The organism is Ruminococcus sp. (assembly GCF_017650195.1).
Taxonomy (GTDB): domain Bacteria; phylum Bacillota; class Clostridia; order Oscillospirales; family Ruminococcaceae; genus Ruminococcus.
This window is the reverse complement of sequence record NZ_JAGCFH010000154.1, coordinates 1-57,671: the sequence shown is the minus strand read 5'-3', so window position 1 is coordinate 57,671 and position 57,671 is coordinate 1. Positions and strand designations below refer to the sequence as shown.

Sequence of the window (57,671 nt, the reverse complement as noted above, 5' to 3'; positions counted from 1 at the left end):
ATTTTTTCAGACAGATAGTATTTTTGACCACCTGATGAAATTTCATATATTTCACCATTCCAATAATTATTATCCATCTTTGCTTTATCCTCTATAACTGTTGTAAAAAAAGTGAAAGATACTTTGATTCTCCGTTTTCAGTTTTAAGCGTTCTTTCCGAGCTCAAAAGCCTTTTTATTAAGTTCGAGGAATTTAGCCGGCACGCACTGCTCCAGTGCCTTCTGCCAAAGCTCGTCGGGATAGTCCATACGTGAAGCAAGAACACCCATGAGAACTACGTTTGAAGCCTTTGCCGTACCTGCCTGCTCAGCCAGTGAAAGAGCGTCCACAGCAACTATCTCGGCTCCTGCCGCCCTGAGCTTGTCCACGAGATTCTCGGGGTACTTTGCAGCACCTGTGATGACTGGCATTGGGTCTATCTGCTGCGTAGAAGTTATTAGCTTTCCGCCTTTCTTAAGGTAAGGGAGACACCTTGCTGCTTCGAGGAGCTCGAAGGATATAACAGCGTCCGCCTCACCCTTTTCGATAACGGGAGAGTATACCTTCTCGCCGTACTTTACATAAGTGACAACGGAGCCGCCTCTCTGAGACATTCCGTGGACCTCACTGACCTTTACGTCATAGCCCTGTGCAAGCAGCACATTTCCCAGAAGCCTCGAAGCGAGCAGCGAACCCTGTCCGCCGACTCCGACTATCATTATAGATTTAGTTTCCATTTTATATTACTCCTTAAAGTTGAAATTTACTTTCGTGCCCTGCCGCACTGCTCACGAGACCAGTTCGAGGTCGCCGTCAACAAAGCCGATAGCAGCGCCCTCTGCTCCCTTGATAATGTCACTGTATTTCCCGTTTTTCAGGTACTCCTCAGTCATTTCCTTTATGAGAGCCTGTGCGTGTCCGCGTCCTGTATCATCCTCGTCGGAAGTATCAACAGTGAAGATATTCTCCTCGCAGCTCCATACCTCCTCGCAGGCCCATTCGCCCTCCTTGTCATCAGGGTCGAACTCGCAGGTCGCTACAAGCTGTACTGCGTATATATGCTCCTCCTTAGACTCCTCATAGAGATTAAAGCAGAACGCCTTTGTTTCCTCGGGCATATCGTTGTTTTCGAGAAGATCGTCCAGCCAGTGAGCGAATTCCTCATATATATTCATCTGTAGCATATTTTTTTCCCTTTATAAAATTGATAAAAGAAATCAGTTCCTTAATGGTCAGTGCATAGTGCTTAGATATAATTTCTACTTTCTGCTCACTGATTATTCAATAGCTCCGACCTTGCACTGCTCCTGGCAAATTCCGCAGCCTACGCAGAGTGTATGGTCAACTACTGCCTTGCCGTCACGCATTGAGATAGCGGGACATCCAAGCTTCATGCACATCTTGCAGCCTACACACTTGTCTGTATTCACCTTTACGGGAGGATTGTGCTTTACGTACTTAAGAAGAGCACAGGGACGGCGTGAGATGATAACAGAAGCCTCATCCGCTGCAAGCTCCTCCTTTATAGCAGCCTCTGTCTCGGCAAGCTTGTAAGGATCGGTAACTCTTACACGCTTTATTCCGATAGCCTTGCAGAGCTCTTCAAGGTTTACTGCCGCAGCAGGGTCGCCCTTGAGGTTCTTGCCTGTGGTGGGGTTCTGCTGATGACCTGTCATACCTGTGATAGAGTTATCAAGTATGATAACTGTTGAATTTGAATTATTGTAAGCGATATTCACAAGACCTGTCATGCCGCTGTGCATAAAGGTGGAATCGCCGATAACTGCTACGCTCTTGTGCTCAGACTCTGCTCCTCTTGCCTTGTTGAAACCGTGAAGTCCTGATATGGAAGCACCCATACAAATTGTTGTATCTATAGCGTTAAGAGGTGCGGCTGCTCCGAGAGTGTAGCAACCAATATCTCCGGATACCGTAACACCAAGCTTTTTCAGGCAGTAGAACAGTCCTCTGTGTGGACATCCTGCACACATAACGGGAGGACGTACAGGGATCTCATCTTCAAGCGCCGTGAACTCCTTCTTCACACCGAGAAGTTTCTCAGCAATGACAGACTGTGGAAGTTCTCCGATATAACCGAATATTTCCTTACCCTTTACGTTGTTCACGCCTATATTGCGGCAGTGGGTCTCGATGATGCCGTCAAGTTCCTCGATAACGTATACCTGCTCATACTTCTTTGCGAAGTCCTGTATCAGTTTTACAGGGAGAGGATTTACCATACCCAGCTTAAGTACGGAAGCCTTGTCGCCTAGAGCTTCCTTTACGTACTGGTAAGCGGCTCCGTTGGTGATAACGCCGAACTCAGCCTTGTCGGATATCTCAACACGGTTTAGAGGAGTTGTCTCTGCATACTCTGTGAGCTTCTTTGTGCGTTCCTCAACAAATACATGTCTGCCCTTTGCATAAGCAGGCATCATAACGAACTTGCTGGGGGTCTTTTCGTAGTCCTTAAGCGGAAGCTCCTGCCTGTCCTCCATTTCGACTATGCTCTGCGAGTGAGCAACTCTTGTGGACATTCTTACTATGAACGGTGCGTCGTACTTCTCCGAAAGCTCGAAGGCAAGCTTGACGAACTCCTTACATTCTGTGGAATCAGAGGGCTCCAGCATGGGCACCTTTGAAGCTATAGCATGGTGACGGCTGTCCTGCTCGTTCTGGGAGGAATGCATACCCTGATCATCGGCAACTGCGATGACCATACCTGCGTTTACTCCTGTATATCCTGCTGTATACAGCGGGTCTGCGGCTACGTTGAGACCAACGTGCTTCATTCCGCAGAAGCTCCTTGCACCTGCGATGGAAGCTCCGAGAGCTGTCTCCATAGCGACCTTCTCATTGGGAGCCCACTCTGCATACACCTCGTCGTACTTTGCGACCTCCTCGGTTATCTCTGTGGACGGTGTACCGGGGTAGCTCGATACTACGCGGCAGCCCGCTTCATATAAGCCTCTTGCAAAGGCTTCGTTTCCCAGCATTAATTTCTTCATCTTATGTATTTTCCTTTCATGTTAAAGATTATCATATCTATGTCAGTTGAGAGCGGAGAGTTGACGTAATTGTGTTAGCTGCGCTCATATTATTTAAAAATCCGCCGCAGGTGACACCACAACCTTAAACTCTCAATTCTCAACTTTTATTTCATCAAGCAGCCACCTTGCAACTCCGTCATCGGAGTTAGTGCCGATTACATAGTCTGCAGCAGCCTTTACCTCGTCCCTTGCATTGCCCACTGCTATTTTTATATCCGCTTCCGCAAACAGAGGGAGGTCGTTTAGATTGTCGCCGAATGCTGCTACCTCATCAAAGCCGTACTTCTCACGAAGAAAGCGCAGTCCGTTGGACTTTGAGGCTTTATGTGAAAATAATTCCAGATACCACGAATCGTCATATACATCAAGGTAGAAAGCATGGTCTATGCCTGCTATCTTCTCGGCTTCCAGCTTTACGGGCAGAAGCTCCTCATAGCGTCCTCTTGTGGTAAAGTACACTGTATACCCGTCGGCATAGTCCTCTAGGCGGCACTGAACAAAGGGCTTTTTGTACTCATGCTTTCTGACCTCAGCAAAACTCCTCATCACTCTGCTGGTGAGCTCGGAGTAGTAGCATATCAGGGCACCCTCTTCTATGCGATACATGAAACATTCCACGCCGTGGCGCTTATATATGCGGAGCAGCTCCGCAGAGACCTCCGGATCTATAAATTCGCTCTTTATGTAGCTATTGTTTTTTATGTCGTAAATACTCACGCCGTTCATAAGTATGCACGGAACATTTATATCCAGCGCCGATGTTATCGGCAGTGCCGAATATATTGACCTTGCAGTAGCAAATGTAAAGTACATTCCCCTTGCCGTCAGAGCGTTGATGACCTCAGCTGTACGGGCTGTTATTTCGGGCTTAGGGTCTAGCAGAGTCCCGTCAAGATCGCTGATATAGAGCCTTTTCAATTTTTTACGGTCACCTCCGTGATCTTCGCGTGGATATTCATAATAATATTATATCATATTCAGTCAAAAAAGTGAAGAATTAATTTTTAGCAGAAAAGCGATTTGTACATTCCGACGGATTTTCACGTTGCATAATGTTAATCATGCATAAAGCGGCGAACCGCCGCTCTCTTGCCACGCACAGCGTTTAGTGAGTATAGCTTAACACCAATTACTAAGCACTTATAACATAAAAGAACCACGAAGAGATAATGCCTCTTCGTGGCTCAATATAGGGTATATTATATTTTATGGCAGGCAAGCCATTATTTTATCTCAAGGCGCTTGGCAACAGGCGCTTCCGAAGCCTTCTTTGGCAGCTCAATGGTGAGAATACCGTTCTTGTACTCCGCACTGATAGCGTCGGTATTGATATCGCCGATGTCGAAGCTTCGCTTATACGAACCGAATGTCCTCTCTCGACGAATATAATTGCCCTTGTCGTCCTTTTCGTCATTGTTAGTGCTGTGCTCAGCCGCAATGGTCAGCTGTGAGCCGTTGATGTCGAGCTTGATATCCTCCTTCTCGAAGCCTGGAAGCTCAGACTCCATAACGTACTTGTCTCCGTCATCGCGGATATCAGTACGGCAGTTGTTCAGCGGCATCTTACCGCCAAAAAAGTTTTTGTCAAAGTCATTGAATGCGTTCCACAGATCAAAGCCTGTGCCGCCGAAAGGTGTAAGTCCATACATAATTCATACCTCCAATATATCTTTCATATTTATCCTATGCAGTTTTCCTCATAATATGCACTTTCCATCGGTATCGCTCCCTTTCCTTTCATTGTCTATATATTACAGCCCTTTTTTGAAAGGAATATCAAGGTTCTGTGACAGTATAATGAAAATTAGCACTCTCGATGTGAGAGTGCTAATTGATAAAAATATCTTGTAGAAAAAAGGCTTACTGTTCGGCCTGTGTAAGTATTATATCCTCGAATTTTCCGCGTATCGCTTTTACAAGAGTCTGAGGCGAGAGGTGTATCTGCACGCCTATGCGTCCGCCGCTTATATAGAACTGCGGCATGATCTCGGCACTGTTATGTACCACTGTCATAAACTGCTTCTTCATACCTATAGGCGTACAACCGCCGCGTACATAGCCTGTTATCGCTGTTATGTCCTTTACATGAAGAAGCTCCACGGACTTCTCATTAACGCTCCTTGCAGCTTTTTTTAGATCCAGCTCCATAGCCACTGGAAGCAGGAAGCAGTAATAGTTGCCGCTCTTTCCCTTTGCCACGAGGGTCTTGAAGGTCTCTTCAAGAGGCTGCCCCAGCTTTTCAGCTGTGTGGATACCGTCGATGAACTCCTCACATTCGTATGTCTGTACGGTGTACTCTATCTTGCTTTTATCAAGAAAACGCATTGCGTTAGTCTTTAGTTCTTTTCCCATTTTATCACCTTATTTATTAAGTCTTCAGCTCAATTCCGAACGCCCCAGTTTACATTTCGTTACCCAGCACACAAACAAAGAATATATTATAAGCCATGAAATGATAAAGCTTATCCTAAAGCCTTTCAGAGTATGAACTTCATTATTTTTCTCCGCTTTTCTGACATGTGATTTAGCACAAAGAAAATATACACCTTATATGAGAGGATAATATCTCCACCCTCCTACAGGGCAGAACGCTTTTTTATAACAAAACCGTTCTGTATATAGAGCTTCACTGCCCGCTGATTACATTCAGCCACACGTAGTGTTATCGGTCCAACGGTATATTCCCTGATGTGTTCTATCGCCCACAGCAGCAGTTGCTTTCCGAAACCTCTGCCCTGATACTTCTTATCAACTATCAGGTCATCTATTTCTGTACCGAAGCATCCCACACTGCCTATGATAGTTTCACCGTACATGAGCAGGAAGATGTTTTTCTTTTTATACTTTATCTGCTGAATATTAGTAAGAAAGCTATATGGTTCAATATCCAGTGCCTTGCGCATATCAAAGAAGCACTCATTGTATATACGCTCATACTGACTGTAATACCTGTCATGAAAAGGTATCATTTCAATTCCGGACATTTCATGCAATGCGTCTGTGTATTCCATTTCGTATACGAAAAAGCTTTTCAATGTAATGGCAGCTCCTTGCCCGTGGCAGTATCTATGAACACTTTATTGTCAGCGTCGAATTCCAGATCTGTTCCCACAGGCATTGAAAAAACGCTCAATACCGCCGGTTCTATTTCAACTAATCGGTCAAAGTCAACAACTATACTGTTATTCGAATCATCAATATATTCCTGAGTATCCTTATCTCCGAAAGCTCTCCAGCCATTATCCGCCGGGGTGCAGCTTTCCTCCCTGAACAGCCACCTGAGCTTTGACGATCCACTAAGAACTGATCTTGTAACGATACAGCCACCGAGATGATGCGTTTTTAGTGTATTTTTGTCTTTCCTTTTCATTCCATCAAACAGTCCCATAATGACCTCTTCATTGTAAATCTGTATTAAGATAATGTGAATCGACTAAATGCTAACGGCTAGCAGCTTTTTTGCTATAGACGCAGCCGCAGTAGTTCTGCCTGTACAGGTTATACTGCCTGGACAGCTCTATTGAATGCTTATAGCCGTCGTGCTTCTTGAAATCAGAGAAAAGATAAGGCACTCCGCATTCCTCCTGCACCTGTCCTCCGCACTCATTAATAAAAGTGCAGTCCTTATGAGGACTAATAGTCAGGGTAGTCGTAAAATAATCACAGCCCAGCTCTTTTGCCTTTTCTCCTGCTTTCCTCAGACGGTATGCTATGCATTTCCTGCAGCGCTCTCCCCGCTCGGGAAGGTCTTCCAGTCCCTTTGCCAGTTCATAGAATGGCTCCGGGTAGTACTCCTCCTCGATAATTGATATATCAAGTCCCATTTCCTTAACGAGTCTTTTCAGCTCTGCAAGGCGGAAGTCGTACTCCTCCTCGGGAGCTATGTTTGGATTGCAGAAATATAGCATTATATGGAAGTACTTATCAAGTACCGTAAGGGTATGGCTACTGCACGGAGCGCAACATGCATGAAGCAAAAGCGACGGTCTTTTGCCGCTCAGCTCCAGCTCTTTCAGCCTGCTGTCCAGCATAAGACCGTAATTTACCTTTGTCTTGTTTTCCATTACTCATCCTCAAGGCTTTTCAGCGCCTTAAGTTCCTCGCGGTTGACCTTTATCTCTGCGTCCTTGAGGAGCTTTACCTCACTCCTGTCAAGAGTTACGGGCACTTCGGATTTATCGGTCTTTACACGGAGCTTTCCGGTAATGAGATTAACGTCCTCGACCTTGCCCCTGTCTCCGTCGGGGGTGACAACTATAGCGCCTATCTTCGGAGTTATCTTAAGCAGAGCCTCATAGGCGTTCTGCTCGTTCTTAAGGCAGCACATAAGTCTGCCGCATGTGCCTGATATCTTAGTGGGATTCAGGGAAAGGCCCTGCTCCTTTGCCATTTTTATGGACACGGGCTGAAAGTCACCCATATACCCCTTGCAGCAGAATTCCCTGCCGCATATACCAAGTCCGCCAAGTATCTTGGCTTCGTCGCGGACTCCTATCTGACGAAGCTCAATCCTTGTTCTGAACACAGCTGCAAGATCCTTTACCAGCTCGCGGAAGTCAACGCGGTTCTCGGCTGTAAAATAGAAAAGCAGCTTGTTGTTGTCAAAGGTACACTCAACGTCAACCAGCTTCATGCTGAGCTTGCGGAATGCTATCTTCTCCTCGCATATTCTGAATGCGTCTTTCTCACGCTGCTTGTTCTTCTCGACAGTTTTCATATCGTTCTCGTCGGCAAGCCTGATTATAGGCTTAAGGGGGGCGGTTATCTGATCGTCCTCTATCTGGCGGTTGGCGATGACAACCTCACCGCACTCCACGCCACGCACCGTCTCCACAATAGCGCGGTCGCCCACCTCTGCCCTGATAGTTCCAGGCGAGAAGTAATATATTTTTCCTACGCTCTTGAAGCGTACTCCGACTATTTCTTTCATAGAAGCTCCTATCTGAAAGTCTATCCGACTATCTCCATTATCTCAGCGCCAAGCGCCGTAAGCGCCAGCGGTATGCTCACATTGCTCTCCACTGCTCTCCAAGCCTTTTCTATACAAGAATGGAGACGTGTGGACTGGTATGCGGTCACAGACTTTGCAAGCGCAGCAGCTCCCTCACGGAAGCAGCCTATCGTCTGTCCGCCCGGGTCTTTTGCAAGGACTGCGGCGTCCCGCACAAGCTTATCAAGCATTGAAAGCTGCTCCCTTACGTCCTCCCGCTCGCGCCCGAGCGAGAAAAGTCCCACGCAGAGAGCATACTCATCTTTTCTTATTATACTATCGGCGAGCGATTTTGTCAAATCCACGCTCTTCCGTATTCCCTCGTCGCTGATATATCTCTCGCACATACCGATATTGCCATGAAAGCAACTCACGGCGGTGCGTATCTCCTCTTGACCGAAGCCGTTCTCCGCAAGAGACTCCGCGGCTTCCTCTTCAGTACAGGGGGAGGTGCTGAAACAAACACAGCGCGATACGATAGTTGACAGGAACTCAGCCTTTGAATCGCAGGTGAATATGAAATACGCATACTCCGGCGGTTCCTCGATAAGCTTCAGAAGAGTGTTCTGGGTTCTCGGGTCAACGTGACGGCAGTCGGCGAATATATACACTTTGCAGCCACTGCTGTTGTTCGGTCTGACATAAGCGTCGGCTATGACTTCACGAGCTGTGCTTACGCTGTAATTGCCGAGCTTTCCAGTCTTTTCCGGATATATCACATCTGGGTGAATATCCTTTTCCACATTGCAGCAGGCATTGCATACTCCGCAAGGCTTTCCCTCGGAAGGAGATTCGCACATAAGCGCCTGTGTGTAGTACTTAGCGGCAAGCTTTCTACCGCTGCCTTTTTCGCCGCTTATTATTACTGAATGGGCAGCCTTTCCGCGTGCAGCCATACCTGACAGTACATCAAGGAGCTGCTTGTTTCCGTATATCTTCTTCATTTTCGGTTCATTTCAAGTGGGAGCCTTTCCTTTCCGCTGACTATAAAGCGAACTGCCTTTTTGTGGCAGCACAAATGGTTCACCTTTTCCATTCCGCCATACTCTCCGTCCTTCGTCCATGTGAAGGGCTCATCGGATAGGCAGGTTATGGTGACAGCATCAGTACGGAAGAAAACTATGTTTTTATCTGTCATGTCGTTTTTGGCGAGAGCAAGAAGAGTCATGCCAATCTCGGCAGGATTCCTCGGCTTTCTGATGAGAGTTACCTCAAATACTCCATCGTCAAGGAGAAAGTTATTCATACTTATCATGCCTGCCACAGAAGCAGTATTCGTTATCATGCCGTATACGAATTCACCCTCAATAACTATGTCCTCATATTCTATGCGCAGGGGCTTAGCCTTTATTATACTTGTGAGCTGTGTAGCACCGTCGGCAATGTACGCTGCGTGTCCGAACATATTCTTTATTCTCTGAGGAGTCTCGTAGGGGATATTAGTAAAGGCTCCGAAGGCTGAAACATACGAAAAATATGTGTCGTTGAAGCCTCCAACGTCGCAGAGCGCGGTCTCGCCCTTGGAGATAATTGCAGCAGCCCTCAGCTGGTCTGAAGGTATGCCGATACCCTTTGCGAAGTCGTTGGTAGTGCCTGCTGGTATATAGCCTATAGTTATCCTGTTCTCACATCCCATAACTCCGTGAAGGCAATGACTGAGAGTGCCGTCGCCTCCTGCCGCAACAAGTACATCGTAGCCGTTTTCACAGGCATAAGCTGCCTGCTCCGAAGCGTCATCGCCGTTCTGGGTTGTGTGTACAGTTACCTTAAATCCGTCCTTTACGAAGCTGTCTATTATATTTCCGAGCTTTTTATTCATGACGGCTTTTCCTGAAAGAAGATTCACCACGAAATACATATTTTTCATTGTCCGTTCTCCTTATATGAAGCAGCGGACAGTGGTCTCCTGTCCGCTGAACATTTTATAATGTCGTTATCATAATGTCTTGATGAACTCCTCTATAGACTTGGTCTCGCCTGAATTTGAGGAGAGATATGCATAGTATGCAAGTATCTTTGAAGCGTCAACTGCATCTACGATACCGTTCACATCAACGTCTGCAAGCTTTGCCTGCTCATCTGTAAAATTGCCATTATCACTTGTGGCACGCTTTGTATATTCTGCAAGCACGCTTGAAGCGTCAACTGCGTCAACGAAGCCATCGGAGTTTATGTCGCCAAGCTTTGCGGATTGTTCTGCGGATTGCTTTGCGTCTCCTGCTACCTTCTTGTAGGTTGCAAGAGCAATCTCTGGATAGCTGTCCTTGTCGCTGAAGCTCTCGAAGATGCTGCTGAGAAGTCCTGTGTCGTCGTGGAGATCTCCTATCTTTTCAAGGATAGCAGCTGCAATTGCAACGTTTCCCTTCTGATTCGGGTGAATGTCAATATCCGAAAGCTGATCCGCCTTTATATCTACAAAATAGCTTGCATGACCGGGATTGGATGCGCTGAGGGTATCCTCAGTCGAGGTGAACTGTTCCCATACATCTACCACGTCGATATCACTTACGTTTGAAAGCTGGTCGGAGTAGGACTTCATGATATTCTCCAGTTCCATTCTAACAACGTTGAGCATAAGCGAATAATTCGAGCCCTTTCCGTACTTGGCGTTTATATATTCAGGCTCGATCTGCACTGGCTGGAATATGGTCTGAACATATACCTTTGCGTTGGGGTTCGACTCCTTTATGGTATCTGCTGCATTCTGTATATTGTCGATAACGTGAGTGCCGATGTATCCACCGCTGTACGTCTTTGTTTTCTTGTCATATTTTCCGCATATATCCTCTGACAGTGTGCTCAGCTTGTCACCAAAGGTGATAGCAGCCGAATAAGAACCCTGAAGCTCTGACTTGAGCTTGTCGACATCTAACATTGTCGTAAGGTCTGTTATCTTGGGAGATGCCGGAACGTCTTTGGCGGAATAACCATCCTTGAAGTAGTTGTTCTGCTCTGCGTAGTTAAGCATATACTTTGCAATATAACCAAGTATATCGTTGCCACCTACGGAGATAACAACATATTCCGCGTCGGCAAGATTTTTGCTCTGTTCCGCGGTGAAGCTTCCGAGCTTGCTGAGCAGATCGTCGGTGGTGTCACCGGGCTTTGCGTAATTGTATACGTTGCATCCAAGATAGTCGCCGCATATTTCACCGTAGTTATGCTCTATGTAGCCCTTTCTTGTGTATCCTGCTGCAATGCTGTCGCCGAGCAGTACCATACCGCTGCCGCTTTCCTCCGCTGCTGCTGCAAACGGTACAAGAGCGGTGGCCCCGATAGCTGCTGAAATGAGTGCTGAGATCAATTTTTTCATGTTTTTTTACCTCCTTGGATAAATTCTTATACGCTGATTATATAATATTTTTTCTCCGATGTCAAGCGGAAAGATTTGTTTTCAGCCGGATGCATCTGTTTACCGAACAAAAATGCGGAGCTTTGCTCCGCATTTAAAGACCTGTTATTTTGTGCCTTCCATTATGGCGCTGAGGACATTGCCCTCCCATGTAAGGGCTCCTCTGTTGAATATTCCGAAGCTCGATTCACCGCTCATCTTGCCATTATCCCATACAAAGCACTTTATGCCCTTGGACTTGGCTGCGCTTATGTAGTATGTATAATAGCTGCTCCTTATTGCGGCGTCGGCAGCGTTTACGCAGCCAAACTCGTCTATTATGACCGGTATACCCTTGTCAATGAACTTCTGCTTAAGCTCCGAGAACTTGGCATCCAGCTCGCCCTTGCCGCTCTCAGTAAATACAGTCTCATTTCCCTCGGCAAAGTTCCACGGTGCGTAATAATGAACACTGAACACTATGTTCTTTCCGCTTGGCACAGACATATCATTGAGTGCCACGCTGTCAGCAGAGGCTGCATAGGATGTCACTATAAGGGTCCTGTCAGCGTTCTTTCCGCCGCTTGCACGAACTGTTTTCACGAAGTCCCTTGCGTATTTATTGACGGTCTTGCGCTCTTCCTTGGTACCGCCCATCCATTCCATAGAAGAGCCCACCGTTCTCGGCTCGTTCATTCCTTCAAAAATGAGGCGGTCGTCATAGTCACCAAAGCGCTCAGATATCTGCTCCCATATACTCCTGAGGCGGGCGCTGTCCTCCTCGTATGAGGAAGCCTGCGGATCGAACCATATATAGTCGTCGTGATGCATATTCAGTATCACGAACATATTCTCATTATAGGCGTAATCCACTACTTCCTGTACGCGGTCGAGCCATTCTTTCTGTATCCTGTCGCCGTCTGTATGCTCAGCCCAGGTCACAGGCACTCTTACTGCGTTGAAGCCAGCCTTCTTTACAGACTGTATCATCTCACTGGTGGTCTTCATATTTCCCCAGCCAGTCTCGGTCTTAAGCCCGCTCTTGCCAGTATTGTAGCTGTCAAGGGTATTTCCAAGGTTCCAGCCCACCTTTATAGCCGATACTATCTCAGCTGCACTGCGGAATCCGTTCACGCTCGGCAAAAATGTCTCCGTAGCCACTTCCAGCCCGATATTGTTTTCAGGAGCAGGATAATCTCCGGTATTTACGCTGTACTTTACGTTTACACTCTTTAAAGTAACAGACGGCTGCTCGCTCCACCAGTAATTGAACAGCAGCTCGTTGTTTTCCGCTATACAGCCCTTTGCCTTGTCGGGAACGAACCATACCAGTTCAAGTGAGGAATCGTTGGTAAACACAGCGGTATCGCCTGAGACATACTCGCCTGCCGACGAGCTTATCCCATAGGCTCCCGTGAATTTTCCGAGTCTTCCCTCAGCTTCAATACTGAACGTCACCACCTCTGGCACCATGTCCTGCGGCATGATATCAAGAGGTACGCGTACCGTTCTGTCGCCTTCAGAATGAGCAACGCTCACCCCAGATCCGAAAACGCCTGTGCCGTCTACCGGCACCTCTCTTGTCCTTTCAAGGGTACATATCACATTTTCTATGCGGAGGCTTTCACAGTTTCCCCACCAATAGCCAAACATCACTTCTCCGCTCTCGTGAATGTAATCCTTCAGCTCATCGGGCACGTTCCATGTTATCTCTCCGTAAGAGCCCTGTGTAGGGGCTGTGAACTCCTCTGACTGATACCAGCACTTATGAGTAGCCGCTGCGCAGCCCTCATCAACCGATATGCCGCAGCCTCCCTTGAATTCGCCTATGCTGCTTGCTCCGTCCCCTGCATATACTACAAACGTAAAGGATATTATCCTGTCGCCTTCGTCTATCAGGTCTGCAAGTGGGAATTTCGCCGTATTGCTTCCCTGTGCTCTTCCGATGACCCTCCCGTCAGTCACCTGAGAACCGATAATCGCCGAAACGGTCTCAACTGGGCTTATATGCTCGGTCGCCATCTCAATAGTTTCCTCCTCGGTAATGGCAGTCGTTACCTCCTGCTTGACTGTCTCTTTTTCTTTTTCCGACAGAGCAGGCGATCCGCCTTTCTTAGCGCATGACACGCCGGGCAGCAGCATTGCTGCGGCTGTGAAGAGCGCCATTGCCTTTTTTCCCATTGTCATATGTCCTTTCCAAAATGCCCCCGACATCTCAACAGGAGCATACTAAAAACACCAATTATAATTATATCACGCTCCGGCGTTCTTTGCAATACAGCATTTCGACTAATATACGTGCAAAACCTTCAATTTTATATAATAATGTGCCAATAACCCAACTTTTAAGTAAATATAAATAAAAATGACAAAACGGTGAAACAAAAGTGGTGAAACTGTGTCTCTTTGTCAAATAATTGATTACAATTCCGCCTTCGTCTTGACAAACAATCGCAGCGTGTGTATAATTATTATAAGATGAGCGGTGCGCACAGTACCGCCTTATACAAACGAATCCCCTTAATGAAAGGATAGAAAACTATGTTTGATTCAAGAAAAAAAGTCATCGCACTGGCAGCTGTTGTCTGCGTTGCTCTTACTTCGTTTACATCATGTCTCTCCTCAAAGGAGCAGAGCTCTAACGGCGGCAGCTCCGACAATTCCAATACCACTGCTGCTGATTCAGCGCAGCAGACCACAACTCCCGACGTTGAGATTGACCAGATTAAGAACGAGGACGGAAACGTTGTTGTCACACCTTTCCAATCTGGTTCTCTCGAAGAATTCGCTGCAACTGGAATGCCCGCAGGCAACGACGACCTCTCCGCTGAAGACCCTACCTCTGCACAGCCTGCTACTGAAGTAGTTGAGGTAACAGAGGCAAACGGCGAGAAGGTCACGGATGCTCAGGGGCAGGCTGTTACAGAGATCGTTACCAAGCCCACTGACGCTTCATCAGAATATGTCAGCAAAATGGAAAAGAGATATTGCCTCTGGGTAGATATTTCTCCGGATCCTGACACGACTACTGAAAAGAACGGCGTTCAGATTACTCAGGACGGCTACGCATTCAACGGTCAGATCATAAAGGTTACATTCAAGCTCAAGGACAATATTCCCGAAAAGGATTACGCAGTAAGATTCACTCCTGACTTCTCTACCCTCAGAGCACAGTCAATTAAACCTCAGGTTATACAGGGTAATATCAGAGTAGGAGGAGACATCGCTCCTCAGGACGTTTCGAACGAAACAAATTGCGTTGCATACGGTGACAATGTTTCCGCAAAGGCAGGAGACACAGTTGATTACTACATCAACCTCAAGAACAATACAGGTCTTGCAGCTATGCTCGTTTGGGTATACTACGATTCAAACGCTATGGACGTTGTTAGCATATCAGCTGCTGGCGATTACGCTAAGATCGCTAAGGGCACACAGACCGGCACAAACTGATAAACAATCTGAATGATACAAGTCCGGAAGCGGTCCCACAAAGATCGCTCCCGGATTTTTTTGTTGTATGTGTTTTTTTAAAAAAAGGGTTGACAAATGTAAATTTAGTTGTTATAATATAATCATACCAAACATATAGGTGATATAAATATTGCTTGGAGGTATTTTATGCATACCAGTTATATAAAGCGATGTTGTCGCTTTTAAGCGCATCTCAGACATGACAAAACAATAAATACCTATAAAGGAGATATTATTATGAAAGTTTATAAGAAGATCACAGACCTCATCGGCGGTACTCCCCTTCTCGAACTCACAAATACTGAAAAGGCACATGAGTTAAACGCTACGATCCTTGCCAAGCTTGAATACTTCAACCCGGCAGGAAGCGTTAAGGACAGAGTTGCAAAGGCTATGATAGATGACGCGGAGGCTAAGGGTATACTCAAAGAGGGCAGCGTTATCATCGAGCCCACCAGCGGAAATACCGGTATAGGTCTTGCTTCTGTTGCAGCTTCAAGAGGCTACCGTCTTATCATCACAATGCCTGAGACCATGAGCATTGAGCGTCGCAACCTCATGAAGGCATACGGTGCGGAACTTGTCCTCACAGACGGCACAAAGGGCATGAAGGGCGCTATAGCCAAGGCTGAGGAGCTGGCTCAGGAGATCAAGGGCAGCTTTATACCTTCACAATACACAAACCCTGCACACCCTGCTATACACGAAAAGACAACAGGCGTTGAGATATGGGAGGATACCGACGGAAAGGTTGATATCTTCGTTTCGGGCGTAGGTACCGGCGGTACCGTCAGTGGCACAGGCGCTTACCTTAAATCCAAGAATCCTGATGTTAAGATAGTTGCAGTTGAGCCCAAAAGCTCGCCTGTACTCTCCGAGGGCAAAGCAGGCCCACATAAGATACAGGGTATCGGCGCAGGCTTTGTTCCGGAGACGCTCAATACCAAGATATATGACGAGATCATAACTGTATCAAACGAGGATGCTTTTGAAGCAGGAAAGAACATCGTCAGAAACGAGGGCGTACTCGTTGGAATCTCATCCGGTGCAGCTATATGGGCTGCTATACAGCTTGCAAAACGTCCGGAAAACAAGGGCAAAACCATCGTTGCTCTGCTTCCTGATACTGGCGAGCGTTACCTCTCCACACCAATGTTTGAATGATTCTTTTTTCACATACACTTTCACAGCTGGCAACAGCAAAAAGCCATAGGGAAAGCGTCAAATTTTTTGACTTGAACTGCCTTCTCTATGGCTTTTTATTTACTTAGATTGAACAGTTATGATGTCTCACGAATTGAGCTCAAAAGACATAACCTTTTTTATCATCGACATCAAGTATCTCAGATAGCTTCTCTCTCCTCATGGCTCATTGTGAACGAAAATAAACGCCCAAAATTGGCATATCTCAAGCTCAGCAGAACATTCCTTCAAGTCTTTAAGCATAATAACAAGCTTTGAAACCGAATAATCAATACTCTGCAAAAACAGTTCATAGTCATGCAAGTGAGAAGCTGCTGCCATACTCTCGGTTATTTGTTTGCCATTTCGTTATATACAGTAATCTCCGGTCAACCCCTGTCCGTGCTCGATAATATCCCGGAGAGTTACACTGTCAAGATAGTCGTTCACTGCCTTGTACAGCCCCTCCCATATGTATAGTGTCGAGCATTCTCCGACCCTCGGACACTCATTGGGTTCAAATTCAAGACAGGCGACGGGAGCAAGACTTCCCTCTGTAGCTCTTAGGACATCACCTACAGTTACCTCTTCAGCTTTTCCGGAAAGCATATATCCGCCTTTGTTTCCGCGGTTTGTCCTGAGAAGTCCCGTCTTGTTCAGCAAGGGTACTATCTGTTCTAGATACTTCTTGGATATACCCTGCCTGTCGGCTATATCTTTTAGGGACACATATCCCTCTTCACTATGCAGAGCAAGGTCATAGAGCATTCGCAGTGCGTATCTTCCTTTGGTAGAGATCTTCATAAAGTGCTGCACTTCCTTTCGGTCCGTTATGCACTCTATTATACCATAGGTTTACTATGTTTTCAAGTGGGCTTGTGAATTTTTTTCGTTTTTCCGCAATAAACGACCATCACTTGACATTTAATGCACAGTTGTGATATACTATATGTGCTTTAAATAACATAATACCGCATAGCGGTCCATGATACAACGGAGGATAAAACAATGAAAATAAAAAAAGCTGCTGCACTAGTTCTTGCAGCTTGTATAACAGCTGCAGTTTCCGCAGGCTGTATGGATAAAGGCAAAAGCAATAACAACGATATCCCGATAGAGGATATAATCCCCACAAAGAATACGACTCCCGTGAATCCTATCGGCTCACACGAGATAAAGGGAGTTATCGGAAGCGAGATAACCGAGAACGATACCTCTTTCACACTAAAGTCTATAATAGTCCCCGAAACCAGCGATAACGAGCAGTTCATATACTTCGATATCGACCTCAAGAACAACACGGATACAGCCTATACCCTCAGCACTCTGAACAACTTCTATATACAGCTTGCTGACGGTACGGATATATACTCCGACGTGCGCAGTCAGCTCTATGCAGAAAGCCTCTTCAAAAGCGACAAATACTTCCTTGATCCCTTTGATATCCCGTCAAACGGACAGTTCAGCGGCATCGTGGGAGGCTTCATACTCAAAAAGGACATGAAGGATTTCACTGTATGCTTCTTCCCAACCGGAAGTAACCCCAACGACAAAGGCACAGTAATAAAGTTTGCCGTGACTGCTGACGATATCAGTTCTCCCGATCCATCGGTTCTTAAAAAATAAGGATATAAGAAAGCCCGCAGTCAGCGGGCTTTCTTTTCTATCTGTCTATGGCTTGCCGTAGGAACATTTGAGTTTCTAAAAAGACTTCAAATTCGTCTGTTCCGCCAGACGATACATAAGCATAGTACGCAAGCACTATAGATGCGTCTACAGCATCCATCATGCCGTCGTCGTTAACGTCGCACGTCATGATATCCTCTATATCAGGCTCATATACGCCTGTGGAAATCTTAGCATAATTAGCCATCATATACGAAGCGTCTACCGCATCAATTATACCGTCACCGTTAGGGTCGCCCTTCTTCACCTTTATGACAGGCTCAGGAACAGTTGTCGGCTCTTCCTCGGTTATTTTTATATAGCCCTGCTCAATACCATGTGTGAATACCCATGCATCCATAAGTCTGCCTTCCTTATCCTGTAAAAGGTCGGTGAACAGATCGCCCGAACTTTTTCCCTTCTGATAGTATATCTCTATTGGATATACGTCGCCTACCTGTATGTCATCCGGAAGCCTTAGCAGGAATGTCCACATAACGCCATCCCTGCCCTTGTTGGAAGAAGCACCTGTCATTACGAACACACCATGTGGTACGTTGTTCTCATCCAGCCAGTCGGGTGAAGAATCTATCATTCCTATCCTCTTAAGAGCCGGACCACTTGTGGCATAATCGCCATCGTCTTTCAGTATCTCAAGCCTGTCGTCGAACTTCACGTGTAGTCCTGTGGAAGCATACTTACCCTCTGCTCCAGTAACTGTCAGTTCTATACTCTGTTCGGGTTCTTCCTTCGCCTTATTCAGCGGAAGCTCAATCTGACTTAACGACAGTATTGGCTTGATTTTTGAATTTTCCGGATCCAGCCCGCTTTCCAGCTTGTACGGGTCTCCTGCTGCACGTCCTGCATATACTCTTGTTATAGAGGGTGCAAGTATCATTAATAATGCCGCCCCAGCTGATATAAATCTGATTATTGTTCCTTTCATTTTAATACCTCCCCTGTCCCCGAACAGGTTCTTCCCTTGTTATCATTATAGCATATTTCACACATTTTTGCAACGCGGTTCACTACTTTTCAGAGATAACAACAATGAGAATCAGCTTTTTTGACTGTTTTCAACAGAAATAATCTCTCTATGTGGCTACGTCAACAAAATTCCACTAATCGCCGCAGGAGCAACTTTTCAGACTTGCTGAAAGGAACCTCAGAAACAGCAAATATACCGTGCCCCCGACTGCCGCAGAGCCACATATAATTGCAAATAATGGCAATTCAAAGCGTTCAGCTGCACAGGCTGTAAGGTAAGCCGAACCACCGCACATTGCCCCTGCGTACAGCACCTTTCCGAAATGGGAAAAGCCAAGCCTGACTCCCGAGGCTCTGATGTATATCCACAGAGCTTTCGTAAGGATAAAAACATAGCTCACAGAGGTGGAGAGCGCTGCTCCGTCAACCCCCATGAATGGTATCAAAAGGAGATTGAAGATAAGCTTCACTGCCGTCCCGACAAGCATTATTTTCAGCGGCGCAGCAGGCTTTCCCACCGCCTGAAGCATACTGAAAAGTGGATAGGACACACAGAGACAGACCATGCCAGCCATGAGATACCTGAGCGGCGCCACACACAGAGCTGCTTCATCAGGCTGCCGAGGATAGAGAAAACCCAGTATCTGCGGAGAGAGTACAAATATCCCGGCTGCCGAGGGTACAGCTATGACTGTCGATGTCAGGAGAGCCTGCACGGTGCCGCGTTCGAGGGCTTTCCTGTCACCGCTCTCACGGGCTGAAGCTATGCAGGTAAGGGCTCCCTTGCCAAGCATATTCGTAACCGACGGCACAAGACTAAAAACCGTAAGGGCTATGCCTGCAAAGGATCCGTATATGAAATGGGGCAACTGGCTTGCGGATATGCCTGTAGGAGCTTCAATTCTGCTTCCGAAGCGTGATATGCACCATATCACTGTCCACATATCCACAATAGCCGTGAGATTAGTCACAAGAGCGCTCACCCCCATCGGGAGGGCTGTGAAAAAAAGCTCCCCCGCAATGGCTCTACTGCTCATGGTATGATGCTCTCCTCCGTTAGGAACACGGAAAAATAACCTTATTATTCCAAAGAAAAGCACTGCTCCGGCTGTTGATAGTGTAACGCCAAGTATACCTGCCGCAGCAGCTGCTCCGCGTATATCCGTAACGCCAGAAAATAGCCTCAAGACTGTGCGCGGATGAGCTGTGACAAAACTACACAGCAGGAGTCCTGCTACTGTCCTTATTATCCCCTCTGCCACCTGTGAAACGGCTGTGGGATACATATTGCTCATGCCCTCGTAATAGCCGCGCTCCACTGCCGTTATGCACCCGAACAATACCGACGGGGCTATGAGCGTCACCGCCGCCGCAGCCTCCGTACCGCCTGTAAAATAAAGGCTAAATGGCTTGGCAAGAAACAGTATCAGCATACTTCCCGCAAGTCCCACTGCTGTAAATAGTATAAGAGCTTCACGGCGCAGCTTCGCGACATTGGAATACATACCGAGTGCAACGCTTTGTGCGGTCAAACGCGCCACTGCGGAACTTATACCTGTTACGGTAAGAGCGTATATCGGCATGAAGAGGCTGTATGCACAGCTGAAATAGCCCATGCCTATGCCGCCAAGCATATTCGTCAGCGGTATCCTGAACACAACTCCCAGCAGCTTTGCCGCTGTTGCCGATATCATCAGTATAATTGAACCCTTGATGAAATTCTGACTTTTCAGTCCGAAACACCTCCTTTTTGACCTTTTGGTATCAAAAATTCCTTTTTACAAAAATATATGTTGCAGTCGCCTTAATTATGAAGTACAGCTCTGAAGTTAGCGCTACAAATAAAATAGCAGGATTTTTTTCTCCGCGATTGTTGCTATTTTTAGAATAATGTGTTATAATGTTATGAAAGACTGTGCAAAAGGAACGTAACGTGATGCATTTATGTCCGAAAAGGACGGAGCATAGCTCAACTAATACAATACCAAACAGACGAAAGGCTGGTTTTTATCATGGAATATAAATTCTCAGATAAGGTAAGCAAGCTTCAGGCATCAGCTATCAGAGAAATACTTAAATTCACGGCAGATCCGGAGGTAATATCCTTCGCGGCAGGAAACCCTGCTCCCGAGGCTTTCCCCAAGGAAAGAATAGCAGAGATCTCCGCTGAGCTTCTCAGGGACGATCCCATACTTGCTTTGCAGTACAGCGTGACCGAGGGCTATACTCCCCTCCGTGATCTCCTAAAGGGCTGGATGACAGAAAAGGGCTGCTTTCATAAGGAATTTGACGATCTCATCATAACATCGGGCGGTCAGCAGGCTAACGAGCTCGCCTGCAAGGTGCTCCTTAACGAGGGAGATACTTTGCTAGTTGAGTCTCCGAGCTTCATAGGCTCCCTCAACGCTTTCCGCTCATATAACGTTCACCTCAAAGGTATAGAAATGGAAAACGACGGCATCGACCTGGAAAAGCTGGAAAGCGCTCTCAAAACAGAGAAGAACGTCAAGCTTCTCTACGTTATACCCAACTTTCAGAATCCCACAGGCAAAACTATGTCACTTGCAAAGAGAAAGGCTGTATATGACCTTGCATGCAAGTATGACTTCATAATACTTGAAGACGACCCCTACGGCGAGCTCCGCTTCGCAGGTGAGAATGTTCCCTGCATAAAGAGCTTCGACACCGAGGGCAGAGTAATATACTCCAGCACCTTCTCAAAAATAATATCCTCCGGCTTCAGAACAGGCTACTGCTCTGCTCCCTCGCCGGTAATACAGAAAATGGTGGTCTGCAAGCAAGTCGCTGACGTTCACTCAAATATGTGGGCTCAGGTAGTATCCTACAGGTTCATGTCCACCGTTGACAGAGAAGCACATTTTAAGAAGCTCCGCGCTATATACAAGGAAAAGTGCGACCTTATGTGCGGATATATAGACAATGAGTTCTCAAAGAAAATAAAATACATCAAGCCTCAGGGTGGCCTTTTCGTATGGTGTGACCTCCCCGAGAACTGCAACATGAACGATTTTTGCAAGAAGGCTGTTCAGGAATACAAGATAGCAGTCGTTCCAGGAAATTCGTTCAGCATAGAGCAGGACGAGGTTAGCCACTCGTTTAGACTCAATTATTCTACGCCTACAAACGAGCAGATAAAGAAGGGCATGGACATCCTTGCCCGTATGACAAAGGAAATGCTCGATTGATAATAAAAAAGAAATTACACTGAAAGGATAAACCACTATGCCAAACAGAATGACAGACAGATATAATGTCACACAGAAATATCTCATGACAAGAGGACAGGCTATTAACTTTCCCGCCGAGTACTTCAACAGTATCGTCAAGCTAAAAAAAGACGACGTTTTCGGAGTAGTTATTGATATCCCCATGTCCGCTGATGTGCTCACAACTATGGTATGCTTCATCAACGGAGCTGCAAATATCTACTTCAACAATGGCGGTGAGTACACAGGCGCTTCACAGAGGTACAGAAACCTCGTTCAGGCTGCTCACGCTCTTGTTGCAAATGCAGGTCAGCTAATGCCCAAGGCTGAAAAGACAAAGGCTTATGACCTCCCCAAGGGCAAGACAAACAATATCTTCCTTCTCACAAAGGGCGGAGTATACAAAACTCAGATCGCCGAAGGACTTATCCCAGAGGAGGAGAAAGAGCTCCGTACATTCTACGTTCTCTATCAGCGCGTCCTAAACGAGATCAGAAACTGTCAGCTCAAAGACGACGCTATCAGAAGAAAAGAAGCAAATCAGTAAGGAGAACCTCTAATGGACGATAAAAAGCTGATATTCAGCGGTATCCAGCCCACAGGCACCTTCACACTCGGTAACTATATCGGAGCTGTAAGGAACTGGGGCACTTTGCAGGAGCAGTACAACTGCATATACTGCGTTGTTGATATGCACGCTATAACAGTAAGACAGGAACCTGCAAAGCTCCGTCAGAATACACTAAATTCTTATGCACTTCTTATGGCATGCGGCGTTGACCCCAAAAGGTCGATACTCTTTATACAGAGCCACGCTCCAACTCACGCCGAGCTCAACTGGATACTCGGCTGCAATACACAGTTCGGTGAACTCTCGCGTATGACCCAGTTCAAGGACAAGAGTCAGAAACACCCCGATGACATCAATGCAGGTCTGTTTACTTATCCCACTCTTATGGCTGCGGATATCCTCGCCTACAACGCAGACCTCGTTCCTGTAGGCGTTGACCAGAAGCAGCACCTGGAGCTGGCAAGAAATATCGCTCAGCGCTTCAACCAGCGCTACGGCGACTTCTTTACCCTCCCGGAACCATATATCCCAGAAGTCGGCGCAAAGATAATGTCCTTGCAGGAACCGACCAAGAAGATGTCCAAATCGGACGAAAACCCCAATGCCTGCATACTTATACTTGACGATAAAGACACTATCGTGCGTAAGTTCAAGAGAGCTGTCACTGACAGTGAGGCTGAGATATGCTACCGTGAAGGCAAGGACGGCATAAATAACCTTATGACCATTTACTCCTGCGTTACCGGCAAGGATTTCAAGGCTATAGAGTCTGAATTTGCAGGAAAGGGCTACGGCGACTTCAAGCTCGCTGTGGGAGAAGCTGTTGCAGATCACCTTGAACCTGTCCGTACAGAGTTTTCCAAGCTCAGTGCAGATAAAACATACCTTAAGGAGTGTTATACAGAGGGGGCGCAGAAGGCTCTCAGGTACTCCGGAAGGATAGTTTCAAAGGCCTTCCATAAGGTCGGATTTGTTGATAGGTAGGAAAATAATCAGGTTTTTATATTTACATATATATAACCGAGAGTAATTATATGTCAAAAATATACAAACCACAACTAAGTAAAACCTTTTATTCTACAAAATTGACGAAATTGTAAAAAATAGGTTGCAATTTGACAAATTTTAGGGTATTATATTACATAGCCCGTCATTAAGGGAGTGTTATCCTATGGTTGATTATCAGCAGAAGGATCATTATTCGATCAGTGATCTGCTCGATATAGTCAGGCTTTTGAGAGGCGAGGGTGGCTGTCCCTGGGACAGAGAACAGACCCACCAGTCTATCAGGAGCGACTTCATAGAAGAGACCTGCGAGGTCATAGAAGCTATCGACCTTGACGACAAGGCGCTTCTTCGCGAAGAGCTGGGTGACGTTCTGCTTCAGGTGGTTTTCCATTGCAGAATCGAGGAAGAAACAAGTACGTTTACTTTCGATGATGTGTGCGACGAAGTCTGCAAGAAGCTAATCATCCGCCATCCCCACGTTTTTGGCAGCGTTACAGCCAATACCACCGATCAGGTGCTTAAGAATTGGGACGCTATTAAAATGGAAACAAAGGGACAGGAACGATATACTGACACACTCACAAGCGTTGCGAAGTCACTTCCGGCTCTTATGAGAGCACAGAAGGTCGGCAAAAGAGCAATGCGCGCAGGTATGGATTTTCGCTGCGCTGAGGATGCCGTAGCTTGTATCGGAAACGAAAAGTCTGAGCTGGACGCTGCTATCGCCAACGGCGATAAGGCTAATATCGAAGAAGAGATCGGCGATCTGCTTTTTTCGTGCGTAAATGCAGCCCGCCACCTCGGCGTTGATGCCGAGTTAGCACTTAAATCCGCTACGGAAAAGTTTATCAAGCGCTTTTCTGTCACAGAAGATTTGACTTCTGCGGAAAACCTCGATATGAAGAATCTTCCTATTGAAGAGCTTGACGTTTTTTGGGACAAGGCAAAATCAATTATCAGTAAAAATGGAGGAACGTAAAAATGACAAAGACTGAACTCATCAACTCTATCGCAGAGAAGGCAAGCTGCACAAAGAAGGACGCTGCTGCAGCACTTGAGGCTACACTTTCATCTATTCAGGAAGCTCTCGTAAAGGGAGACAAGGTTTCTATCACAGGCTTCGGTACTTTCGAGGTTCGTGAGAGAGGCGAAAAGACCTGCATCAACCCCAAGACAAAGGCTAAGATGGTTTGCCCTCCTTGTAAGGCTCCCGCTTTCAAGGCTGGTAGAGGTCTCAAGGAAGCTGTTAACACTGTAAAGAACAGCAAGAAGAAGAAAAAGTAATGAATATAACGGGGACAGTCCACTGTCCCCGTTTGCTTTGCAATAATCTGTATAAGGAAGGAATTTATGAGACTTGATAAATACCTCAAAGTAACGCGCCTTATAAAGCGCCGCTCTGTCGCAAACGAAGCATGCGACGCGGAGAAGATAGTCGTGAACGGCAAAGTCGCAAGGGCTTCCTATGACGTAAAGGTGGGCGATATAATCGAGATAAATATGGGTACACGCCCCCTTAAGGTTAAGGTACTTAGCGTTACGGAACACGCAACCAAGGAGAATGCTGCCGAGAATTATACGGTAATAGAATAATAAGCATAAAAAGCCCCGTGCGTCAAACAAAAGACACACGGGGCTTACATATTTTACTTGGTGTTATGTATATCCCACCTGAAAGTTACGAACTTCGACGCACGGGTGCAGTCAAGCATATTATTGTTTTCGTGCTTGCTCAGATCGAGATAACGATAATTCTGCTTCTCTTCCTTGCTAGCTCCGAATATGCCCTTGAGCTTCGATATCGCTCCGCTAGAAGATTTCTGCATTACAGCTCCGAGGCGATGATGCTCACGCATGAAGGTTATGATATCAGCAGCAGTAGTGAGAAGCTTGTCACTCACGTTGTATACTCCCGCATACCGTGCTGAGTCTGCATTCTTTATAAAGCACAGTATAAAGTCCACCAGATTATGTACGCAGCACATCTGAAAGCCATACTGTCCCTCGCCGAATACGAAGAGAGAGCCGTCCTTTGGGTCAGTTATCTTCACCATAAGATTGTCAGTGAAGTTTAAGGTATACACCGGAGCAAAGCGGATTATACAACCGATGAGCTCTTCGTCCTTATGGTGCTGCATTTCGGAAGACATTGCCTTCTCTGATGCATACTTCATGCTGGCATAATTTGTGACAGGCTTAAGATCGCTGTCCTCGCGTATAGGTTCACGTGTCTTCGGGAACTGGTAAACCTGAGAGGTGCTGAGCATAACGATCTTCTTAGCAGTCGATGTCGCAGCGTAGTGATAGATGAACTTATCCGCCACAGCAGACTCCTTCATCTCCTTTTCGGTAACGATTGGTCCGTAATCGTTATCGACGGTAAAAGCAGCATGTACAACAGCATAAAATTTGTAATTTTCAAATAATTCTGCAATGGTATTCTTGTCGGTAGGATCACATTCAACGAAGGTATAATTGTCTTTTCCATCGTTATAACCTGTCTCCTCCCTGTCAATAGCTATGACCTCATATCCCTTTTTCAGCAATCCTGAACAAATATGCTGACCGATAAGTCCACATCCCCCTGTAACGAGCACTTTCTCCATGATCACAGCCTCCTTTCCAAGTTTTAATTAACAAGATCATACCTATTTCTGATCTATTACAGCATTTTGTCGCGCATCATAAAAGTCTGAATATATACCGGTGTACTATTAATGATTTATGGGATTCATCCGACATCCGCAGATCCGGAATCTGCGTTTATCTTTTCAAGATACTTATCGACAGTTGCGTATATCGCCTCATAAGTCTCATTCCACGGCGTTCCTCTTGCAGCCTTTCTGAGACTGTCATCAAGAAGCTCTCCGCAGTCATCTGATATACCCTTTGAAATGTCGATAACAGGATTTTCTTCTGCAAGCTCCTGCATACTGTTCTTCATATCCAGCATTTCCTGAGACCAACCGTAGTCCTCAGTAAACTGCTTATCAGCAAGAGACTTGGTATCCTTGTCGATATGAGTAAATCGCTTGCAGTCAAGATACTTTGCCACTCCCTCGGGATTTGAACCCCCGGTGACGAACATATAAGCTTCAAAGCCTGTGGGAATATAGTATTCGTCCGCCTTTGGGTCCTTTGGCATAGGAACGAAGAATGCGTCGTTTCCGAAGGTTGTGCTCCACTGAGACTTCTCCTTATAAAACTCATACAAGCCCGCAGGATAGAACAGTGTTTTTCCCTCTCCAATATACGCAGGCCGGGCTTCCCAACCTAGATCCTCACTTCCGATAGCTACATAGCCTTTCTGGCTGAGCCCGTACATCCAGTTCTGGACACGCTCCATTGCAGGATCACCGATATTGCTCACCAACCTGCCGTTTTCGATGCTTACTGGCGGCAGACCTATGGTATTCATCAGTCCGAACTCAAACCACCAACCGTCAATACCGTATCTTTGCTTTGAAGGGTCAACGTACTGTTCGAGCATATCCTCAAAAGCGTCCCAGTCCCATTCTCCCTTTGCATAAAGATCTGCGGGATCCTCAAGACCTGCTTCCGCAACGGTCTTTTTATTATATATCACTCCGACCTTATCTCCTGTAGCCTGAACGCCCGACATATAGTGCTTTCCGTTCCATACGAAGCTGTCGTTCAGCTCCTTGACATCCTCCCATAGTGGGGAATCAAAGTCGATATAATCATCCACAGGAGCAAATATCTTCTTTATCGCTCCGTTGGGGAAGGCGTCAAGATTTCCTCCGTAGAAAAAGTCTATGCCCTCGTCAGAGTTTATATACTCCGCTAGCTTTTCGTAGCGGTTTTCATAAGTACATTTATAATATTTTACAGTGCCGCCGTAGCGCTCCTGAAATACTGCAAGATCCGTAGGCACGTTCTTGCCGGTAGAATCCGGGTTTATATCCCAGTCGGAGAGCCACTTTATCTCGCCGTTTTCCAGCTTGTCGCCTGTAAGAAGATCAGATTCAGCGGCATTCTTATGTATCTCTTCCCTTACAGAGGTATCGAGTTCCTTACTGTACTTGGGCTGCTCATCCTTTTTGCTGCATGAAAGAAGAGATGCAGGCATTGACACTATCAGCAATGCAGAAATGAAATACCTTGCTTTTCTCATCATCTAACTCCTTTTTTGTTAGCACTTTTCAAATTTGAATATATCTTTAATTGCGATTTCATCAATTATTGCGTTTTTCTTAATTATATCACTTTGTTACTATTTATGTCAATATCTATTTTACATATATTTTAGAGCGATTTATAGTGATATTATCACATATTACTGATTAAAAAACTATTAAAAAGTGCCTGTATTACGTACTATTTTTTACAAATGTTGCCTGAAAGTCTGTATGCGCAACTGTCCTTCATCGTGCATACTGCACAACCGCGGCTTCCCTTAGTAACTTGAACGTCTGATATCCCTATGACAGCGGTCACGGATTTTGACGGTATTAGCAAAGAGCTATCCGTCACTGTAAGCCCTATGCGTCGCTGAGCGTTAAGTGCAAGCAAAAATCCACGCTGAAGTGTTAACGGAAGATCTCCGTAGCCAGGGCTGAATCGCCATGTCCTGTATGGAGCGGAGAGCTTTGAAAATATCTCTTCCTCGGCACGTTCACAGACCTGTTCTATCGCCGCGCTGCATATACAGTCCAGCGCGAGTGAATACGCCATATTCGTCACAGCTGCCTGACGTATGAGCTTGTCTGCTTCCTGAGAAAGGGTAGCAGCAAGAAGCACGGCTTTATCGCAACCTTTAAGGTGACGCCTTATGTCATCTCCTGTCAAGGGCTCAATCATCGCTCCGAGGAGAACTCCCTCGTCTGTAATAGAGATATCTGTTTCAATATATACATATTTTGGGCGGAGAACCTCTCGCACCTGCTTTTCGGCGCGGTCAAGCAGCTCTGAAACAGCGCTGTCCGGCTCCCCCTTAACCCCCATATACCGTGCGGCTTCCGCCTTTGATATCGGCAGCAGCTCCATTACGCACCTATTATTCCCTTCACTGCTTCGCTTATCTTGCGTGCAACGTAGGGATTGTTCATAGTATAGAGGTGTATACCGTCAACTCCGCTTGCGGCAAGGTCAACTATCTGATTGACCGCGTAAGCTATTCCGGCATCTCGTAGAGCCTCGGGATTATGCTCGTATTTCGTCATGATACGAACGAATTTACTTGGCAGACTTGCGCCGCAGGTAGTTACCATGCGCTCTATCTGTCTCTTGTTAACAACAGGCATGATACCTGCTTCTATAGGCACGTTTATGCCTGCTATGGCAGCCTTTTCACGGAACTCATAAAAGCTGTCGTTATCGAAGAAAAGCTGTGTAATAAGGTGGTCTGCACCTGCATCAACCTTTTTGCGGAGATTGGTTATATCCTCTATCAGGTTTTCAGCGTCAGGGTGACACTCAGGATAGCATGCTCCGGCTATATCGAAGCTACCCTTAGTCTTAATATAGTTTATTAGATCACTGGCATACCTGAACTCCTCCACAGGAGGTATATCAGGATTTATATCGCCTCTTAGAGCAAGTATGTTATCTATACCGCGAGCCTTGGCTTCGTCAAGAGCCGCGTCTATCTCTGCCCTTGTGAAGTTTATACATGGAAGGTGCAGCATGGGTATAATGCCACTCTCCTTTATCTTTGAGGCTATCTCCAGTGCGTACCTGCTGTTTCCGCTTCCGCCGGCACCGAAGGTAACGCTTATGAAATCCGGCTTCAGTCCGTTGAGCTCGTCGAGGGTATCATATATCACCTCTACAGGACTTGTTTTCTTGGGTGGAAAGACCTCGAAGGAAAATACCGTCTTCTTTCCGAAAAGTTCCTTAATATGCATACCTGTCCTCCGTTCAGTCTATCGACCAGTCTATCTCTCCCAAGCCATTAGTGCGGAGAAATACGTTTGCCTTTGAAAAATGCCTGCACCCGAAAAAACCGTTGTACGCTGACAGCGGACTTGGGTGAGCTGCTTTGAGTATAAGATGTTCAGGATTGGTTATGTACTGCTGCTTCGCCTTTGCGTCGCCGCCCCAGAGCATAAACACCATTGGCTTCTCACGCTTGTTTAGGAGTTGTATAACGTCTGTGGTGAAATTCTCCCAGCCTATGCCCCTGTGGCTCCTTGCCTGATCTGCACGTACAGTAAGAACGGAATTCAGCAGCAGCACTCCCTGCTGAGCCCATTTTGTCAGCTCACCATGCTTGCCGAGGTTATCTATCCCAACGTCGTCACGTATCTCCTTGAAGATATTTACCAGTGACGGCGGTGGAGCTACGCCCTTTCGTACTGAAAAGCTCAGTCCATGAGCCTGTCCCTCGCCATGGTATGGATCCTGACCGATTATAACGCATTTAACATCGTTATATGACGTATACTTCATTGCGTTGAAGATATCATACATTCCGGGATAGATACACTGGGTTCTGTATTCGTTTATGAGTGTCTGTCTGAGTTGTAGGTAGTAATCCTTGTCGAACTCCCCTTTGAGCAGCTCGTCCCAGTCGTTGTTGAAGTTTACCATTATCACACGTCCGTTTCTGTATACAAATAAGGGACGACCAAAGCCGCCCCCCCGATATTTGACTTAGTTGAACACCGTATCCTCATAGTACTTGAACTTTACCAGAGTATTCCTCCTGTATGTAAGGGAGCCCGGCTGATTGAATGGCACCTTGTCGTAAGCCTCCGCAGAACACTCAATCTTAAGCTTGTGTCCCTTTCTCGTCACGAAGATGAGCTCGTAATACTCATCGACCATTCTTACCTGTCCTGTACTCTCTATTATCCTGAGGCGGTCGTCGCTCTTTCTGACAAGTGTAGCCATTTCAACTATAGGCTCTGAGGTACGCTTCTGCTGTGCAAACTCATCTGCGGGCTGCTGTCTTTTCTGAACGGGAGCTCGGTCAGCAGGCTCGCTCCTGCGGGGCATTTCGCCGCTCATTTCCGGCTGTTCCTCAAGGAAAAGCGAAAGTAGTCGCCTGAATTTACTTTTGCCGCTGAAAAGAAGTATTATAAGTATTAATATTACTATTATCGCCGCAAGCAATATAAGCAAATTTTTCAGTTGTTCTGTTATCAGTGCAAGCATGATAGGCTTAAATAATGTCATTTCAGTATCCGCGCTTAACGCGCAGCTCCTTTCTATTTCCAGATAAATATAGTATCATACATTATATTATAATATATTTTTTTCGCTATTGCAAGTTCTATTTGCAAATTTATTGAAAATATACAGCAAAATAATGATGTACAGGAGAATAAAACGGTTGCAATTTCATCTAAACTATGTTATAATCAATGGAAATCATTTTTTTGGGAGGTCATAATGCAGAAGATACTCGGTTATATGCGCAAGGCGATACAGCAGTATGGGCTTATCAGTGACGGCGACCGTATCCTTGTTGGTGTATCGGGAGGAAAAGACAGTCTTGTTCTCCTACAGGGGCTCATTCTTCTCAGGCGCTTTATAGGCATTGAATACGGCGTTGCAGCCTGTACCCTCGATATGGGCTTTAAGAACAGTAAGAGTGACTTTACAGCTGTTTCTGAGCTCTGTAGGGAGCATGGGGTTGAGTACAGCGTCATCCCCACTCAGATAGGCGAGATAGTTTTCGACGTACGGAAAGAGCCAAGTCCTTGTAGTTTGTGTGCAAGAATGCGTCGCGGAGCTCTACACGACGCCGCAAACAACCTCGGATGCAATAAAGTCGCGCTTGGTCACAACTACGACGACGCTGTGGAGACCTTCGTAATGAACCTCTTCACTGAAGGACGTATAGGCTGCTTCTCGCCGAGTACATACCTGACCCACAAGAAAATCACTGTTATACGTCCTCTTGTTCTTGCTCCCGAGAAGGAAATACGCAGGGCTGCCAGAAGAAACGAGCTCCCCATTGTTAAGTCTATATGTCCTGCTGACGGTCATACAAACCGGCAACGTACAAAGGATTTCCTTATAGAAATGGAAAGGAATGACCACGGATTTAAAGACAGGCTCTTCGGTGCAATGAAACGCGCCAATATTGATGGCTGGGGCGGTATAGACTGGACACCTCCAGTAAAAAAGGACTAAAAAGGCTCTCCGAATGGAGAGCCTTTTGATTATTCATTAAGATGACTAATTAATTAGTCTTCCTTCTTTCTGAGAACAAATGCTGTACCTACAGCAACTGCAAGACCAGCAACAGCGAGAGCTGCACTTGTATCGCCTGTCTTAGCTGCGTCAGCCTTCTTAGTTGTTGTGCTTGTAGTAGTTACCTTCTTAGTTGTTGTAGAAGTTGTAGATGTAGAAGTTGATGTTGATGTAGATGTTGAAGTTGAAGTAGATGTAGAAGTTGATGTTGAAGTAGATGTAGATGTTGAAGTTGATGTTGAAGTAGATGTAGATGTTGTTGTAGTTGTTGTAGTTGTTGAAGTAGTTGTAGGCTGTGTAGTAGGTGTATCATTAACTACTTCGATAGAGCCCTGCTCAATGCCGTTTGTGAATACCCAAGCCTGCATGAGCTGACCAGCTTCATCCTGTGCTACATTTGTGAAGAGGTCCTTAGCTGTCTGTGTGCTCTTGTACATAACCTCAACCTTGTATACATCGCCAATCTTTGCATCAGAAGGAACCTTTAAATCAAAAGTCCAAAGAACACCGTCTCTACCAGAGTTCTCAGATGCACCTGTTGTTAAGAATATGCCGTGATCACCATTCTTAGTCATATCCTTGTTGAGCTTCTTACCAGCTGCGCCGATCTCAGCGATGTCGCCATCTCTCTCAACAAGTGTAAGTCTCTCATCATAGTCAATGTGGAAACCTGTAGGAGCGTAGTAGCCCTCAGCTCCAGATACAGAAAGTGTCATTTCAACCGGATCGCTGATTTTTGAGATTCCAACAGTTGCTTTGTTAATACTAATTGTGGGCTTAGGATCAGCTTTTGACGGATCATACTTTGATGTATCATATGTGTCGCCTGTTGCTGAACCAGCAATAGCAGTCATTGCTGTGCTTGAAAGAGCTACAGCAGAAACAGCGAGTGCAGCGATAGCACTCTTAAATGCATTCTTCTTCATTGTCATTATTTCCTTTCAGATATAATATATTATATATGTTTTCTGCCGCCGCTAATCGGCGGCAGATTAAACATTCTTAATATTGACCGACCTAGTCAGTCATGATTTCTTGGCTGTTGCTTCAGTCCAGAGTTCCTTGTTTGACTTAGAGTTATTGTCCTCATTTGATCTTAATGTGTAGAATCTAAGGATCTGCGAAGAGTCAACAGCATCAACTATTCTGTCGCCCTTTCTTGCAAGTCTTGTAACAGGAGGATCAGCATCAGGATTTACATCGCAAAGGAATGCTGCGAATTCCTCATACTCGTTTCTCGGATTTGTTGCAAGCTTGCTCTGTGAAAGGTTAACCTCATAAGCTGTCTTACCGCCTGAAAGCAGAGTATAGTATCTGAGAACCTGTGAAGCGTCAACTGCATCTGCGAAACCATCAAGGTTTGCATCGCCCTTAACGCCGATATAAGCTCTGATTGTAGCAGGCACTCCAACAGCTTCCTTAACAGCCTTGCCGTCAACGTAGATGTTTACGTCATACCTGAAGTTTGTATTGTCTGCCTTGTACGTATTAGCAGGTGTTGCATCACCAAAGCTGATTCTGTCTGCTGAAACGTCCTCTATCTTGTCGATTTCCTTAGAGTTGACCTTATTTCCGTCAGCATCTGTATAGCCTTCAACATAGATTGTGTGAAGCTTAGCGTTCTGAACCTGAACCTTGTCGAACTCTTCTTCGATGTTGAAGTAGTAAGCATCGTCTGTATCGTAGTCAAGATACTGCTTAACCATTGATGTAGTTACAGTAGTTGTAGTATTATTATCTGTTGTTGTAACAGTAGTAGTTGTATCAGTTACGAGAACTCTCTCGATCTGAACGTCAACGTCGCCAATCTCCTTGGTCTTGAGGCCTGAAAGATCTGTAGCAGCTGTTATCTTCTTGTAAGAATTTACAAGAACGTAACCCTGCTTAGCAAGATACTCTGATAACTCGTTGATCTCCTTCTCGCTCTCAGGAACTGTAAATGTTACCTTACCCTTAGCACCCTCTGTCTCAGCCTTAATGTTCATAAGACTGTCAGCGAACTTGCCAAGGTCAGCAGCGGAGATGTTGAACTTGTTGTCTGTAGCTTCCATAGCCTTAGCGTAGTACTTAAGAACAGTTTCGTTAGCAGCGATGTCTGTTGCTGTTGCAGGAATCTGCTCTGTTCTGCCCTTATCGGCAAGGAACTGATTAACTCTTGCTATAGCCTCTGAAACATTTGCGTAAGTCTTCTCACGCTTCTGTGATCCAAGGAAGTATGTAACCATTCTGTTGCCCTCGCCTGCTACAGCTATGAACTTGTCAAGCTTTTCATCGTACTTCTTCTGAAGTGTATCAGCAAGTGACTTCTGGAACTTCTCCTGGATACCCTTGTCTCCAGCAGCCTTAATAGCCTTTAAGCTGTCCTGGAAGAACTTAGGAAGCTGACCGAGGTAATATGTATTGCCGTCGTTGCACTTATACTCAAACTCAGCAGAAACTGATGTACCGCTGTTAAGATCTGAACCCTTGATGGTAACTATGAATTCACCGCCTACCTTTGTGGGCTCCTCATCTGTTGCAGTAAAGTCGATGTCAGACATCTCAATTGCTACATAATCCTGAGCAATGTTTTTAATTACGTCATTGTCAATAGTTATTTCTGCAACACTTGCAAGATCCTGGATGGTCTTAACATCATCGCTAGCAAGCTCGGGGATTCCATACTTTTCAGCGAGGTCCTCACGAACTGACTTATCAATTGTTGAAAGGTCTATGTTCTTAAGCTCATCAATATCAATTCCCTCAGGAAGGATAGATGTATCAAATCCCTCTGGCAACTCATACTTAGGAGCATTTGAACGTCCAGGAGCAGCCTTAGGAGCCTTTGATGCACCATTCATTTCACTCTTTATCAATTCATTGAAGTCGGGCTCTGCAACCTTACCTGAAATAACAAGGTCAAGGTTTGACTTTAAATTGTAGTTAACATCGCTAAGCAAGTTTAATGCATACTCAGCAACATCCTTATAATCGCCAGCCTTGCTGATGATCTCCTCAGCATACTCGTTAACGTCGATTGAACCGCTCTTACCCTCAAATGAAGCAAACTTGTAGAGTAAGTTCTTGTTCCATTTGGATACTGTCTGATCTGCGGGGATATAGAGCAGATCCTCGATTGTTACTCCACCCTTTTCCTCAGCCTGCACTTTTACGGTACCTGCAACTTGATTTGTTGATACAGCATTTGCATAAGTGAGACACTGTGTAAGAGCCAGCGGGACAGCTGCTGCTGCTGCGATTGCTCTCTTGAATAATGAATTCTTCATCGTTCTATACCTCTCTAACATGTTTATTCCCCTTTTGCCCGAGACACGTCTTGGTCGCAAGCGGCCCCGTGCATTAGGCTAAATTTCGGGGGTGTAATCTGCGTAAATGTACAATTCGCCCCAAAATTCATAACTTCATTTTATCACATAAACAACAATAAGTCAAGCAGAAGTACGCATTTTTTTCAAAAATTATTGACGATTAATATTCTGCCTTTTTGTGCTTATTTCACAATATAGGCCTTAATGGAACGTAATATTTTCGAACAATTGAACTTTTAGTATTATTTATCGCAATTTCCGTTATTTTTTTTAGCTTCAGCATCCCTATTATAGCATTACGTGCATACTATGTCAATCGGTATTTTATGTAAAAAAAAGCAGGTCTTTCGACCTGCTTTTTTAGATTATGAACCAGTAAATTCGCTTGCTGATTTCTTCTGAATGCTTTCCCAAAGCTGTCTGCTAGTATAATCGTTATAAGACGATGACGATCTCTGTGCGTAGAACGCAAGAATCTGTGAAGCGTCAACAGCACTTATCTCTCTTACTGCCTTCAGTGTAGACCAGTTACCTGCATCCCATTCGTTTTCGGTTACATCACCGAGGAATGCTGCGAAGTTCTCAAAGAGCTCCTCCATTCCGGAAGGTACTTTAAGACCGTTCTTATTATGTGTACCAATGCTATATCCGGAAGGAACATTTCCGTTTACTGAAAGGAATGAGTAGTATTGCAGAGCGATTGAACAGTCATTTGCATCTACAATGTTGCTAAGAGTGATATCACCCTTAACACCGATATAAGCAGTAATAGTAAGTGCATCGCCTGTCTTGTCAACAAGTGCCAGATCACCGTAGAATGCCGGAACCTGATACTCAAAGTCTGACAGCTCAACTTCAGTTTCAGTGCCATGCTCTGTAGAGTTGTAAACCTCCTCAGGAGTTGCACCATGGTAATTCACCAGTGAAAGATCAATATTCTTTCTTACTACTTCTCTTCCATCCTCATAAACGTCTACAATGCTGAGGGCCTTTACCTGACCAGCCTGGAAACCGCTGTTCTCCTTTGCTCCGTCATCGTGGCTGAAATAGAAGCCTGCTTCTGTAGAAATAGTAGCATAAGCCTTAACCCAGCCCTCGCTTGTGGAGGTTGTGGAGTACAGAGTAACTGTTGTGGTAGATGTGCCTGTTGATGTGCTTGTAGTAGTTGTTGTTGTGGAAGTATTAGTATCTGTCGATGTGCTCGTTGTTGAGCTTGTCGAAGAACTTGTTGTTGTAGTATCTGTCGATGTGCTCGTTGTTGAGCTTGTCGAAGAACTTGTTGTTGTAGTATCTGTCGATGTGCTCGTCGATGTGCTTGTAGTTGTAGGCTTAGTGTCAGTCGATGAGCTTGTCGAAGAACTTGTTGTTGTGGGCTTAGTTTCAGTCGATGTGCTTGAACTTGTTGTTGTAGTAGTTGAAGATGTAGTAGTTGTCGATGTTGTAGGTGTCAGAACTGTAATGCTGCCCTTCACTGTGAAGATCTTGGAAGCAATATTCTCTGACTTTTCGCCTGAAGCTGAGAGATCCTTGATCTCAACAGGTATAACTGTACCTGGCTTAGCGTCCTTATCGATCGTATACTTGAGTTCAACTACTGTTGCTCCGTCAGCAGCAGAGTGTCTTTCACCCTTGTTATCAAAGAACATGATTCTGATCTTGTCATCGCTCTTTAATACCTTGCCGTTGGAGTAAGCAGTTACTTCGCTTACGTCTGTAAGCTTAGCACCGTCGCCTGATGCCATATCAAACATTGCACCGCTGATAGCGAGTGCGCTCTTGTTAGGATCATAAACAGTAACCTTGATAGTTACCTCATCGCCGGCATAACCCGCAGCATTACCAACGATCCATGCTATTGCCTTATCCTCAGGAATAACAATGGGCTCAGTTGTTGTAGTTGTTTCGGTATTATTTGACTCGCCGGACAGAGTTGTAGTTGTTGTAGGATTACCGTCGTTTGTTGTTGTAGAAGTGGTTGTAACTGAAGTTGTAGAGCTTGTTGTAGTTCCACCAATAGTGATAGAACCATTCTCAAACTTTACCTTTGAAGTTACGTTAACACCCTTTTCAGCACTTACTGTGGTATCCTTCCACTCTACAGCATATGTACCTGCTGCACAGTTTTCGGGAATATCGAATGTAAGTGTCATGATAACTGTACCATCAGCCTCTGCCTTACCTGTTGTCTTAGCAAAGAGGTAAACATTCTGCTCAGCGTTCTTTGAGAGCTCTGCGCCGTAAGGAGTACCCTCGATCTTATTAAGAGTTATAGGAGACTTAGCTGAGATACCAAACTGACCGCCTGCAATAGCGAGGTCAGAAGTTCCCTTAACGGTTACCTTCAAAGCAGCACTCTTAGTACCGGGCTCTACTGTTACATCTTCGATGTCCCATGTGATTGCCTTCTGAGCGTTTGAAGCTACAGTGATAGAACCGTCAACGAACTGTACCTTTGAAGTGATATTCTCAGATAATGCGTTACTGATGCTCTGATCAGCCCACTTTATCTTGTATGTGCCTTCCTTGCAGTTGTCGTCAACCTTGAAGCTGAGCTTTACAACTGTTTTGCCATCTGCTGCTGCTACAGCTGCTGTACCGGGCTTACCGAACATAAGGATACCCTTGCCGATATTAGCGCTTATAGCTGCATCATAAGCCTCTGATTTCTCAGAATAGGATGAAAGCTTGATGCTGTCAGTCTCAGAAGCGATAGCAAACTGTGCGCCTGCGATAGCTACTGCTGCGTCAGCTGAATCAACAACTGCACTGAGCTCTACTGTATCTCCAGGAGCTGCTGTTTCGTTTCCGAGTACCCACTTGATCTTGCCATCAGCAGAAGCCTTCTTGACTGTGATAGAACCATCCTTGAATGTTACCTTTGAAGTAATATTCTTAGCCTTTCCGTTACTTACAGTCTGCTCTGCCCACTTAACATTATACTTGCCCTCAGCACAATCTGTAGGAACAACATAAGTAAGTGTCATAATCTCAGCCTTATCGGCTGCAACAACGCCGTCCTTAGCGAACTTGGAGAAGAGGAATGCAGGCTGAGCGCCCTCTTTGTTAACCTCTATCTCAGCGTCATAAGCTCCGCCGCCCTTAACGGAATCGAACTTGAGGGGTGAATCAGCGTTGATAACGAACTGACCGCCTGCAACTCCGATTGCGGAACCTTCAGTATTATTTACGTAAGCCTTAAGAGTAACCTTCTCACCAGGCTCAGCTGTAACATCGTCGAGTACCCACTCGATTGTACCTTCTTCAGCGTCCTTCTTGACATTGATAGCACCATCTGTGAATTTTACCTTGTCTGTTACATTTACGCCCTTGGGAGCACTTGCTGTACCCTCAGACCACTTTACGTCGTATTTACCCTCCGCACAGTCTGCGGGGATAGTGAATTTAAGAGTACCAACTACAGAATTCTCTGCAGCTATCTTACCCTTTACACCACTAAAAAGAAATGTATTTTCGTCTGCATTGGAAGCAATATTGTAACCGTATGCATTACCTGTTACGATTGAATCGAACTTAATCGGCGCGGCAGCTTTGATTGTAAACTGTCCGCCTGAAACCTCAAGGCTTGAACCCAGTGCAACAATTGGCATTGTGACCGTCTGGCCGGGTGCTGCTGTTACTGTCGGGATCTTCCATTCAACTGTTCCGTCTGCAGCGAATGTCTTAGCAGAAACATCCAGTACTTCGCCCATACTAATGTTAGGCTGCTCGGCAGATATACTACCGGCAGCACTAACTGACGAAGCAAATGCACCTGCCATGAGCGATACGCTCATGGCAACGGATGTAACTGCAGAAAGCAGTTTCTTCATCAGTGCATTTCCTTTCCGAGCATTACGCTCTTATTAAATTAGTACGTTCTTATACTGTTCTCAAACGGGGAGCTTGTCGATGTACTTGAGGCAGAACTTAACGAGTGTCTCCTGGTCGTCAGCATCAATCTTAACGCCCTTAGGATCTACTGCGCCTTCCTTAGCCTGAGGAGCGTTAACGTCAGCGTTAACCTTACCCTGAGCTGTGAAGTAATCGATTGTGTTGTCGTTGAGGTATGTGAGTACGAGAACAACGTCACAAACGTCTACAGCGCCGTCGCAGTTAGCGTCACCCCATACAGGAGTGAGCTTGTCGCCCTCTGCAGGAGGAGTTGTAGTTGTAGTTGTTGTAGTTGTCTTGCCTTCCTCTGTAGATGTAACAGTTGTAGTTGTAGTTATAACTGTTGTAGTTGTTGTAGTTGTTGTTACTACATCACCAACTGTGATCTCGAGCGGAACAAATGATGTCTCATAATTGAACTTTGTGCTGTCCTTGAATACCTTGCACTGGCTGTCGAAACCTACTGTGTATGTTCCGTTTGCTGTGCCTTCAGGGATTGTAACAACGAGTGTGAATGCAGCCTTGCCATCTGTAGGAACGAGAGGCTCACCGTCTGTACCTGTTGATGTGAAGTTTGCACGGTACTCGTCGAGGTTTGTAGAAACCTTCTTGTTGCCGAGAGCAGTTGTCTTGCCGCCAATAGCAGTGATCTTGATCTGCTCTGAAGCCTTGAACTGTACGTCCATAGCTGATACAGGCTTGCCGTCTGCTACTACGTTTGCATAAACTGTGATCTCATCGCCAGCCTTTGCTGTAACCTTGCTTGCGCCATTCTCATCTGCAAATGTAAACTTGATGTCTGCATTTGAAGACTGACCGCCGTCTGTTACAGTTGTTGTAGTTGTTGTAGGCTGAGGAGCAGTTGTAGTTGTAGTTGTTATAGGAGGATCAACAACAACATCGCCGCCGTCACCAACTTTAATTGTAAGAGGTGTGAATGCTGTCTCATAATTGAACTTTGTGCTGTCCTTGAATACCTTGCACTGGCTGTCGAAACCTACTGTGTATGTTCCGTTTGCTGTGCCTTCAGGGATTGTAGCAACGAGTGTGAATGCAGCCTTGCCATCCTCAGGAACGAGAGGCTCACCGTCTGTACCTGTTGATGTGAAGTTTGCACGATACTCATCAAGGTTTGAAGAAACCTTCTTGTTGCCGAGAGCAGCTGACTTACCGCCGATAGCTGTGATCTTAATCTGCTCTGAAGCCTTGAACTGAACGTCCATAGCTGATACGGGCTTGCCGCCAGCTGTTACGTTAGCAAAAACTGTGATCTCGTCGCCAGCCTTTGCTTCAACTGTAGACTTACCGTTCTCATCAACGAAAGCAAAGCTGATGTCAGCGTTTGATGTCTGACCACCAACTGTTGTTGATGTTGTTGATGTTGTTGTAGGCTGAGGAGCAGTTGTTGTTGTAGTTGTTCCAGCAACGTCGCCGCCGTCCTCTGTAACCTTGATTGTCATTGTCTCAAGTTTAAGATTCTTGCCCTCTGTAGTGAATCTTGTCTTCTCGCCTTCAACCATAGGTGAGGGGTTGTTGTTCTTTCCTGAAGCATCTGTGTTGTACTCACAGAACTTGAGTGTGTAAGTACCAGCTGCGATGTTCTGGGGAATAACTGTATCAAATACATAGAAAGGATATGAATCAGACTTATCGCCAGCCCAAGCATAATCCTCACCGTTACTCATCCATGAGCATCCGATATAGTAGTTGTCAGTACCAGCTGCGGTCTGGGATGAATCTACACCGAATACATAGAGACCAGCTGCTGAATAACCGTCCAGCTTATTGTAATTACCTGCAAATGAGATATAGTTATCACACTTGAAAGTTGAACCCTTGATTGTATATTCCTTCTCGTCAGATGTATATGACTCTGTAGGATCATAAAGCTTGAATGAGATATCCTTTGAGTCTGTTGTTACAGATACGAGAAGTGAATCAGTTGAATTATCAACGCCTTCCGAATAGTAAACTGCCGAAGGAAGAACATAACCGCCAGCAGGAATATCCTTCTTATTAATTGTTATGGAGGACTGAGCATCAGCTGAAGCTGGCTTGCTGATGTCATATGTTTTAATAGCAAAGCCCTTGGAAGCGTCAGCAGCGCCTACTGAAGCAGGAACTACCGTGCTTACCAGTGATGCAGCCATACACAGTGATGTGACTGCAGAAATTAACTTTTTCATTTGTAATAATTCCTTTCTTTAGGTTTTTACGCCTATTAATAAAACATAAATTGGGTTTGTATTCCTTTGTAAGGGGGACAAATCAGATAATCTCGGATCAGAGCTCAGAAATGAGCTTGAGCAGGAACTTCTGGATCTTAAGAGCATCATTTGATGTAAGACCCGCTACGTCTTCATCAACATCGCCGTTGAGCTGTCCCTGTGAAGTGATGTGCTTGGAGTCTGTACCATCCAAACCATACTTATTCGGGTTAGCGAGGCTCTGCATGATGAGAACTGCATCTCCCATGTCTATCGTACCGTCACAGTTAGCGTCTCCGCGAACGATCTTGCTCGTAGGCGGCTGAGTCGTTGTTGTAGTAGTAACGATAGATCCTACTGTTACGCTGCCGTTAGAAACCGCTGTTGCGATTTTGACAGGCTTTCCGTCCTTCTCATAGCCACAGCCGATGTCTCCGTTTGAGGAGCCTGAACCTGCATATGTCTCACGATCGATAGGAACGATCTTGAGTGCTGATTCTGTACCGCTTGCTGCACCGCTTACAACAGTACCCTTGATAGTACAGAATACGCCGTCGCCCTTGAGCCAGTACGAAGCGTCATCAGTAGAAGTAGACCAGATCATGCTCACATAGCCCTCTGACTTGTTGATTGAGCTTTCAAAGAGAGGTGAGAGTGATGCTGACTGATCAGCGGACTCTGCGCTCTTGTTTATGAGAGCTCCCTGTTCAACAGATTCGATTGTGAGCACCTTGCTGTCATAAGTTACAGCAAAGTCAAGTGCCTGGATACCGGAAGATGGAATATCAGCTAACGATACATCCACCGAGAAAGCTGCACCTGCCTCTGCGCTTGTTTTGCCAACGGATATCTGCACTGTTTCGCCAGCAGCTGCAACAGGTGCAAGTGAGCAGACTGAAAGTGAAAGCATCGCAGCCAAAGCTCCGACGACTACCTTTTTTGTCTTCATTATTTTTTCCTCCTTCTTCAATAATGTTATATAACAAAGGAACGGTTGCCCCTTATTATATCGTGTCTTTTAGCAGCGGACATTGTCTTCCGCCCTCTCTGCAAAACCGTATTCACCGATATACGAATGAAAGTGTGCCAAGCGGGCGGCTCATGCCGCTACCAGTCATACAGACGAGGCTTAAGCTGTCAAAGCTGCATTTCGGCGGATCCTGTTCAGATCCGGCGTTTGTCCACGCCGCTCCGAAGCTCCCCTCTGCCGTCAGCCTGCGACTGAAACGCGCTCTGCACGCAGTGGTTTTGTCACAAGACGCATCACACTGCCGTGATGAGATACTTAATCCCATATCTATATTTATTCATGATTTCATTATATATCAGGTCTAAAAAAAAGTAAATAGGTTCATATCGTTTTTGGTATTTTACATAAACTGCAAAACCTATTTTTGTCGGTTTGCACAATGAAAAAATTTCACAAAAAAGCCATTTCGAGGCTCTTTCTGAACGAAAAATGAATTTATCAAATTATTTGTTAAGCTTGCGAAATTCAGCAGGAATTTGCTCCTCAATTATGCTGTTTATAACGTCCCAGCCAAAGTCCGTATAAGTACCCTGAGGCACCGCATAAGGAAGACCGTGACGCTCTGCAAGTTCTGGTGAATATTTGCTGTATGGATAGACCTTCATATTGGAGAAACCGCCCTCATAATGAATGATCGTGGGTATGCAACCCACGTTTTCAAGCCTAAGCTCGTTGGTCTCTCCGTCAATTACTATATCAAAGTCGGGGAGTTCTCCCACGACGTTGAAGTTATCTGTCTGAGCGCATATAAAATTGCCCATAGAGTAGTAAACGAAGCCCTTCGTTCCGTCATCTCGCTCGATCCATTCCATAGTCTCTGCGGTATGAGTGTGACAGCCGAGTATCACATCAGCCCCCCAGTTCACCATTTTATTTGCAAGCTCGATCCTGTCCTCGGTGACGACAGTAGTATCGTCCTGTCCCCAGTGAGCGGACACTATGACAACATCTGCCATTTGCTTGGCTTCCTTGATTTGGCGCTCGATGACGTCCTCCTCTTCGTTCATGATGACTCTGAGTGGAACATCGTTAAGCAGGCTTTCAAAGCCGTTTATATGGTGCGCGTAGGCAAGAAAAGCGATCTTGACGCCATTCACCTCGCGTGTGCGTATACGATTTGCGTCCTCCTCGTTAAGATAAGCACCGAGGACTGTGAGGTCTTTTTCCGCCGCCTTCCTGTTCCAGAAGTTAATGGATTCCTCAAGACCGTCAGTACCCATATCGAGCAAGTGGTTATTAGCCATTGTGAACACGTCGAAGCCTAGGTCGATAACTGCGTCAGCTACCTCCGGTGGAGAATTGAAGATAAGGACTCCTCCTTCGGCTCCTCTTGGCTCATTGCTTTCGGAAATTACTGTTTCCTGATTCAGTATGGCAAGATCAGCACCCTCGATTAGGTACTTGACCTCAGAATACAAGGGTTTGAAGTCGTAGCCGTACCCTCCCGCTAACTCGCGAGCATTGACCATGACCGAATGATGTATCAAATTGTCGCCTGCTGCCGTTACATGAACGACCTTGTCAGGCGGAAGCGTTGTAAGTTCCTCGGTAGTTTCCTCTGGAACCGTAGTTGTCGTTGTTTCGGATACGGACTGCTGACCGCTGTCAAGCTTTCCGACAATATTGCCGCAGCCTATACCGCCTGCCACCAGTGCGATGAGAACCGCCAATGCACCGGCTGCACGTCCTTTTCTTAGTTTCATAAAGGTCTCCTTTTGCAAAAGCAGTATAAAAACGCCACAAATATACCACTTTTCATTTCATATTATATCACATATTTTTCGATTTGGCAATTACAAATTGTATCAAACTTAAATGAGTTTACAAGGTGTTTTATTCTGCAAAAGATTAAATCTTTGCCAGAATCCTCTATTTTACGGCACATTTCAGCTTTCATTTTTATTATAGCCTAAAATTTGGTTATTCATACGAAATTTTTGTTCGCAATTTGTGCATCTCGACAAAAGTTACTATTTTTCTCCATAATGTATATGATTTTTCTACGCATTGTTTAGTCCTCTGCTTTTCTGGAGCTCTATAAATTCTGCTGCCAGAGCTTCAGCTTCATTGTATGACGAAAGCTGATAGCAACGTCCTCTGAACTTCGCAGAGCCGTAGTATCCGTTCATATACCATGCTGCGTGCTTACGCGCCTCATGCATCGCAAGCTCCTCGCACTTTTCGCTGAGTTCAAGAATAAGTCTTATATGCTCGAGCATTACGCGCATTTTCTTCTCAAGAGAGGGCGGCTCGTAAGTCTCGCCGCGGAGATTTGCTGCTATTTCACGAAAAATAAAGGGATTGCCGTAGCTCCCCCGTCCTATCATAACAAGATCGCAGCCTGTCCGCTCATACATTTCCGAACAGGAACGGTAGTCTGTTATATCGCCGTTTCCGATGACAGGGATCTTTACCGCTTCCTTTACGGCTTTTACGACGTTCATATCCGATTCGCCGCTGTAAAACATATCCCTTGTGCGCCCATGTACAGCTATAGCCGAAGCTCCTGCTGCTTCGAGAGCCTTAGCCATTTCTGGAGCGTTGACAGTATCTGCGCTCCAGCCGCTGCGTATCTTCACAGTAACAGGTATATCACCAGCCGCCTTCACCGCCGCTTCAGTAACGGCAGCTGCAAGCCCAATATTCTTCATAAGCGCGGAACCGGCTCCTGTACCGACTACCTTAGGCACAGGACACCCCATATTGATATCTATTATATCAGGGCGGTAGCCAAGAACTATCCCTACAGCTTCCGCCATAAAATCAGGTTCACTGCCGAAGAGTTGAACCGCCATTGGACGCTCCTCGTCTGTGACCGTACACAACTCTGCCGTCTTACGGTCGCTGTAACATATACCCTTTGCGGAAACCATTTCGCTCACAACATATGCGGCTCCGTACTTCTTGCACATAAGCCTGTATGCGCGGCCGGCAACTCCCGCCATTGGTGCAAGGGCAGCTGTCCGTTCTATGGAAACATTTCCTATTTTTAAAGTATCAGTCATTGTTTTGCTCCGCAGAAGCTTTTTCCTTGTTTTTGAATACAAAGACCTTGCTGAGTACATAGTTTGCAACGAAAATAAAGACCTGGCTAGCAAAAGTGATAAATGTCTTGTTTACGCCAAGCCAATCGCAGAATATGAGAAATATAGCTTCTTCCATACCGAGAGTTGCAAGTCTTGCACCATAAAACGAAGTGAAAACTTTCCAGAACTCCTTCGCGCCCTTGGTCTCGTTCCTGAAAACATACTTTTTATTCGTGAAGAAAGCGAATGTCACCGCGCATATCCACGAAAATACCACACCTGCTGTGCTTTCCCACTTTGGTTCGCCGGGGACGAGCCAAAAAAGCAGTAGTTTGGTTACCATAGAGATTACGGTAGTAAGTCCTCCAAAAACGAGGTAAAGCCATTTTTCTTCATATTTATAGTATATTTTTTGCAGTCGATCCGGAAGTATCGAAACGCACCACTTGATGAACTTCTCCATTTTATCTTTCCTTTCAAAACACAATGCTTTATAATAATAGCAGTTTACGGAAGGAAATGCAAGTCCTTTTCTGTGATTTCCTGTTATTTGTCCAAATTTTCGTGAAATTTGTCTTAATCACCTCCTGCCTCATATAATAAACGAACTTGCGCTGATAACTCAGACAATCCACATCATATAATGCTCAGTAAGGTATTTAATCGCGTTTACATTACGACTTTGTCAAGTAATACTATTGTTAAAATTGTACATCAGCAGATCAATTTCGTTTTATGACTTGTGCATCTCCAACATATTTAAAGCAACACTTTAAAAAGTTATTGACACACTTTAATTTTAATGTTATAATGCAATCATCAGCTGATAAAAACTTTAAAAACTTAAAGTGGCACTTTAAAAAAAGGAGATGTGGTCATGAATAAAATGATATCTGAAAAACTGAAAAAACGAACCTTTGCTGACACTGTGCTGAGCTGTATCCTCTGCTTTGTCGCTCTCGGAGCTGCTGTATGGCAGTTTATATGCTTTGCAGGCAATACGAAAACGAAGGAGTACCTGACCAATAGTCTATGCTCTCTTGTGATATTTGTCGAACTGGGACTTCTCGCACTGATACTACTTGAAATTCGCAAGACAGGAAAGCCCTTTTCAAAGAAGATAATAACAAAGCTCCGCATTATGGCAGTTATTCTGTTTGCAGGCGGTCTTATACCATCCTGTTCGACTATACCTTTAGACGGCAGCCAATTCGCGATGTCCTTATCTTTTGATATGCAGAATATCCTTTTGATCGCATTAGGCGTCATAATCGGCATAATATCCGAGGTTTTCGTATATGGTCTTGGCCTTCAGGAAGACAACGACCTGATAGCGTAAAGGCGGTGTGTCATGGCAATAATAATCAGACTTGACAAGATGATGGCTGACCGCAAGATGTCGCTGAACGAACTTGCCGAACGGGTGGGTATGACCAACGTCAACCTTTCCAACCTGAAAACCGGCAAAATGAAAGGCATACGCTTCGAGACCATGAACGCTATATGCGAGGCTCTCGAATGTCAGCCCGGTGACCTTTTTGAACATACCAACGACTGAAAAAGCTCCCCTTCCGGGGAGCAATTTCATGCTCTTATTGTTTTATCAGCATTTCGATTATATCCCATATCAAATCAAATCCGGTTTTGCCTATAATTAATATAAATGTTACAAGTTCTTTCCTTGCTGATATGCCGTTTTCCCGCTTCTTTTTATATTCCTTTGTTCGAGGATAAACGATGAGTCCTGCTATAGCAAACAAAAAGAAAAATATGTGCACAACAAAATTGAACCGTTCTTTCTGCGCACTTGAAAAATCAAGTGTTAACGGCATGGTTAATATAAAAACAATCAAAAATGCCGTAAAGAGAATTACTGAACTGATCATATAATTCCGCCAAACAAGTTGCGGCTGTTTATCGTCTTTGATATATGAATGACGCGGGTCGTTTTTATCATACATAACAGTCACCGACTGTCCTTCTTGATAGCTTCCACATTCTTCGTTTGTTTGCATCGAAGTTTTATACTGTCTGCCGTTAACAGAGTAAGCAACTTTCAGAGTGCAGGCAGTCTTATTATCTCCGCTATCAGGATCTTTATAATCCCGTTTCACGACCTTTACTATCTCCCCATCTGTCTCAGATGTAAGTGACGATAAATCCTTTTTCCGCTTATACCACAGTATCATATACGCCATAAAAAGTGCAAGAACTATAGTAATACACAAGTATAAAATGAACATATAATTCCCCTGTTTGATACTACAAAAGGCTGCCGCAAAACGACAGCCTTTATATTTACAAGTTCCTTGTATCAAAGATTACTTGTTGAGATTTGCTTCAATCATGTCAAGCTCATCATAAAGTGCCTGTGGGATATTACCGCCCTTAGCCTTGATGTCCTCGTCATAATATCTTCTCATCTCAGCAATCTCCTTCTTCCACTCGTCCTTATTAACTGTGAGAAGCTGCTGGAGTGCAGAAGGTGTTACCTCGTCCTCGATGCCCTGGAGGTTGATATCCTCAGGCTTGGGGAGATATCCGATAGGAGTCTCAACAGCGTCAACTTCGCCGTCAACTCTCTTGATGATCCAGTCAAGAACTCTCATGTTCTCGCCGTAGCCGGGCCAGAGGAAGTTACCCTGGTCATCAGTTCTGAACCAGTTTACATTGAATATCTTGGGAGCCTTGCTACCAAGTCTTGCACCCATTTCGAGCCAGTGTGCCCAGTAGTCACCTACATTGTAGCCAATGAAGGGCTTCATCGCCATAGGATCATGACGAAGTACACCTACAGCGCCTGTTGCAGCAGCTGTTGTCTCAGAAGATACAGCTGATCCGATATATGTACCATGTGTCCAGTCAAATGACTGATATACGAGAGGAGCTGTTGATGCACGTCTGCCGCCGAATATAATAGCAGATACAGGAACACCCTCAGGATTGTTGAACTCAGGAGAGATGCATGGGCAATTCTGAGCAGGAGCTGTGAATCTTGAATTGGGGTGAGCAAGCTTCTTGCCCTCAGCTGTCCAAGCCTCACCGTCGCACTTGATACCTGTCCACTCTGTAGCATCCTTAGGCGGATTCTCATTGAGCTTCTCCCACCATACAGTGTTGTCGCTGTTGTCAAGAGCAACGTTTGTGAAGATGGCACCGTTCTTTGTACAAGCAAGAGCATTGTAATTTGACTTTGCGTTTGTACCGGGAGCAACGCCGAAGAAGCCATTCTCAGGATTGATAGCATAAAGTCTGCCATCCTTGCCGGGCTTCATCCAAGCGATATCGTCACCGACTGTGAATACCTCATAGCCGTCCTTCTTATATCCCTCTGGCGGAATAAGCATTGCAAGGTTTGTCTTACCGCAGGCTGACGGGAAAGCAGCCGTGATATATTTAACCTCTCCGTTGGGCTTCTTAAGGCCAAGGATAAGCATGTGTTCAGCCATCCAAGCCTCGTTTTTGCCCTGGAATGAAGCAATACGAAGTGCGAAGCACTTCTTGCCAAGGAGAACGTTTCCACCGTAGGCAGAGTTGATAGACCAGATAGTATTCTCCTCAGGGAACTGAACGATGTATCTCTTCTCGGGATCAACGTCAGCCTTTGAGTGGAGACCTCTTACGAAATCATCGGAGGTATCACCGAGGTTCTCGAAAGCCTGCTTGCCCATACGTGTCATGATGTTCATATTAAGGACAACGTAGATAGAATCAGTTACCTCAACGCCTACCTTAGCAAGAGGAGAACCGATAGGACCCATTGAGTAAGGGATAACATACATTGTTCTTCCCTTCATAACTCCCTTATACATAGGTGTGAGGAGAGCCTTCATCTCGTCAGGAGCCATCCAGTTGTTTGTAGGACCTGCGCCCTTCTTTTCCTTTGAGCAGATAAATGTTCTGTCCTCAACACGGGCAACATCGTTAGCACGTGTTCTGTGATACAGACAATTCGGATACTTCTCGGGATTGAGCTTATACATTTTGTCCCAGCTATCATCGGGAAGTGAAGTAACTTCCTCGATAAGTGAGTCGATCTGCTCTTTTGAGCCGTCGATCCATACTACCTTATCAGGCTGGCAGAGAGCTATCATCTCGTCAACCCACTTTAATACGTTGGGATTTTTTGTCAATGACATTTTATAATACCTCCTAAAAAGATTATCTGATAATTATGCGAAAATATCGCAAAAAACAGAGCGTCAGGCAAAAGCCAAACGTTCCTCTAATACTATTATATCTATTTTTTGTCAATGTGTCAATAGTCCTTTACGGTATTTTTTAGGAATAGCAATATTACCTAAAGTTATTGCATTTATTGCTCTATACGCTTAAAAATGTACAAAAAGGAGCTGTAAACCGTTGTTATGATATATAAAAAAGCGCACGTTGTTATATTTTTGTCAATAGTCCCTTGCGATTGATATTTTTCATAAAATGTGATATAATAAATCATAATTTATGGAAGGAGACAATATGGAAAAGAAAAAAGCTACCAACTGCGAGACCTGCACGAACTACGTCTATGACGACGAATACGACTGCTACACCTGTATGATCAATCTTGACGAGGATGAGATGTACCGTTTCTTACAGGGCACGAACTACTCCTGCCCCTACTATCGCCTCGACGACGAATACGGCGTTGTACGACACCAGAATTAAGTTATGATATGTCTGCCGGCAGTACCGTCGGGATAAAGCTCTGCCGCTTCAGCAGAGCCATATCCGCACAGCTCACCTAGGATCGTGATTATATCACATTCCGGTGCTATCCCCTGCTTTACTGCCTGCTCCGTTATGCCTATCAGCTTCTCCGCACCAACACTTTCAAGAAGCTCCCTACCGTCTCTGCTGTATACCACTCTACATGAGGGTGATACTTTCCAGCTGTTCAGCATTTCCGTCAGCGGCTCCCTGCAGTCTACTCCATCAACTATAATCAGCTCGGTATATCCGGTAAATATTTCCTTACCGTTTTTAAGTCCGGCACTGTTTCTTGCTGAGGTCAAGCTCTCACCATCCGTGGTGACCGTCTGGTCTTCTGCATAAAACGCGAAGGTAAGCTCTTTTCCGGATTCCCTGTTAATCGCAAGAGCCCGTAAGTAACTACGCTCCTGTATCCTTCCTGCCGAACAGCCAGTCAGCAGTGCTGAAAAAAGCGATAAAGCTGCAAGTATCATTGTTTTTTTCATGCGTCCTCCAAGTTTAATCAATTATCAGATTAACTATTTATTCATATAAATACACTAAAAAATCTACATTGTTTCCCCTGAAATATGCTATTATATAAATTGAGAAATTGTAGGAGGTGAGTCAATGAAATTCTCAGACACCTCAGATGATGCTGTAATAGATGTTGTTGAACAGTTCGACTATTCTACCCAGAATGAAGCATATAATGAAACCTTTATAACATGGCGGAGAAAAATAGATAACCCCTACGCCTTTAACTTCATACGCAACCGCAAGGAAAGCATTTTCGTTGAAGGAAAAGGCTTTGAAAATAAATCGTTCCCTGTCGCCGAGCAGGAGAGTATCGGAAAGATAATGAACACTGCCGGCATAGCAATGTTTTTATGGATAGTTATCGACAACCTGCTCAGCCGCGTGGCTGTTGCTGTTTTTGATTTCATCGGCTTCGATATCCATACTTCCTTCGTCAGTACTGCAATATCAGGTGGCAGCACCGAAATAGTAACGGCGCTTATCCTTGTTTCGCTCTTCAAGCTTTGGGTGCCTGCCTTCTATCTGCGGCTCAAGCTGAAAATGCCCAAGCGCTTGGAGCTCATGACTACCCTTAATCATGCCTCCGAAATGTTCGGAGCCATATTCATGGGCCTTGCTGTAAGCGCAATAACCAGTCTCCCTAATATCTACACCAACAGGACTAGGGATATCTTCAATTATTTCCGTGATATAAACGCGGACGCCTCTGTATGGGATCAGGAGCAGTTCGTTATATATACCATATTTGACATAATCATATTGTCCATACTTTCAGAGCTGTTTTTCAGAGGAGCCATATTCGGAGCTCTCAGGCAGTTCGGCGACATATTTGCGATTATAGTCACATCAGTAATGTCAGGTATTCTCGTTCAGGACTTCCGCGAAATGCCGGCTGCACTCCTTATATCAGCCGTGGCTTCTTTAGGTATGCTGAGGAGCGGCTCGATATTCACGGCAATATTCGTGCAGGCTATATTCAAGATGTACCGCCTTGCGCTCGTCCTTATCGAGGCTGATACCACAGACTCCCTGCACCTTATGCGAAACGGTTTCATACTCATAGTATTCATGATAGGTGCGGCAGGAGCTGTGCTTCTGTATCTTGCAAGAAGATCAAGCAATGTTCACAGGATAGCTGTATTCAGCTCTGAACTGTCCCTGAAGGAGCGTCTCATAACAGCCTTCAGAACATTCCCAGTATCAGCTGATATATGCTTCTGTATACTTGCAGCAGCAATAAAAATCATTTTTTAGGAGTTTCAATGGAAAAATATATGCGGCGTGCTCTTGAGCTTGCACAGGAAGCTTTTTGCGAGGGTGAGGTACCAGTTGGAGCCGTTGTTGTAAAGAAGACTACCGGCGAGATAGTCGGCGAAGGCAGGAATATGCGTGAGGGAGCAAAAAATGCTCTTGCCCATGCAGAGCTAATAGCTATCGATAACGCCTGCCGCAAGCTCGGCGGCTGGAGGCTCCCTGAATGTGCCATATATGTCACCCTTGAACCTTGTCCTATGTGCTGCGGAGCTATAATCAATTCCCGTATCGACAACGTTATCTTCGGAGCCTACGACCTAAAAAGCGGCTCGGCCGTATCAGTCCAGAAAATGTTCGAGCTTCCCTACAATTACCGCCCCGAGGTTACTGGAGGAGTAATGGAAAAGGAATGTGCAGATATACTGTCTGAGTTTTTCAGGCAGCTGCGGCAGAAAATTAAATAAAGACATCATTTATCCGCTGACTTATGCAGCGGATATTTTGTTGCCCTCATAGCAGTATATACCATTATACCAGCCGATGCCACTCCTCGGAGCAATATCAGCTCACGCCCTGATATGAGCAGAGCCGTGCCTATCATCAGCACCATTACAGTGCTGCTTCTCCAGCGGCAGAATCTCGGAAAGAGCTCCTTCAACAGATAAGTAGCCGTCATTGCCTGTAATGTCACTGCAAAGACAGCAAACACTGAAAATACCACAAGAAAAAGGGAGTCTATGCGCTGTGCATCAAATGGCTGAGAGAGCTGTGCAGCCATTATTACAGGAAATCCAGTAATACTCATGATACCGCCTGCCACAGGAAGTACAGTCAGAAGCACAAGAGCAGTGAGAACAGCCTTTGCCCCAAAATATACCGCTGCCGCACTGCTACGGTAGCCATTCACTTTTTCATTGAGCACGAAAAAGCTTCCTATACCTCCATTAAAAGCAAAACCTCTGACAAACTCGTAAACAAAGCTCCTGTCCTCGGGACGGCTAACGTTTTCCCAGTCTGCAGAAAATACCGCGCTTCCAAAGTCGATTACTATACATATTGCCCCTGCCGCAGCAGCTATCACCGCAGCCCTCGACACAGCCCTTATCCCTGTTGAGGAACCGTAAATGCACACAATAGCTATGAGACCTGCCGTGAGCAGTCTCCCCCACACTCCGAGCTCCTCCTCATAAGGGATATATATAGCGTTCCTTGTCCGCCACAGTGACGAAAACAGAGTACCACCGCAGAACACTGTATACACAAGGAACAATACTCTCTGCGCCCTTGAAGTGATACTGCCGTGAGCAGTGAATACAAGAGACATGAGGAAACCTAAAGAAGTTGCCGAGAGCATACCGTGGAGAGTGACAAGAGATATGCTTCCACTTATACAGAAAAGGCAGAATGTGTCGGTTATAAGGAGGAGAGCCGCAAGCTGATACTTTGATATGCTATTCATGATATTCCTCCACTGTAAAGCCCCGGCTCTGCATTTTCCTCATACCACTTCGCACAGCCGTATCCCCCATTCCGGACGCTCTGAACGGGGACAGCGGCACAGTATAGGGGAAACCGTAGCCCTCGGTAGCGCATATATTCATCAGCACCGTGCAGGCAAGCAGGCTAATTCCAAAAAGTCCGAGAACGCCGCCTGCTATGATAAAAGCGAAGCGCAGCACTGTTATTTGTTGATTTAGATCTGGTACTACCAGTCCGCCAAGCACTGCAAGAGCCGTCATGGTTAGAAGAGGCGTGCTGACAAGTCCGGAATTCACAGCCGCATCGCCTATGATAAGTCCGCTTATTATACTTACCGCTCCCCCTACTGGCTTCGGCAGACGCACTCCAGCCTCACGTATGATCTCATACATCAGCAGCACGAAGACTGCCTCAGAAACTATGGACAGCGGAGCTTTTTTCTCGGCTTCCACAAGGAGCATGAAAAGTGTACTGTTGAGCAGTTCCGGATGGTACATGACTATCGCAACATAGAAAGAAGGCAGAAGCACAGCCGCAAGGAAGGCAAGATATTTCAGCCAGCGTATGAAGGTGCTGTAATAGGGCTTAAAGGCATAATCGTCAAGAGTCTGAAAACTCTCGCAGAAAAGCCGGGGTACCACTACCGCATAAGGTACTCCGTCAACGAATATTGCCGCTCTGCCCTCAATCAGTTTCGAGCAGAGCACATCAGGCCGCTCAGTAGTGCCGGTAGAATCGAAGAGCTCAAAGCTGTCATTCTCGACAAAAGGGCGGATATATCCCGTTGTAAGCACCGCTTCCATCTCCATGCCTTCAAGGGAGCTTTTTATCTTACACACGAGCGCCTCTGGGACGCGGTCCTTCATATAGCATAGGCACATATCCGTATGGCTTCTGCTTCCCTTTGTGAAAAGTTCCATGACCAGCTCCGGACTTTTCAATCTTCTACGTATCTGTGACATATTCACACGTATTGTTTCCGTAAAACCCTCATGAGCCCCCATGATATTGCCCTCTCCGGAGGGCTCCTGCACACCTCTTGAAGCATAACCCTGAACCCCGAATGCAAGACCGCTTTCCATGCCCTCTGCCAGTAGCACGACAAAGCCTGAGTTCATAAGCCTGAACAGTGTATCGTAGTCATTAACCTCTGGACGGTCTGTGGATAAAAGCAGCTCCTCAGATATATAATGAAATAGCTCTTCGGGGCTGTTCTTTTTTTCTATACCCGTTATTGGTTCAAATATTAGCTCAGTTATGACCGACGCTGATGCCATACCCTCGCAGCAGAGCAGGGCGCAGTGTATACCGCCCGTCACAAAGCGGTTTATCAACACATCAGAGGAGTCCCCGGAGATACGACGTATCTCGGCTATACTGCCATCAAGGGATGACAGCAGTCCCCTTTCTTTCATACTTTTCACCTCAGTGCTATTATGTCCGGAAATAAACGCACATATACAAAAAAGCCGCACTATTAAGTGCAGCTTTCATCTTACTTTTTACTGAGGTCGTCCATAGACAGAGTTGCCACAGCGTTAAGGCTCTCGTCGGCAGTAATACCAGCAAGGAGGTTGTAGCTTCCCTGACAGGCTATCATAGCGCCGTTGTCGCCGCAGAGCTTTTTCTCGGGCATATAAAACTCAAAATCACGCTTTGCACAGGCTCCCGACAGTGCAGCACGCACTCCCGTATTGGCGGAAACGCCACCTGCAAGAGCCACCTTTCTATAGCCGAGAGCTTCGGCAGCTCGAATAGTCTTGTCTGTGAGTATCTCAGCGATAGTCGCCTGAAGACTTGCCGCAAGATCGTTCCTGTTTATGTCTTTCCCCTTCTGCTCCGCGTTGTGGAGAAGGTTTATAACATTGGTCTTAAGTCCGGAGAAGCTGAAATCAAACTCGCTTCCAGAAACAGCCGGGTGAGGCAGCCTGAATGCGTTCCTGTCGCCCGTCTGAGCGGCATTGTCAATATGTACTCCGCCGGGATACGGAAACCCCATAGCCCTTGCGCATTTGTCAAAACACTCTCCTGCCGCGTCATCGTGAGTTCTTCCTACTACATGGAAATCAGTATAGCTGAGAACCTCTATTATATGACTGTGACCTCCACTTGCCACAAGACAGAGATAAGGCGGTTCAAGGTTGGGAAAGGTCAGGTAGTTCGTTGCAATATGACCTGCTATGTGATGTACAGGTATGAGCGGCTTCCCCGATGACATGGCCAGAGCCTTGGCAAAGCTCACTCCCACAAGGAGAGCTCCGATAAGTCCGGGTGCGTAAGTAACAGCTATGCCGTCGAGGTCTGAGAGCTTCACCTGGGCCTCGTCAAGAGCCTGACTTACAACCCCGAGGATATTCTCACAGTGCCTCCGTGAAGCTATCTCCGGCACTACTCCGCCGTACTTTCTATGCTCTTCTATCTGTGTAGATACGACTGAGGAGAGTATAGTCCGGCAGTCCTTTACAACGCTTGCGGCGGTCTCGTCGCAGGAGCTTTCTATTCCGAGTATAAGCATACTTTATCTTCTTTCATTTATTAGTACGGCATTTGCCGTTTATATATGTTTTTGAGAGTGACAGTACGTCGCCCCTACAATTACGCATTATGCATTAACGGGCGCACACTGTGCACCTCTACGATTAAGCACCATTACATTAGCGTCCTCAACAGGTTCACGGTAAAACCTTTTCCGCACTCCTGCCATTTCAAATCCAAAGCATTCGTACAAAGCAATAGCAGGGGTGTTTGACTGCCTTACTTCAAGGGCTATAGTTTCCACCCCGTCCGGTACGGCATCAAGGAAGGCTTCCATAAGTATTTTCGCCGCACCCTGTCTGCGGTACTTAGGAGCAGTCGCTACGGTGAGTATCTCTCCCGTATCTGCGGCTGTAAAGCCAGCTATAAGACCTGCCAGCTCCTCGCCGCAGTATGCCGCAAGAACTATGCCGCCGTCTTTTTCAGCTTCCGAGCGGAAGTCCTCTGCAGACCAGCCGTCCACTCCGATACAAAGCTTGTCAAGATTGGAAAGATCCTCGTAGCTTAATTGAGAATTGAGAATTGAGAATTGAGAATTATTCATCGGTTCTCACCTTATCAATGTATATTATTATTTGCTAGCGCATAATATGCGCCCCTACATGTTTTTATATTATTGCACAAGCCATACATTGGCAACGTTTCGTCGCCCATACTATTCACTAATTACACATTAGCCCTTAGCGTCATACCACGAATGCCCTGTATGAACATCAACTGCAAGGGGAACCTTCATATCATAAACGCCCTGCATTTCCTCCTTAAGAAGCTCCGCGCACCTGTCCGCACAAGCTGTATCCGACTCAATTATAAGCTCGTCGTGAACCTGCAATATCAGCTTAGCATTGAGCTTTTCCACTTTGAGACGGTTGTAAACGTTTATCATTGCTATCTTGATAAGGTCTGCTGCCGTTCCCTGCACGGGAGTATTCATTGCAATACGCTTTCCGGCCGCCTGCAACACCTTGTTTGACGAGGAAAGCTCTGGTATACGGCGCTTTCTGCCGAACATAGTGGTAACATAGCCGTCCCTGAAGGCGCTGTCCACCGTATTCTCCATAAACTCGTTTACCTTTGGATACTTTGCAAGATAGTCTGCAATGTACTTCTTTGCCTTGGCAACGGAAGTACCGATGTCCTTTGCAAGAGAGAAGGCACCTATGCCGTAAATTATACCAAAGTTTACAGCCTTTGCGGCACTTCTCATCTCGGGAGTGACCATGAACAGAGGCATATCGAATACCTGAGCCGCAGTCGAGGTGTGTATATCCTCACCGGAGGTAAATGCTTCAGTCATATTCTCGTCGCCGCAGAGATGAGCCATAACTCTCAGCTCTATCTGGCTGTAATCTGCGTCAATAAGCACCTTTCCCTCGCCAGCGGTGAAAAACTTTCTCATTTGTGCGCCTAGCTCGGTGCGGACAGGAATATTCTGCATATTCGGCTCCGTAGAGCTAATACGTCCTGTTCTTGTCTCGGTCTGTCTGAACCATGTATGGATACGTCCGTCGGGAGCTATCTTGTCAAGAAGCCCCACAACATAGGTGGAATTCAGCTTTGTATACTGCCTGTATTTCAGCACGTTGTCAACTATCGGAGCATAGTTTCTCAGCTCTTCCAGCACCTCTGCATTTGTGGAATATCCGCTCTTTGTCTTCTTCTTTGCAGGCAGTCCCATTTCCTCAAAGAGGACCGTTCCCAGCTGCTTCGGCGAAGATATATTGAACTCATGACCTGCCTCGTCGTATATCATCTGCTGAGTTTCCTCTGTCATTTCTGAAAGTGACACGCCGAAGTCCTCAACACCCTTCTTGTCTATAAGAACGCCTGCGTCCTCCATTGAGGCAAGCACCTCAGTACGAGGCAGCTCAACCTTTTCAAGGAGTTCTGTCATGCCCTCGGACTCTATCTCGGTACGAAGCTTTGCAATAAGTCCTCGGAGCGAAAGGAGCTCCGCAAGGTCACCGTTTTCGCTGTAGAAGTGAACGCCGTACTCGGCGCATAGCTTGTCCACAGCATAGTCAGAAGCTGATGTGTTCAGCAGATATCCGCAGATAGTAACGTCGTTTTTAAGGTTTTTAAGCT

General features: G+C 45.7%; 55 protein-coding genes. 16 read left to right on the top strand and 39 right to left on the bottom strand.

The features are described from left to right. Positions 1-143: 143 nt before the first annotated feature. The 14 genes from J6U00_RS07165 to J6U00_RS07100 form a co-directional block, all read right to left on the bottom strand. Complete coding sequence (locus J6U00_RS07165) at positions 144-716, bottom strand: indolepyruvate oxidoreductase subunit beta (protein WP_296580547.1); 573 nt, start codon at positions 714-716, stop codon at positions 144-146. 51 nt (positions 717-767) lie between these two features. Continuing rightward, the gene (locus tag J6U00_RS07160; protein WP_296580546.1) at positions 768-1,163 is read right to left on the bottom strand and encodes a hypothetical protein; all 396 of its coding nucleotides are present in this window, start codon (positions 1,161-1,163) and stop codon (positions 768-770) included. A gap of 93 nt (positions 1,164-1,256) precedes the next feature. Beyond that, positions 1,257-2,987 (bottom strand): indolepyruvate ferredoxin oxidoreductase subunit alpha, encoded by a 1,731-nt coding sequence (iorA, locus tag J6U00_RS07155; protein WP_296580545.1) that lies wholly within the window; start codon positions 2,985-2,987, stop codon positions 1,257-1,259. Positions 2,988-3,119: 132 nt separating this feature from the next. Then, a complete protein-coding gene (locus tag J6U00_RS07150) occupies positions 3,120-3,947 on the bottom strand; it encodes an HAD family hydrolase (RefSeq protein WP_296580544.1) in 828 nt (275 codons plus the stop codon). A 305-nt stretch (positions 3,948-4,252) separates the two neighbouring features. Beyond that, the gene (locus tag J6U00_RS07145; protein ID WP_296580543.1) at positions 4,253-4,678 is read right to left on the bottom strand and encodes an Hsp20/alpha crystallin family protein; all 426 of its coding nucleotides are present in this window, start codon (positions 4,676-4,678) and stop codon (positions 4,253-4,255) included. A gap of 211 nt (positions 4,679-4,889) precedes the next feature. Further along, complete coding sequence (ybaK, locus tag J6U00_RS07140) at positions 4,890-5,381, bottom strand: Cys-tRNA(Pro) deacylase (RefSeq protein ID WP_296580541.1); 492 nt, start codon at positions 5,379-5,381, stop codon at positions 4,890-4,892. Between the two features lie 224 nt (positions 5,382-5,605). Beyond that, the gene (locus J6U00_RS07135; RefSeq protein ID WP_296580538.1) at positions 5,606-6,064 is read right to left on the bottom strand and encodes a GNAT family N-acetyltransferase; all 459 of its coding nucleotides are present in this window, start codon (positions 6,062-6,064) and stop codon (positions 5,606-5,608) included. Continuing rightward, entirely contained in the window at positions 6,061-6,417 is a 357-nt protein-coding gene (locus tag J6U00_RS07130) for a DUF2185 domain-containing protein (RefSeq protein ID WP_296580536.1), read from the bottom strand. Before J6U00_RS07130 ends, J6U00_RS07135 begins: the two co-directional genes overlap by 4 nt. 52 nt (positions 6,418-6,469) lie before the next feature. After that, positions 6,470-7,093: an epoxyqueuosine reductase QueH gene (locus J6U00_RS07125; RefSeq protein WP_296580535.1), complete on the bottom strand. Its 624-nt coding sequence runs from the start codon at positions 7,091-7,093 to the stop codon at positions 6,470-6,472. Next, a complete protein-coding gene (locus J6U00_RS07120; protein ID WP_296580532.1) occupies positions 7,093-7,959 on the bottom strand; it encodes a stage 0 sporulation family protein in 867 nt (288 codons plus the stop codon). The genes J6U00_RS07125 and J6U00_RS07120 overlap by 1 nt, the downstream gene beginning before the upstream one ends. A 20-nt stretch (positions 7,960-7,979) precedes the next feature. Beyond that, positions 7,980-8,963, bottom strand: coding sequence for a DNA polymerase III subunit delta' (locus tag J6U00_RS07115; RefSeq protein ID WP_296580530.1), 984 nt, complete (start codon positions 8,961-8,963; stop codon positions 7,980-7,982). Then, complete coding sequence (locus J6U00_RS07110) at positions 8,960-9,886, bottom strand: YegS/Rv2252/BmrU family lipid kinase (RefSeq protein ID WP_296580529.1); 927 nt, start codon at positions 9,884-9,886, stop codon at positions 8,960-8,962. Before J6U00_RS07110 ends, J6U00_RS07115 begins: the two co-directional genes overlap by 4 nt. 69 nt (positions 9,887-9,955) lie before the next feature. Beyond that, a complete protein-coding gene (locus J6U00_RS07105) occupies positions 9,956-11,332 on the bottom strand; it encodes a GDSL-type esterase/lipase family protein (protein ID WP_296580527.1) in 1,377 nt (458 codons plus the stop codon). Between the two features lie 144 nt (positions 11,333-11,476). Further along, on the bottom strand, positions 11,477-13,531 hold the full coding sequence (locus J6U00_RS07100; protein ID WP_296580525.1) for a cellulase family glycosylhydrolase: 2,055 nt from the start codon (positions 13,529-13,531) through the stop codon (positions 11,477-11,479). Between the two features lie 360 nt (positions 13,532-13,891). On the opposite strand from J6U00_RS07100, the gene J6U00_RS07095 reads away from it, so the two are divergent. Both J6U00_RS07095 and cysK read left to right on the top strand, forming a co-directional pair. Further along, complete coding sequence (locus J6U00_RS07095; RefSeq protein WP_296580524.1) at positions 13,892-14,803, top strand: hypothetical protein; 912 nt, start codon at positions 13,892-13,894, stop codon at positions 14,801-14,803. A gap of 258 nt (positions 14,804-15,061) precedes the next feature. Beyond that, positions 15,062-15,988 carry a cysteine synthase A gene (cysK, locus tag J6U00_RS07090; protein WP_296580523.1) on the top strand — a complete coding sequence of 309 codons (927 nt, stop codon included), beginning with the start codon at positions 15,062-15,064 and terminating at the stop codon, positions 15,986-15,988. A 387-nt stretch (positions 15,989-16,375) separates the two neighbouring features. Here cysK and J6U00_RS07085 read toward each other — a convergent pair whose 3' ends face one another. Continuing rightward, on the bottom strand, positions 16,376-16,810 hold the full coding sequence (locus J6U00_RS07085) for an Rrf2 family transcriptional regulator (protein ID WP_296580521.1): 435 nt from the start codon (positions 16,808-16,810) through the stop codon (positions 16,376-16,378). 204 nt (positions 16,811-17,014) lie between these two features. On the opposite strand from J6U00_RS07085, the gene J6U00_RS07080 reads away from it, so the two are divergent. After that, the gene (locus tag J6U00_RS07080; protein ID WP_296580520.1) at positions 17,015-17,632 is read left to right on the top strand and encodes a hypothetical protein; all 618 of its coding nucleotides are present in this window, start codon (positions 17,015-17,017) and stop codon (positions 17,630-17,632) included. 37 nt (positions 17,633-17,669) lie between these two features. Here J6U00_RS07080 and J6U00_RS07075 read toward each other — a convergent pair whose 3' ends face one another. Then, positions 17,670-18,617, bottom strand: a complete 948-nt coding sequence (locus tag J6U00_RS07075) for a dockerin type I domain-containing protein (protein WP_296580519.1) — start codon at positions 18,615-18,617, stop codon at positions 17,670-17,672. A 175-nt stretch (positions 18,618-18,792) separates the two neighbouring features. Next, positions 18,793-20,373 carry a polysaccharide biosynthesis C-terminal domain-containing protein gene (locus J6U00_RS07070; protein ID WP_296580557.1) on the bottom strand — a complete coding sequence of 527 codons (1,581 nt, stop codon included), beginning with the start codon at positions 20,371-20,373 and terminating at the stop codon, positions 18,793-18,795. Between the two features lie 297 nt (positions 20,374-20,670). Here J6U00_RS07070 and J6U00_RS07065 point away from each other — a divergent pair, with 297 nt between their 5' ends. The 6 genes from J6U00_RS07065 to J6U00_RS07040 all read left to right on the top strand — a co-directional run bounded on the left by J6U00_RS07065 (position 20,671) and on the right by J6U00_RS07040 (position 25,057). After that, entirely contained in the window at positions 20,671-21,864 is a 1,194-nt protein-coding gene (locus J6U00_RS07065; protein ID WP_296580517.1) for a PLP-dependent aminotransferase family protein, read from the top strand. Between the two features lie 37 nt (positions 21,865-21,901). Then, complete coding sequence (locus J6U00_RS07060; RefSeq protein WP_296580516.1) at positions 21,902-22,432, top strand: hypothetical protein; 531 nt, start codon at positions 21,902-21,904, stop codon at positions 22,430-22,432. Between the two features lie 12 nt (positions 22,433-22,444). After that, positions 22,445-23,440, top strand: coding sequence for a tryptophan--tRNA ligase (gene trpS / locus J6U00_RS07055; protein ID WP_296580514.1), 996 nt, complete (start codon positions 22,445-22,447; stop codon positions 23,438-23,440). A gap of 187 nt (positions 23,441-23,627) precedes the next feature. Further along, positions 23,628-24,443: a nucleoside triphosphate pyrophosphohydrolase gene (mazG, locus tag J6U00_RS07050; RefSeq protein WP_296580512.1), complete on the top strand. Its 816-nt coding sequence runs from the start codon at positions 23,628-23,630 to the stop codon at positions 24,441-24,443. A gap of 2 nt (positions 24,444-24,445) precedes the next feature. Next, a complete protein-coding gene (locus J6U00_RS07045; RefSeq protein ID WP_295078540.1) occupies positions 24,446-24,748 on the top strand; it encodes an HU family DNA-binding protein in 303 nt (100 codons plus the stop codon). 66 nt (positions 24,749-24,814) lie between these two features. After that, positions 24,815-25,057 (top strand): RNA-binding S4 domain-containing protein, encoded by a 243-nt coding sequence (locus tag J6U00_RS07040; RefSeq protein ID WP_296580510.1) that lies wholly within the window; start codon positions 24,815-24,817, stop codon positions 25,055-25,057. 53 nt (positions 25,058-25,110) lie between these two features. Here the strand turns inward: J6U00_RS07040 and J6U00_RS07035 are convergent, their stop codons facing one another. The 6 genes from J6U00_RS07035 to J6U00_RS07010 form a co-directional block, all read right to left on the bottom strand. Further along, positions 25,111-26,070 carry an NAD(P)-dependent oxidoreductase gene (locus J6U00_RS07035; protein ID WP_296580508.1) on the bottom strand — a complete coding sequence of 320 codons (960 nt, stop codon included), beginning with the start codon at positions 26,068-26,070 and terminating at the stop codon, positions 25,111-25,113. Between the two features lie 125 nt (positions 26,071-26,195). Then, the gene (locus J6U00_RS07030) at positions 26,196-27,599 is read right to left on the bottom strand and encodes an ABC transporter substrate-binding protein (RefSeq protein ID WP_296580506.1); all 1,404 of its coding nucleotides are present in this window, start codon (positions 27,597-27,599) and stop codon (positions 26,196-26,198) included. Positions 27,600-27,802: 203 nt separating this feature from the next. Beyond that, positions 27,803-28,429, bottom strand: coding sequence for a vitamin B12 dependent-methionine synthase activation domain-containing protein (locus J6U00_RS07025; RefSeq protein WP_296580503.1), 627 nt, complete (start codon positions 28,427-28,429; stop codon positions 27,803-27,805). 41 nt (positions 28,430-28,470) lie between these two features. Continuing rightward, complete coding sequence (gene metF / locus J6U00_RS07020; RefSeq protein ID WP_296580501.1) at positions 28,471-29,331, bottom strand: methylenetetrahydrofolate reductase [NAD(P)H]; 861 nt, start codon at positions 29,329-29,331, stop codon at positions 28,471-28,473. A gap of 13 nt (positions 29,332-29,344) precedes the next feature. Then, complete coding sequence (locus J6U00_RS07015) at positions 29,345-30,016, bottom strand: uracil-DNA glycosylase (protein WP_296580499.1); 672 nt, start codon at positions 30,014-30,016, stop codon at positions 29,345-29,347. Between the two features lie 63 nt (positions 30,017-30,079). Then, complete coding sequence (locus J6U00_RS07010) at positions 30,080-30,604, bottom strand: hypothetical protein (protein WP_296580497.1); 525 nt, start codon at positions 30,602-30,604, stop codon at positions 30,080-30,082. A gap of 216 nt (positions 30,605-30,820) precedes the next feature. Here J6U00_RS07010 and J6U00_RS07005 point away from each other — a divergent pair, with 216 nt between their 5' ends. Continuing rightward, positions 30,821-31,567, top strand: coding sequence for an ATP-binding protein (locus J6U00_RS07005; RefSeq protein WP_296580496.1), 747 nt, complete (start codon positions 30,821-30,823; stop codon positions 31,565-31,567). A gap of 53 nt (positions 31,568-31,620) precedes the next feature. Here the strand turns inward: J6U00_RS07005 and J6U00_RS07000 are convergent, their stop codons facing one another. The 5 genes from J6U00_RS07000 to J6U00_RS06980 all read right to left on the bottom strand — a co-directional run bounded on the left by J6U00_RS07000 (position 31,621) and on the right by J6U00_RS06980 (position 41,982). Continuing rightward, positions 31,621-32,553 (bottom strand): LPXTG cell wall anchor domain-containing protein, encoded by a 933-nt coding sequence (locus J6U00_RS07000; protein ID WP_296580494.1) that lies wholly within the window; start codon positions 32,551-32,553, stop codon positions 31,621-31,623. 99 nt (positions 32,554-32,652) lie between these two features. Next, positions 32,653-34,893 carry a hypothetical protein gene (locus J6U00_RS06995; protein ID WP_296580492.1) on the bottom strand — a complete coding sequence of 747 codons (2,241 nt, stop codon included), beginning with the start codon at positions 34,891-34,893 and terminating at the stop codon, positions 32,653-32,655. Positions 34,894-35,300: 407 nt separating this feature from the next. Further along, entirely contained in the window at positions 35,301-38,765 is a 3,465-nt protein-coding gene (locus J6U00_RS06990; RefSeq protein WP_296580491.1) for a cohesin domain-containing protein, read from the bottom strand. Between the two features lie 60 nt (positions 38,766-38,825). Continuing rightward, the gene (locus tag J6U00_RS06985) at positions 38,826-41,012 is read right to left on the bottom strand and encodes a hypothetical protein (RefSeq protein WP_296580488.1); all 2,187 of its coding nucleotides are present in this window, start codon (positions 41,010-41,012) and stop codon (positions 38,826-38,828) included. A 97-nt stretch (positions 41,013-41,109) separates the two neighbouring features. Beyond that, complete coding sequence (locus J6U00_RS06980) at positions 41,110-41,982, bottom strand: cohesin domain-containing protein (RefSeq protein ID WP_296580487.1); 873 nt, start codon at positions 41,980-41,982, stop codon at positions 41,110-41,112. Positions 41,983-42,134: 152 nt separating this feature from the next. Here J6U00_RS06980 and J6U00_RS06975 point away from each other — a divergent pair, with 152 nt between their 5' ends. Further along, the gene (locus J6U00_RS06975) at positions 42,135-42,368 is read left to right on the top strand and encodes a hypothetical protein (protein WP_296580485.1); all 234 of its coding nucleotides are present in this window, start codon (positions 42,135-42,137) and stop codon (positions 42,366-42,368) included. Between the two features lie 138 nt (positions 42,369-42,506). Here J6U00_RS06975 and J6U00_RS06970 read toward each other — a convergent pair whose 3' ends face one another. The 3 genes from J6U00_RS06970 to J6U00_RS06960 form a co-directional block, all read right to left on the bottom strand. Further along, positions 42,507-43,766, bottom strand: a complete 1,260-nt coding sequence (locus J6U00_RS06970; protein WP_296580483.1) for a CapA family protein — start codon at positions 43,764-43,766, stop codon at positions 42,507-42,509. A gap of 297 nt (positions 43,767-44,063) precedes the next feature. Beyond that, the gene (dusB, locus tag J6U00_RS06965; RefSeq protein WP_296580482.1) at positions 44,064-45,068 is read right to left on the bottom strand and encodes a tRNA dihydrouridine synthase DusB; all 1,005 of its coding nucleotides are present in this window, start codon (positions 45,066-45,068) and stop codon (positions 44,064-44,066) included. Beyond that, a complete protein-coding gene (locus J6U00_RS06960; protein WP_296580480.1) occupies positions 45,061-45,552 on the bottom strand; it encodes a GtrA family protein in 492 nt (163 codons plus the stop codon). Before J6U00_RS06960 ends, dusB begins: the two co-directional genes overlap by 8 nt. Before the next feature lie 414 nt (positions 45,553-45,966). Here J6U00_RS06960 and J6U00_RS06955 point away from each other — a divergent pair, with 414 nt between their 5' ends. Both J6U00_RS06955 and J6U00_RS06950 read left to right on the top strand, forming a co-directional pair. Further along, positions 45,967-46,428 (top strand): DUF2975 domain-containing protein, encoded by a 462-nt coding sequence (locus J6U00_RS06955; protein WP_296580479.1) that lies wholly within the window; start codon positions 45,967-45,969, stop codon positions 46,426-46,428. A gap of 12 nt (positions 46,429-46,440) precedes the next feature. Next, positions 46,441-46,647, top strand: a complete 207-nt coding sequence (locus tag J6U00_RS06950) for a helix-turn-helix transcriptional regulator (RefSeq protein WP_296580478.1) — start codon at positions 46,441-46,443, stop codon at positions 46,645-46,647. Between the two features lie 34 nt (positions 46,648-46,681). Here the strand turns inward: J6U00_RS06950 and J6U00_RS06945 are convergent, their stop codons facing one another. Both J6U00_RS06945 and J6U00_RS06940 read right to left on the bottom strand, forming a co-directional pair. Beyond that, entirely contained in the window at positions 46,682-47,332 is a 651-nt protein-coding gene (locus tag J6U00_RS06945) for a DUF3592 domain-containing protein (protein ID WP_296580476.1), read from the bottom strand. 78 nt (positions 47,333-47,410) lie between these two features. Further along, positions 47,411-49,228 carry a phosphoenolpyruvate carboxykinase (GTP) gene (locus J6U00_RS06940; RefSeq protein WP_296580475.1) on the bottom strand — a complete coding sequence of 606 codons (1,818 nt, stop codon included), beginning with the start codon at positions 49,226-49,228 and terminating at the stop codon, positions 47,411-47,413. 337 nt (positions 49,229-49,565) lie between these two features. Between J6U00_RS06940 and J6U00_RS06935 the strand changes: the two genes are divergently transcribed. Next, positions 49,566-49,754 carry a DUF6472 family protein gene (locus tag J6U00_RS06935; RefSeq protein ID WP_296580474.1) on the top strand — a complete coding sequence of 63 codons (189 nt, stop codon included), beginning with the start codon at positions 49,566-49,568 and terminating at the stop codon, positions 49,752-49,754. On the opposite strand, the gene J6U00_RS06930 is transcribed toward J6U00_RS06935, so the two are convergent. Next, positions 49,751-50,284: a hypothetical protein gene (locus J6U00_RS06930; RefSeq protein WP_296580473.1), complete on the bottom strand. Its 534-nt coding sequence runs from the start codon at positions 50,282-50,284 to the stop codon at positions 49,751-49,753. The genes J6U00_RS06935 and J6U00_RS06930 overlap by 4 nt on opposite strands. Before the next feature lie 124 nt (positions 50,285-50,408). On the opposite strand from J6U00_RS06930, the gene J6U00_RS06925 reads away from it, so the two are divergent. Further along, positions 50,409-51,572 (top strand): CPBP family intramembrane glutamic endopeptidase, encoded by a 1,164-nt coding sequence (locus J6U00_RS06925; protein ID WP_296580472.1) that lies wholly within the window; start codon positions 50,409-50,411, stop codon positions 51,570-51,572. Positions 51,573-51,580: 8 nt separating this feature from the next. Continuing rightward, positions 51,581-52,036: a nucleoside deaminase gene (locus J6U00_RS06920; RefSeq protein ID WP_296580470.1), complete on the top strand. Its 456-nt coding sequence runs from the start codon at positions 51,581-51,583 to the stop codon at positions 52,034-52,036. A 5-nt stretch (positions 52,037-52,041) separates the two neighbouring features. Here the strand turns inward: J6U00_RS06920 and J6U00_RS06915 are convergent, their stop codons facing one another. The 5 genes from J6U00_RS06915 to J6U00_RS06895 all read right to left on the bottom strand — a co-directional run. Further along, entirely contained in the window at positions 52,042-53,031 is a 990-nt protein-coding gene (locus J6U00_RS06915; protein ID WP_296580468.1) for a hypothetical protein, read from the bottom strand. After that, on the bottom strand, positions 53,024-54,466 hold the full coding sequence (locus tag J6U00_RS06910; RefSeq protein ID WP_296580466.1) for a spore germination protein: 1,443 nt from the start codon (positions 54,464-54,466) through the stop codon (positions 53,024-53,026). Before J6U00_RS06910 ends, J6U00_RS06915 begins: the two co-directional genes overlap by 8 nt. Positions 54,467-54,546: 80 nt before the next feature. Continuing rightward, positions 54,547-55,566 (bottom strand): tRNA (adenosine(37)-N6)-threonylcarbamoyltransferase complex transferase subunit TsaD, encoded by a 1,020-nt coding sequence (tsaD, locus tag J6U00_RS06905; protein ID WP_296580464.1) that lies wholly within the window; start codon positions 55,564-55,566, stop codon positions 54,547-54,549. An 87-nt stretch (positions 55,567-55,653) separates the two neighbouring features. After that, a complete protein-coding gene (gene rimI / locus J6U00_RS06900) occupies positions 55,654-56,130 on the bottom strand; it encodes a ribosomal protein S18-alanine N-acetyltransferase (protein WP_296580463.1) in 477 nt (158 codons plus the stop codon). A gap of 129 nt (positions 56,131-56,259) precedes the next feature. Continuing rightward, positions 56,260-57,671: DNA polymerase (locus J6U00_RS06895; RefSeq protein WP_296580461.1), on the bottom strand; the 1,412-nt coding region annotated here is incomplete at its 5' end.

Coding starts and splice junctions, on each gene's coding strand:
- J6U00_RS07165 (WP_296580547.1), bottom strand. CDS start 716: ATGGAAACTAAATCTATAATGATAGTCGGAGTCGGCGGACAGGGTTCG.
- J6U00_RS07160 (WP_296580546.1), bottom strand. CDS start 1,163: ATGCTACAGATGAATATATATGAGGAATTCGCTCACTGGCTGGACGAT.
- iorA (WP_296580545.1), bottom strand. CDS start 2,987: ATGAAGAAATTAATGCTGGGAAACGAAGCCTTTGCAAGAGGCTTATAT.
- J6U00_RS07145 (WP_296580543.1), bottom strand. CDS start 4,678: ATGTATGGACTTACACCTTTCGGCGGCACAGGCTTTGATCTGTGGAAC.
- ybaK (WP_296580541.1), bottom strand. CDS start 5,381: ATGGGAAAAGAACTAAAGACTAACGCAATGCGTTTTCTTGATAAAAGC.
- J6U00_RS07130 (WP_296580536.1), bottom strand. CDS start 6,417: ATGGGACTGTTTGATGGAATGAAAAGGAAAGACAAAAATACACTAAAA.
- J6U00_RS07125 (WP_296580535.1), bottom strand. CDS start 7,093: ATGGAAAACAAGACAAAGGTAAATTACGGTCTTATGCTGGACAGCAGG.
- J6U00_RS07120 (WP_296580532.1), bottom strand. CDS start 7,959: ATGAAAGAAATAGTCGGAGTACGCTTCAAGAGCGTAGGAAAAATATAT.
- J6U00_RS07115 (WP_296580530.1), bottom strand. CDS start 8,963: ATGAAGAAGATATACGGAAACAAGCAGCTCCTTGATGTACTGTCAGGT.
- J6U00_RS07110 (WP_296580529.1), bottom strand. CDS start 9,886: ATGAAAAATATGTATTTCGTGGTGAATCTTCTTTCAGGAAAAGCCGTC.
- J6U00_RS07105 (WP_296580527.1), bottom strand. CDS start 11,332: ATGAAAAAATTGATCTCAGCACTCATTTCAGCAGCTATCGGGGCCACC.
- J6U00_RS07100 (WP_296580525.1), bottom strand. CDS start 13,531: ATGGGAAAAAAGGCAATGGCGCTCTTCACAGCCGCAGCAATGCTGCTG.
- J6U00_RS07095 (WP_296580524.1), top strand. CDS start 13,892: ATGTTTGATTCAAGAAAAAAAGTCATCGCACTGGCAGCTGTTGTCTGC.
- cysK (WP_296580523.1), top strand. CDS start 15,062: ATGAAAGTTTATAAGAAGATCACAGACCTCATCGGCGGTACTCCCCTT.
- J6U00_RS07085 (WP_296580521.1), bottom strand. CDS start 16,810: ATGAAGATCTCTACCAAAGGAAGATACGCACTGCGAATGCTCTATGAC.
- J6U00_RS07080 (WP_296580520.1), top strand. CDS start 17,015: ATGAAAATAAAAAAAGCTGCTGCACTAGTTCTTGCAGCTTGTATAACA.
- J6U00_RS07075 (WP_296580519.1), bottom strand. CDS start 18,617: ATGAAAGGAACAATAATCAGATTTATATCAGCTGGGGCGGCATTATTA.
- J6U00_RS07065 (WP_296580517.1), top strand. CDS start 20,671: ATGGAATATAAATTCTCAGATAAGGTAAGCAAGCTTCAGGCATCAGCT.
- J6U00_RS07060 (WP_296580516.1), top strand. CDS start 21,902: ATGCCAAACAGAATGACAGACAGATATAATGTCACACAGAAATATCTC.
- trpS (WP_296580514.1), top strand. CDS start 22,445: ATGGACGATAAAAAGCTGATATTCAGCGGTATCCAGCCCACAGGCACC.
- mazG (WP_296580512.1), top strand. CDS start 23,628: ATGGTTGATTATCAGCAGAAGGATCATTATTCGATCAGTGATCTGCTC.
- J6U00_RS07045 (WP_295078540.1), top strand. CDS start 24,446: ATGACAAAGACTGAACTCATCAACTCTATCGCAGAGAAGGCAAGCTGC.
- J6U00_RS07040 (WP_296580510.1), top strand. CDS start 24,815: ATGAGACTTGATAAATACCTCAAAGTAACGCGCCTTATAAAGCGCCGC.
- J6U00_RS07035 (WP_296580508.1), bottom strand. CDS start 26,070: ATGGAGAAAGTGCTCGTTACAGGGGGATGTGGACTTATCGGTCAGCAT.
- J6U00_RS07030 (WP_296580506.1), bottom strand. CDS start 27,599: ATGAGAAAAGCAAGGTATTTCATTTCTGCATTGCTGATAGTGTCAATG.
- J6U00_RS07025 (WP_296580503.1), bottom strand. CDS start 28,429: ATGGGGGTTAAGGGGGAGCCGGACAGCGCTGTTTCAGAGCTGCTTGAC.
- metF (WP_296580501.1), bottom strand. CDS start 29,331: ATGCATATTAAGGAACTTTTCGGAAAGAAGACGGTATTTTCCTTCGAG.
- J6U00_RS07015 (WP_296580499.1), bottom strand. CDS start 30,016: ATGGTAAACTTCAACAACGACTGGGACGAGCTGCTCAAAGGGGAGTTC.
- J6U00_RS07010 (WP_296580497.1), bottom strand. CDS start 30,604: ATGACATTATTTAAGCCTATCATGCTTGCACTGATAACAGAACAACTG.
- J6U00_RS07005 (WP_296580496.1), top strand. CDS start 30,821: ATGCAGAAGATACTCGGTTATATGCGCAAGGCGATACAGCAGTATGGG.
- J6U00_RS07000 (WP_296580494.1), bottom strand. CDS start 32,553: ATGAAGAAGAATGCATTTAAGAGTGCTATCGCTGCACTCGCTGTTTCT.
- J6U00_RS06995 (WP_296580492.1), bottom strand. CDS start 34,893: ATGAAGAATTCATTATTCAAGAGAGCAATCGCAGCAGCAGCAGCTGTC.
- J6U00_RS06990 (WP_296580491.1), bottom strand. CDS start 38,765: ATGAAGAAACTGCTTTCTGCAGTTACATCCGTTGCCATGAGCGTATCG.
- J6U00_RS06985 (WP_296580488.1), bottom strand. CDS start 41,012: ATGAAAAAGTTAATTTCTGCAGTCACATCACTGTGTATGGCTGCATCA.
- J6U00_RS06980 (WP_296580487.1), bottom strand. CDS start 41,982: ATGAAGACAAAAAAGGTAGTCGTCGGAGCTTTGGCTGCGATGCTTTCA.
- J6U00_RS06975 (WP_296580485.1), top strand. CDS start 42,135: ATGCCGCTACCAGTCATACAGACGAGGCTTAAGCTGTCAAAGCTGCAT.
- J6U00_RS06970 (WP_296580483.1), bottom strand. CDS start 43,766: ATGAAACTAAGAAAAGGACGTGCAGCCGGTGCATTGGCGGTTCTCATC.
- dusB (WP_296580482.1), bottom strand. CDS start 45,068: ATGACTGATACTTTAAAAATAGGAAATGTTTCCATAGAACGGACAGCT.
- J6U00_RS06960 (WP_296580480.1), bottom strand. CDS start 45,552: ATGGAGAAGTTCATCAAGTGGTGCGTTTCGATACTTCCGGATCGACTG.
- J6U00_RS06955 (WP_296580479.1), top strand. CDS start 45,967: ATGAATAAAATGATATCTGAAAAACTGAAAAAACGAACCTTTGCTGAC.
- J6U00_RS06950 (WP_296580478.1), top strand. CDS start 46,441: ATGGCAATAATAATCAGACTTGACAAGATGATGGCTGACCGCAAGATG.
- J6U00_RS06945 (WP_296580476.1), bottom strand. CDS start 47,332: ATGTTCATTTTATACTTGTGTATTACTATAGTTCTTGCACTTTTTATG.
- J6U00_RS06940 (WP_296580475.1), bottom strand. CDS start 49,228: ATGTCATTGACAAAAAATCCCAACGTATTAAAGTGGGTTGACGAGATG.
- J6U00_RS06935 (WP_296580474.1), top strand. CDS start 49,566: ATGGAAAAGAAAAAAGCTACCAACTGCGAGACCTGCACGAACTACGTC.
- J6U00_RS06930 (WP_296580473.1), bottom strand. CDS start 50,284: ATGAAAAAAACAATGATACTTGCAGCTTTATCGCTTTTTTCAGCACTG.
- J6U00_RS06925 (WP_296580472.1), top strand. CDS start 50,409: ATGAAATTCTCAGACACCTCAGATGATGCTGTAATAGATGTTGTTGAA.
- J6U00_RS06920 (WP_296580470.1), top strand. CDS start 51,581: ATGGAAAAATATATGCGGCGTGCTCTTGAGCTTGCACAGGAAGCTTTT.
- J6U00_RS06915 (WP_296580468.1), bottom strand. CDS start 53,031: ATGAATAGCATATCAAAGTATCAGCTTGCGGCTCTCCTCCTTATAACC.
- J6U00_RS06910 (WP_296580466.1), bottom strand. CDS start 54,466: ATGAAAGAAAGGGGACTGCTGTCATCCCTTGATGGCAGTATAGCCGAG.
- tsaD (WP_296580464.1), bottom strand. CDS start 55,566: ATGCTTATACTCGGAATAGAAAGCTCCTGCGACGAGACCGCCGCAAGC.
- rimI (WP_296580463.1), bottom strand. CDS start 56,130: ATGAATAATTCTCAATTCTCAATTCTCAATTCTCAATTAAGCTACGAG.